Here is a 56,827-nt window from a genome sequence, read left to right as displayed (position 1 = left end):
AATGACCTGCTGAAGATTCTCCACCGACCCCAGGGTGCTACGTAGCGCACAACGAATACCATGTTGCTGCCGACTCAGATTTACCAGTCGGCAGATCGCACCACCGGCAGGGTAATACAGTCCTGTAACCCCTCCTGTACCTAACGTCAGCACCCGGTTATCGGCATAGCCCAGAGAAGCAAAAAGAAAAGCCAGCCAACCCAGGAGGATTCCTCCTTTTCCCGCCCGTGCAGATCTCATCAAATATGCCGCCTTTTTCATCAGGATAATATAGCTGTTCCGGGTAAATACGTCAGAATTATAGCCGCTAAACCAAAGCTTTCACTGCAGTATATCAGCCTCTGCATACAGAGATAGCCTCTCTTCAGTTAAGGGAGTCAGCGCCAGATAGGCAGACATCAGATTAATTCAAAAGTGCAGCAAAAAAATCCCAGCCAATACGAACAAGAAAAATTCGCATCAACTCTTGCAAATGATAAACACTATCACTAGTATTCTTCGTATAGACGTAAGACTGGGGTATAGAATATGTATGTATGCGTTTGCGCCGGAGTGACAGATGTTCAGATTCGTGAAGCCATCGCCGCCGGAGATCACTCACTAAAAGCACTCCGCGATAGCTTAGGCATCGCTCATAACTGCGGCATGTGCGTTAAAGACACGCGGCAAATTATGGATGAGACACTTCGCATCAATGCCGCTGCCTATCTGGCGACAGAGCTGGTTGTTACCCGCACTGAACCCCTGCCACAGCAACAAGCCGCCTAGTAAATCGTCAATAGCTTGGTGACTCACCAAGCAACAGAGCCTAGAACAGTATAGCGGCTTACCAAAAGAGAAAATGAGCGTAATACGTCAACATCCCCATAAAAAAACCGGAGCAATCTGAATCTCAGATTAACTCCGGCTTTGTCTTTTACGCACAGTCTTCCAGTACTTAGCACTGAAATTCCCTACACCGTCAGCCAGCGCTGACAGTCAGGAACAAAAGGCCGATCAGGCACCGATCATCAACGCTACCGATCGTCGCCCTTCAACATCACGCCATCTGCTTCTGGATATAGTTCTCAACACCAACCATATCGATCAATCTCAGCTGCTGCTCAAGCCAATGGGCATGATCTCTTTCGGTGTCATCCAGCAACTGGAGTAGCATTTTACGTGTGATGTAATCCTGTACCTGCTCACAAACAGCAATTGCCTCTTTCAGAGCATTGCCCACATCATATTCAACCTGCAGGTCGTTGCGGAACATACTGGCAACATCATGACCCACATTAGCGTGTTCCTGACCGTTCATATCCGGCTCAGCTTCCAGAAACAGCATGCGCTCCATAATCGCTTCAGCGTGCTCTGTTTCTTCTTCCATCTCATGATGCAGACGCTCGTGGAGTTTATCCAACCCCCAGTCCTTAAACTGATTCGCGTGAGCCATGTACTGATCGCGAGCCATCAGCTCATTATTAAGCAGAAGTTGAAGGTGTTCGAGAACCTTTGGATGACCTTTCATGATACTTCCCCCTAATCTTCCATCTGTGCAGCAAGATAGTTCTGAATACCGGCATTTTCGATCTGCCACTGCTGAGTTTCGATCCAGTCGATCTGCTCTTCTGTTTCTTCCAGGATTTCGGTCAGCAGGTCACGGGATACGTAATCCTGTGCTTTTTCCATCACCTCAATCGCAGTCAACAGCTGATCACGAACCTCCGTATGCACCTTTACGTCACCGGAGAGCATTTCCGGAATATTTTCACCGATATAAAGACGATTCAACGCCTGCATACCTGGCAAGGCTTCCAGAAATAAAATACGCTCAATCAGATCGTCAGCCAGCTTCATTGATTTAATAGAGGCCTTGTACTCATGACTATTGAGCTCTTCCAACCCCCAGTTTTTCGCCATACGGGCGTGAAGAAATGTCTGGTTAATCACGGTTAGCTGCCCTTTCAAGGCGGAGTTTAACTCGGTGACAACACCTGCATCAGCTTTCATCGATCTACCCTCGTCTATTGTCGAGTACTTTAACTATTAAGTGCTTATACATCATTAAGTGCTTTATACATCTGCTACAGCCTGTGCAGCTAAATGTCAGTCTTGCATTACTTATAGTCAATGCAATAACAAATTACGAGTTTATTTCAGCTTATATTTCAAATTTATCCCAATTAAATCAATCACTTTGGGTTAACAAGAAGTGTTTCCATTCTTAAACATAAACACTTACCAGAGGAGTGTTATTCTCTTTTGAGAAAGAACTTTATTCCGCTTAAAACGGCCATCAAAAACCAAAGCTCAAACCGGCAGCCGATAGCCTGTCTTAACTTCCCTCAAAGCAAGGCTGGAACGGATCGCTGTGATACCTGGCAAAACGCGCAACTGATCCCGGACAAAGTCACCGTAACTTTCCAGATCCTTCGCTACAATCTGCAAAATATAATCACAGTCCCCGGAAACATTGTGACAGCTCAGAATCTCCGGTATTTGCGCCATTCTTTGCTCAAACTCCAGCGGTGCCTGCCCGGAGTGATCGCCGCCAGCATGTGCATCGTCAACCGCAGAATCAAGATCACGGAAACAGGGCAGAGCATTCAGAAATGGCTCTTCTCCAGTGTTTTTATCGCCGGAGCGATTCGATTAAGTTTGAGTGAGTTATAAAACGGCACCCGCAATTTTGTTCAATACTCAGATTCCAGTAACCATCAGACTGCCTCCATCTAATCAATCCACCAAGTTATCGGAGGCTTCATGTCTGACATCCCTTTCTTTCATTCATTAACCGGTACAGGCTCCATCGAGCTATCTGTGCTCTCATCCATGACCATTTTTGCTTTGGTGGCCTCGATCACACCGGGGCCGGTAAACCTGGTAGGACTTAGTAGCGGAGCTCGCTATAAGCTACCGGTAGGCCTGATTTTTATCACAGGGGCGACACTGGGTTTTGTCGTGCTGTTTATTGCAATCGGCCTGGGCTTGTATCAGGTGATGCAGGAGTTCCCGGCATTGAACCGGATTCTGCAATGGGGTGGGGTCGCATTTCTGCTCTGGTTGAGTTATCTGCTGATTAAAGATAACGGCGAAATCAGCGAGCAGGATCAGAAAAAAGCACCGGGTTTTATGACAGGGGCTGGGATGCAATGGCTGAACCCAAAAGCCTGGTTGGCCTCAGCTTCAGGAATAGCAGCTCACACCGCCTCCGGTGAACTCAATGAAGTACTGATTTTCGCCGCCATCTACCTACCGATCTGCTGGCTGTCGCTTTTATGCTGGGTTTACGCCGGAGCCTTTATGCGCCAATACGTGCATAACGCAGGCATGATGCGGGTCATTAATCGCTCGCTCGCCGGGTTACTTATACTCAGCTGCGGTCTGATTCTTCTGGAAGGCTAATCAACAGTAAAATAAGAATAAATCAATTTAACCGCACTATCTGATCCGATACTGGTTTGGTGTAGCCTGCAGGATCTTCTTGAACACCCGCTGAAAATGGGGTTGATCGGCAAAGCCGGCACCCAGGGCAACATCCACGATAGCCTGCCCTTGTTTCAGCGCTTGCTGGCCCAGCTGAACCCGCCGGTTAATCTGATAAGCATGGGGCGTCAAACCATAGTACTTCTTAAAAGCCCGAATCAGCTGAGTAGGCGTAATACCTGCTGTCCGACTCATCTGTTCCAACGGCAAAGGCTGTTCCGGGCACTGGTCAAGCTGATAGGCAACCTTAGCAACGGCACAAACCACAGGCTCAGAAGTCAAAGCATCAGAAAACTCCACTGATCGATCCTCAGTACAAGCAGCTAAGGCCTGTAGCACCTCACTGAGAATATTTTCGGTCTCAGCTTCAAGGTGCCGGATGTTACCCTCTGAACCGCAAGCAATCAGACACTCAGCCAAACTCTGAACCCGAGCAAACAACCCCGGATCTTCCAGCAGATTAACCGGTATATCCCGCCAGACAGTATCCTGCTGAAGTCCAAGATGGCGAGATAACCGCGCCAGCCACTCGCAATCCAGATAGAACATCACATAGGACCAGGGCTGGCCATCCAGCGCAGAGCATGCATGCACCTGATCCGGGTTCATAAACACCATACTGCCTTGCTGAATAGTATGGTTATGCTCACCTCTGCCTTCACCTTTCAGTTTCTGAATCTGATACCGACTTTGCCCTTTCAAAATTAACCCCATCGACCATTGCTTATGGGTATGAGGCGCATAGCAAACCCGGCGTCCATCTTCGATTCTTCGCAGCTCAATATAAGGTAGTTGACTATGTCGCCAAAAAATCGGCGTATTCGCTGATGACATACTTAAGCTCTCTCAGAAAAGATCTGCATTTATTTTGTTATCTTCCATTATAGAACCCCTCCACAAAGCAGACCTGAAGCAACAAGATCCGGCCCTCTGTAACAGCCCAAAGGTAGCATAAGCCGCCCAAACTAACCTCAGGCAAAAACCTGAATTTAGCTGAAAAAATACACCTTTTATAAAGCTATAACCCTACCGGCAACTCCGGTAGACTAATGCACTTTCGATGACTGACCGTCATAAGTAAGCAACACGATCATCAATAGCCATTACAACGAGTTATGTAGGATTATGTGTTTTAAACGCGCTAACCGCTCCGGCACGCCTCACCTGATATTATCATTACTATCGATATTTACACTTGCAGGCTGCACCCTGAACTCTGATAAGCCAATGCTGCAGGCGATACAGTCACTGGATGCCCGCCTTGAACAGCGAATCAATAATCTTGAAGAGCAAAATCAGGCACAAAGCACCCAGCTGGATCAGCTGCAATTACAGCTCAAACAAAGCGATCAGGCCACTTCTCAACTCAAAGCTAATCAAAATAAACTATTAGTTCTGGTTGAAGAGAAAAATAAAGATACCCTCCGCCAACCTGAAACGCCTGATACCACTCAGAGCACCAGCAACCCGGACAAAGTCATACTGGGAAGCAAGGAGTGGGTTTGGCTGGATGCCGCTCAGGCTAATTTTAAGGCCCGGATAGACTCCGGTGCGACAACGTCATCAATTCATGCCTCTGACCCTGTTTTTTTTGAACGCAATGGAGAGGAATGGGTACGGTTCAATCTACTGGTGGACGAAACCAAAGAGAACCCACAGGTAGATGAAGTAAAGGAAAACTTACCGGCTGACGAAAACAAAGAGAGCCTGCAGACAGATGTAGCAAAAGAAAATCTGCAGACGAGTGAGCCAAAAGAGAGTAAAGGCAAACAGATTGAAGCGCCTGTCGTCCGCTGGGTTCGCATTATCCAGGCTTCAGCTAAAGACGCAGAACGTCGCCCGGTCATTCAGGCCTGGGTGCAGGTGGGTGGTTTAAGGGAACGAGCCGAGTTTACCCTTGCTGACCGTAGCAAAATGACGTTCCAGATTCTTTTAGGTCGTGAATTTTTTAAGGATATTGCTTTAATTGATGTCGGCAAATCTTATATTCACCCGAAGCAAAAACCCTGATCTGAATCGGTCAATCTTCTCCGATACACCCACGCGGATGCTATACAGTCATGATCAATCGCCTGCCTTTTTATCTGCTTGTTATGAGCCTGGTTCTCATTGGCACAGCTCTAAGCCTCTATCGCCATGCGGTCTATGGTGTTCCCTGGTTTCCCGGCGAACAGCGCCAACAGTGGGAAGTGGAAGCCCGTATTGAATTTCTTGCCAATGGTGATCCGGCAAAGGTCACCATGGCAATACCCAGTGATCAACGCAATTTTATCCTGACCGATGAAAGCAGCTCCTCACAGGGTTATGGTGTTGCCTTGCTCGATGACAGCCTTCAGCGCCGCGCAGAGTGGTCAACACGCAGTGCAAAGGATCAGCAGCTGATCTATTACAAGGCACGATTTCTGGTTGATGCAAGCGCTCAGCATACGGTTCGCCCTCCGACAGAGCCTACACCCCAATTTTTTGAAGATGTCAGACAAACCGCCGCGCTTTCCATTCTGGAAGATGCACTGGAACGCTCTGCAGATAACCCGACACTCGCCCGGGAGCTGGTGCGCCAGCTGAATGATCCCCAGAATCAGAATGCCGCACTACTGCTGAACAGCATGAACCGCGAAGAAGCTCTGGTCAGCCTGCTTTCCATGGAGAAAATACCAGCCCGTACCGTTGCAACCTTGACACTGGAAGATGGCCGTCGCCGCCAGAGTGTACAGCCCTGGGTTCAGGTGTGGGATAACGATAAAGAGCTCTGGCAGCTGTTGAATCCGCAAACAGGCACAGAAGGTAAACCGGACAACCTCCTGATCTGGAGTTATGAATACCAGAGCCTGCTGGACGTGATTGGTGGCCGACAGTCCGATGTCAGTTTTTCTATGATCGCTCAGGATATTTCACCGGAAACAGCAACCCGGGAGAAAATCACTGCAGAGGATCTGCTTAACTTCTCTATCCACAGCTTGCCGGTTGAAGAGCAGGCCATGTTCAAAACCATTATGCTGATTCCGGTTGGCGCTCTGCTCGTGGTCTTTCTGCGCATTATTGTCGGCCTTAAAACCTCAGGTACTTTTATGCCGGTACTGATTGCCGTCGCCTTTGTGCAGACAGAACTGGCCCCCGGTATTATCGGTTTTCTGCTGATTGTAGGCACCGGACTGATGATCCGCAGCTACCTGTCCCATCTGAATCTGCTATTGGTGGCACGTATCTCCGCCGTCATTATTGCCGTGATTATGATCATCTCAGTATTCACTGTCATTGCTTATCGCGTAGGGCTTCTGGAGGGTCTGAGTATCACCTTTTTCCCAATGATCATCCTGTCCTGGACCATTGAACGTATGTCAATTCTCTGGGAAGAAGAAGGTGCAAAAGAGGTTTTCGTACAGGGCGGCGGTTCGCTCTTTACCGCTGTACTTGTCTATCTGGCGATGACCTCCGAATTGATCCGTCATCTGACCTTTAACTTTGTCGGGCTGCAGCTGATTATTCTGGCCCTGATTCTGCTACTGGGTAACTACACCGGTTACCGCCTGAGTGAACTGCGCCGCTTCCGCCATCTGGCCAAGCCGTCACAGGACTGACCTATGACAATACACCAACACTTCAGCCAGGCGGTATCTTGCGTAAAAGACTGGCTACAGGTGCCTAAACAGTTGCGCCAGCAGGGCATTCTTGGCATGAACCAGCGCAACCATAGCTTTATCAGTCGCTATAACGATCGGTCAAAATACCCCCTAGTGGATGACAAGCTGAAAACCAAACTGATCGCTGAGCAAGCCGGAGCAACGGTGCCCGAGCTAATCGGCGTTATCGAAAGCCAGGTCCATGTCCGCAAGATTCATCAGATGGTAAAAAACTGGCCCGGATTTGTTATCAAACCTGCTCAGGGCTCCGGTGGCAAAGGCATTTTGGTAGTAACCTCCCATAAAGAAGGCTGTTACACCAAGCCTTCCGGCGCAGTTGTCAGTCGTCAGGATGTCGAGCGACATATTACCAACACTCTGGCTGGGCTCTTCTCACTGGGGGGCAAGAATGATGTCGCCGTCGTAGAAAACCTGATCGAGTTTGACGAAAGTTTTGCCGACTTCAGCTACGAAGGCGTACCGGACATTCGCGTTATCGTGTTCCATGGCTACCCGGTGATGGCGATGATGCGCTGCTCCACCGCAAGCTCAGATGGTAAAGCTAACCTGCATCAGGGAGCCGTGGGTGTCGGGCTGGATATTGCGACCGGAAGGGCCGTTCGGGCCGTACAGTTCGATCATCCAATTACCCAGCACCCTGACACCCTGTGCCCTCTCGATCAATTGGAGATCCCGGACTGGGAACAACTGTTAGTTCTGGCAGCCAGCGCCTGGGAGATGACAGGCCTGGGCTATATCGGCACCGACATGGTCATCGACAAAAGCCGTGGCCCCATGGTGCTGGAGCTCAACGCCCGCCCCGGACTTGCGATTCAGACCGCCAATGGCGCAGGTCTGCTTCCTCGACTGCAAAAGATAGAAGCTCTCACACAGCAGGGCATCCGTCATAACTCACCTGAAGAACGGGTGGAATGCTCGAGAAGCTATTTCGGCTTCCCTGACTGATAAAAATCACGGGGCTCTGTCGACTCTAATACATGGCGAAACATTTTATGAACTTTGATCTGATTTGCGCGCTTTATCTCACTCCTAGAGACCCGAGACTGATCAATATGAGACCAAATAAACGTATCTCTTGTACTAATTTTTATTCCAATCACACCTACATGATAGAAACACATTAATAGCTGGCTAACTGCCTCTGACTCGGTCACCTTAGTGCCAGCGGCATACATTTTTTTTACTACTTTGACACATGGGTCAATTTCAGATTGGTCATGAAGTTCCATCGCAACCTCTTCAAACCTTCCGCCACTCAGTGCAGAGCGTGTAAAGGGTATAGCGAGACCTCTTAAAATTTCTAACGAAAACTCGAGTGCCGGGTAATACTCAGACCATTCCTCTTTCAATGACTTCAATCTTTTTGTTGAGTAACTAGCTTCTGCTGCGTATATCGCTCTCCAAGATACTCGCGGCCGTCCTGAAGCCGCAATAAAACATTCATTACAGAATTGAATGGCATCACGAGGCCGGAATAGGGTTCGCTCAACTATATAATCAATAGCCTCACCAGTTTCTCCTTTAACTTGCGAAGGAAATACATCAGTAAAGATAACTCTACGAGACGTATACTGACGTCGATAAACCTCCTGAATCCTTGCAGAAATTAAGCTTTTCAAATCTGCCTTGGTCCAAATAAGAGGGACCATATAGGCTTCATACTTCTCTTCTTGGAATCCAGAGTCTCGAGTTTTATCAAAAACTAAGTCCAACAAATCACGCCTCAGAGCCGTAACAATTTTTACTTGAGGTATGCGCCTCATAGATTTCGTTTCTTCAATCAGCGCCCTGATGAATCTACATCTAGTATCAGTTTCCGCCCAGTCTTCATCTAGCTTATCAATAAGGATGTAGTACCTTTTTTGAGGGTCATTGAATGCAAAATCAGCCAAAAGATCTAAAACTTCATTTAGTTTTTTAATTTGGATACCACTGACAAACTGAGTCGCTAGTGACTTAATCTCTTTCCTTACTTCTTCGGATAAAGACCTAGCCCCTTCAACAGATATATCGACATCACAAAATTTACTACCCAGCTTACTCTTTACATCTCTAGTGAACTTACTTGTAAGCTCTTGTAACTGCTCATCTGTTTCCAACCAAAACCTATCGCCCCAATCCGTGAAATACTCTAAAGCTCTATTCTTAATATTATCTCGGCCAACCCAATTATTTATTCGGGATATAAAACTCCTATTCTCCGCTTCCGTGCGCAGATCATACCTAAGCTTTAGCAACTCTACAGTTAGCAAATGCCGCCATAGCATTCTGTAAAAAAGGTCTAGTTTCACATCTAGTTCATTAAAAAACTGAATAATATTAGAGTGTTCCAAGAACCTGATGGAGATGTCATTTGGATCAAGCTGAGCAGAATATTCAACTTGTTGAGATATTTTGAAAAGGAGAGCGCTTTTACCTGACCCAGTTCGCCCCAAAACCACAGAAGCAGGAGAACTTATATCTAACAAGCCTTCCAAGTGGCCATTATCTACAAAACAAGCACCAAGCAGGTCAGAGTCAGCTTCTGCATCAAGCTCACCTAACTTGATCCCCCTTTTAATAATAATTTCATCCATGTCCTTTCCTTAGATAACTTTAATTTGTCTAAACTACAACATTCTAAAGATATCAGCGATTACATATTAGTTTTACCCATCAGGTATTCCTGCTCGCCAGTATGCTGGCAACAACTCTCTTCCCGAATGACAAATCCCTGCGAGCGATAGAAATCTACACTTGGCTGATTGGCCTTATAAACGTTTAAGGACAAGGGTTGTTCGCTTTGAGCGATCAGATGCTGCAACAGGGATTTACCCTAATAATCAGGATGAACAAAGAGGGCTGCCAAGGTGTTGTCGTACAAAGCACTGAATCCCGTAACCCGCCCCTCTTCTTCATACACAAAAACCTCTGCAGAAGGCTTCAGGGATAAAGTCGTGAGCTTTGATTGAGGCGGTAAGCCAGATATCCAGTACGGACTGTAAATCTTGCGCCTGAAAAGCCCGAACAGGCTTTCCGGTTTCTATTGAAGTCATGTTTGATTCCATTCAGAAAATCGTCAGGACTAATACGCCCGCTCAATCTTATGGCGATCCATAAAGGCATTACTGGTAAACACACCAAGCAGGGTGCCGGATGACAGCACCAGAGTGCCGATAAAGATCAGGCTAAGCAGGTTGTCATCGGTAACGGTCAGGTCGGTAAAGAGGTAAATACCTGCCAGAATGGTGTAACCTGAAAGGGCGAACTTGTTGAGGGTAAAGTCGATCATCAACTGAAACGCCCAAAGTTCTTTTTCGAACTTTCGGCGCGCCATAACCAGACGGGAATACAGCCAGCCGCCGGAAATCGCCGCCAACAAGCATAACAACACATAGGGGAAAAAGCCGCTCACATCCGCCAGCACATAACCGATTCGTAATGATAAGCCGGTGGCCCAAAACCACATCAGCATCAGGGGTACGATAACCAATCCCATAACAACTCCCTTTGAACAAAGAACCCACTAACTAGCGCGAATGACCGCCCAATACATGCGTCATCAGGTATTCCGGCTCGCCGGTATGAGGATCTGTTTGCCGGCGTTCAATTTCAAACCCTTGGGCAACATAAAAATCGATGGCGGGCTGATTAGCCTTATAAACGGTCAACGACAAACGCGTCCGATTGAAAGCTATCGCATGATGTAACAGCGCTTTGCCCTGTCCTCTCCCCTGAAAATCCGGGTGAACAAAAAGCGCCGCCAGCGAGTTATCATACAGAGCAGCAAACCCGGTAACCTGCCCGGTGTCATCATCCGTACAGACAAAAACCTTAGATGCCGGCAGATAGACCTCAGCCATTTCCGGTAACTGATCCTGCCAGAAAGCTTCAGAGATAAAGCTATGCGCTTTAACCGATGTGGTCAGCCAGATATCCAGTACAGCCTGCATATCATCCGGCCGACCTGCGCGAATTGTATTCATATAACCCATTGCGCCCATTAAACGCCTCACAAAAAAGACTTCATAACAGCCATATCAGCACCACACTGACATGGCCTTATCTGAAAGAAAACAGGCCACTGGGACAGCAGTTTTCCATCCGGGCCTGAGTAAGAAGCGCGCAAGTTTATACGCCAAGAAACTCTGAAACAAATCTTTCACGGTTCTCACCCACATAATCCAGAAATGCCTGCATCGCAGGCGTCGGATGCTTCGCCTGAGGGTGTACCACGCAAAAGTCACGTCTCAAAGGAAACCCCTCAAGAGACACCTCCTTCAGGCGGCCCAACTCAAGCTCCGCCGGAATACTCAACCTGGGCAACACACCAACTCCCAAGCCTGCAATCACACCATGCTTAACCGAGTCATTTGACCCCAGCTCCATACCCGGCTTAAACCTCAAACGCTTCTGCTGGCAATGCTGCTCTAAAGCCAGACGGCTACCTGATCCAGGTTCCCGGACCAGAAGATGACTGTCTAGAAAGCGCTGCGGAGAAACCCGATCCAGTGACAGCAGCGGATGCCCTTCAGGTACAACAGGAACCAACTCATTATCAAGAAATGGCAACGACACCAGAGCCCGGTCAACCGGCACCATCCCCATAATAATCAGGTCATCCGTATTCTCATGCAGCCGTTGCAACGCTGTTGCCCGGTTTACCACCTTTACACTGACATTGATCTTAGGGTGAAGATTCAGAAACCCCTTCAACAGATAAGGCACCATATATTGCGCCGTACTCACCGCCACCAGCCGCAGCTCTCCGGCAACATTTCCCTTTAATGCTCCCAGGTCAGTCTGAAGATTGGAAAGCTCAATAAAAATATGATTAATGCTGTCGGCTAAACGCTCAGCCGCAGCCGTACTGAAAAGCCTGCGGCCCACATATTCAAATAAAGGCTGATCCACTGCTTGTTCCAGCTGACGCACCTGACTGCTCACTGCAGGCTGAGTCAGGCCAAGCAACTCACCCGCCTTGCTGTAACTACGCTGTTCATAAACAGCTTTAAAGACCTGTAACTGGCGGAATGTCAGTCTTCCCGTCAGCTTGTGTACCGATAGCGGCATGCATCACCCTTAAACACTCATCAACGAACATTAAACTATAAGTAAAAGCTTATAGGTAAACGAAAAAATATCAATTTTACCTTATCCGTAAAGCACACTAATCTTGCACCACTTCTGGAGGCAAATCATACGCTTGTCTGACGGTGTTAATCGGTTTCCAGTAATAGCACAATCGGCCAGAGTTTAAGGCGAGTTTCGGAGCAGGGTTTAGCGACTTTCTGAAATAAGCCTTTTACTCAGGCCTTTTTTTTTGATGCTCAGCCATGCTTATTCCAGCTCCCCGTTACTCCAGCAGATACATCCACCTCTGATATTTGCGCTTCAGAACGTTCAGTACAGCTTTCACCTGTATGCAAAACTATCCCATGACCTGAGATACTCGCACACGTATTAACGCCGTTAATGGCATAACAGCAGAGGATGGGAAAATTTGAAGTCTGCCAAGGGCGACAGTGCTTTAGGCAGCTGCTGACGAACCGCCCTTATATAAGAATGCAGAAATGACGTACTAAGCCAGTTATTGGCTGATGCGTGACTGACGCAGTCCTCGGGTGTGTTTCTCTTTTTCCAGGATAGAGCCAGCATCAACCGTACCCAGAGGCGTATTTTCATCACGTTCTAACTGACCATCCGCAATCAGTGATAGATAACGTGAACAGCAAACGCGTAAAAACGATGTGAAGTTGCCAATATCATGCTCAGCATCCAGAGATTCCAGATACAACTTACTGATCATTTGTCCCACCGTCATGCTATCGCGATGTGCCACCTCCTCCAGTATTTCCCAGAAAAACTCTTCCAAACGGATGGAAGTCACCACGCCATCAATACGTAATGATTTAGTTCGACTGGACCACAGATGGCTATCTGCATTAATGAAGAGCTGGCACATACGCAATACCTTTTAGTTAAAACAAAGCAACAAACTGTTTTAGCATAGCAGGATGAGCCGGCCAAGCGGGTGCTGTTACCAGCTTACCATCCGTGACAGCGTCATCCATCGGCAGCTCAACGTAGGTTGCTCCGGCCATTTTCACTTCTGGCTCGCAGGCGGGGTAAGCAGAGACTTTTTTACCTTCGATCACATTGGCTGCAGTTAATAACTGAGCACCATGACAGACTGCAGCAACAGGCTTATCAGCTTCAAAGAATTGCTGGATCAGCTGGATAACGGCTGGGTTTAATCTCAGGTATTCAGGTGCCCGTCCACCGGGTAAGTACAGCGCGTCGTAGTCACTCATTTTAACGCTTTCAAAATCAGCATTTAAAACAAAATTATGCCCGCGCTTCTCGGTATAAGTTTGATCACCCTCAAAGTCATGGATAGAGGTTGAAATCGTATCGCCCGCTTTTTTGTTCGGGCAGACTGCGCTGACCTCATGCCCCATTGCGATCAGAGCCTGAAATGGCACCATGTTTTCATAATCTTCAACAAAGTCACCGGTAATCATCAGTACTTTAGCCATTTTTATTCTCCTTATTAAAATAGATTATGGCGTCTCTAGTGAATCATAATCAGCCATACAAGGTGTAATAAGGGAATACTACGCAGCGATCTTGCTTCTCTTTCGCCGTCACCTGTCGCCTGCTTCTGTCATCTATGGCCCAGTTCGGCTGAGCAGCCCAGGACACATTTTGTTAAAATCCACAAACCGACGTAACTGGGCAAGCTTTATACTCAAAACAAAACCCCATTGAGAGGGTCAGAAGATTCCTGCCAATCGATCCCTTCACGCCCTGGCTGTTTGATGTAATCAAGAAAAGCACTTGCCACCGGCGATAGCGGTTTATCCTTCAGCCAGGCCAGATACCAGTGGGTTACGATCGGCAGATGCTCCACATTCAGCACCGCCAGCCCCTGCTGCTCACCAAACGCCAACGTGTGCTCTGACAGCACAGAAACCCCCAGTCCAGACATCACCGAGTGCTTGATCGCTTCGTTACTCTCTATGGTCATACGGATATTAGGTGCCAAGCCTAAGCGGGTCAGATGAACTTCAATTGCATGACGGGTTCCCGACCCCTCCTCCCGCATCAGAAATGGCGCCTGACAAAAAGCCTCCAACGAAACCTGTTGTTCAGGTGCACCCGCCGCCAGCGGATGATCCAAGGGTGAAATTGCCTGCAATCGGTTAGGCAACAGCGCCATCATATCCAGTTTGTCGCTATCAGGCGGATGGCTGAACACATAGAAATCATCTTCCCCGGAACGGAGTCGCTGAATAATCTGCTGGCGATTCCCCACGTGGAAACGACCATCGATCTGAGGGAATTTTCGGCTAAAATCCCCGATCAGATGGGGGATAAAGTATTTTGCTGTGGTCACAATGGCCAAATTTAAAGTACCTGCCATCAAGCCTTTCAGACCCGCCAACTGCATATCAAGGCGTTCAAAACAGCCCAGCACCTCAATAGCGGTTTTAACCGCAGCCTCACCCGCTTCTGTCAGATTCAGTTTACGCCCAACCTGATAATAAAGCGGCATCGACATTCCCTCTGACAACTTCCTGAGCTGCATAGAAACCGTCGGCTGCGTCAGATGCAATTTTTTTGCTGCGCCACTAATACTGCCTGAATGATAAACCGCCAATAAAATCTCTAACTGGCGCAAAGTCCCTACCCGGGCCTGAGTTCTGGACTCTTTCACAACCTCTCCCCTGAGCGATCAAAACAATAGCCGCTACTTTTAGTCAGCGAAAATGAACAAACCCTATGTTAGATAAACATCTATACAATAACTAGATAATATCTATTTTTATCTATCCTCTACCTGATAGAGAATGTCGCCACAAATTGCAGATTGCACTTTTCCGCTTCAGTTAATGCGGTAAAGACTAAGCTAAACTGACGAACGGCACTTAAACAGCAAACGGGTGCCACCCGCGATAAGATAATAACAACCATTGGAGATGGCTCAGCGTGGATAAAATTGTTAAGGGCGTGCTCAATTTTCGCCAGAATGTGTACCCTGAACATAAAGATCTGTTTGGTACTTTGGCTTCCGGCCAAAGCCCGGATGTTCTCTTTATTACCTGCTCCGATTCCCGTATCGATCCGAATCTGATGACAGGAACGGTTCCCGGCGACCTTTTTATCTGTCGTAATGCTGGCAACATTATCCCGCCACACAGCAACGAGACAGGAGGTATGACCGCTTCTGTAGAGTACGCCGTTGCTGTTTTAGGGGTGCGTCACATCATCATCTGTGGCCATACCGACTGCGGTGCCATCAAAGGCGCTCTGAATATGAATGCTCTGGACGGCCTGCCTCATGTTAAAGAGTGGCTTGGCCACTGCCGGTCCGCCATGGAGATTGTGCGTGAACGCCACGATATCGGCCACAATGAATGTATCGGCCACGAGCATCTGGACGAAGCGATTGAGCAAAACGTACTGCAGCAAGTCCAGCATATCCGCACCCACCCGGCTGTCGCGGCAAAACTGGCTACCGGCAAGGTTGATATCCATGGCTGGATCTACAATATCAAAACTGGAGGCGTGCGCTGCTGCAACCATAACGACACTGAGTTCCATGAGTTCGAACAGCAGTACGCTGCCCTGATTGAGCGGCTTCAGAACTGATTTGATATCGCCAAACCCTACCGGGAACAGGCCAACGCCTGTTCCTGCTTTAACCTAAAAACAGAATAATTTTTATCTCTTCTCAAATTAGGGCATAATAGTGCGCCTCTTTTTCGCTGAACCAACCCCGCTGTCAGGAATACCTTAAACCTGCCAGACGACAGATCGCCCACAGGGGCAGGTTGGTTATGACAAACAGCTTTATTTTCAGCCCGTACTTTATGTCAGCGACCTTATCCAAGATGGATCAGGTCTTGCTGCTATTGTTTTTAAAGTTTCTTAACTCTTAAAAAAGAGTTCTGGATAGAGACTTAAGAACGGGTTGCTGGTCGGGCTGCACTATAAAAACGGAGAGCTACCGTAATGAAATTTGCTAAAGTCACCATCGTAATGGGTTCTCAGTCCGACTGGGCCACCATGCAGGAAGCCACCAAGCCTTTAGAAGCGCTGGGCGTTGAATATGTTGCAGGTGTTGTTTCTGCCCACCGAACCCCACAGCGACTGGTTGAGTTTGCAACCCGTGCCCACGAAGAAGGCACCGAAGTCATTATCGCCGGTGCCGGTGGTGCAGCTCACTTGCCGGGCATGATCGCCGCTGAAACCCACTTGCCTGTTGTGGCCGTGCCTGTTGCCAGCCGCTATCTTAAAGGCATGGATAGCCTCCTCTCTATCGTACAGATGCCACGGGGTGTTGCGGTTTGCACTCAGGCGATTGGTGAAGCCGGTGCTTATAATGCGGGCCTGATGGCGGCTCAGATGCTGGCAATGAAAGACGATGCTCTGCGTGAGCGTCTGATCGCCTTCCGCAAGAAGCAGACAGACGGCGTGGCCTTCGAGCTGATCACGGACTGATTCTCTGCAGCGGACGCCCTGGCGTCCGCTTGTGGTTGAGGCCTAATAAAATAGGCCTGCGGCCACCAGGATTAAGGTTTTAGAATGCAAAGCATGAGTCATCATGCAAGTTTGAGGATTAACGTATGAAAGTTGCCGTTGTCGGTAGCGGCCAATTGGCTCGCATGATGGCGTTGTCTGCCTGGCCTATGGGCATTCAGTTCAGCTATCTGGTGCAGCAAGGTGATTCCCTTGACCCTATCACCAGTCTTGGCGATGTGATCTACGATGAAGAGTATCCGGAAGCAGAAGCCCTTTACAAAGCGTTAGGCGAGCCGGACGTGATCACCGTTGAGAAAGAAGCGGTTGATACGGATCGTCTTAAAGCGCTGCAGGCGTTCTGCCCGGTTTATCCTGATCCGAAAATGCTGGAAACCTGCCGCCACCGCGGCCTGGAAAAAAGCTGGGTGAACGAACAGGGTGTTGATGTTGCGCCTTACCGTCGCACCGGCAACCGCCAGGAGATTCTGGCGGCACTGGACGCCATCGGCTATCCGGCGATTCTGAAAACCTGCACCGGCGGCTACGACGGCTACGGCCAGTGGCGCATCAAAAGTGCGGAAGACGCTGCCGCTCTGGATGAAGAGGTGTGCAATCTTGACTGTGTGCTGGAAGGTTTTGTTAACTTCAAGCGTGAAGTGTCCATGATCGCCGTTCGCAACGCCGAAGGTGAAAGCTGCTTCTACCCGCTGACCGAAAACCTGCACCGGGACGGCACCCTGCTGACCTCTAAGGCTCCGGCACCGAACCTGACACCGGAACTACAGCAGCAGGCGGAAGAGATCGCCAACAAACTACTGGCGGCATCCAACTATGTGGGCATTCTAGCCATTGAGTTCTTTGTTACCGACCTTGATGGCAAAGAGCATCTGGTGGTTAACGAGATGGCACCGCGCGTACACAACTCCGGTCACTGGACACAGCTGGGTTGCATCAGCAGCCAGTTCAACAACCACATTCGCGCCATCACTGGCCTACCGCTGGGTAATACTCAGGCGATGAAGATCACCGGCATGGTGAACCTGCTGGGTGTTGAAATGGACAACAGTGTTCTGGTCAACAGCGACCAGCAGCTGCACAGCTACGGCAAGAGCCTGCGCCCAGGCCGCAAGATGGGCCATATCAATCTGGTCGCGGACAGCTACCAAGATCTGGATGCCCAGATTAACGCCACACTGGAGAAGGTTTATCCGGAAGGGTAAGCCTTACGTGTCACTGCGTTAAGCAAAAAAACCGAACTCGATGAGTTCGGTTTTTTTATGGCTGTCTTCCGGCATCGATACCAGCGATTGTTAAGCCTTGGCATCAGTTTCTTCAGCGCCATCAACTTCATCAGCATCCGTCAGCCCCGGCAGATAAAAATCAAAATCATAGAAGTGCTGTTCGCCCTCTTCGATACGGATCTTCATGCAGCCTTTTAAGCCTTTCAGCTCACCGGTGGCGGAATCCGGTACCACTTCCAGAATCAGTTTATCGTAACCACGATCCATCAGCCCGAAATGCTGCAGTACAAAACTCCCGGTTTTCCCTTGCAGCGTACCGGTCACCTGCTCAATCGCCACATAACCCGCAGAGCCACGTGTGGGTGTCAGTGCACTTAACATTTCCCCTTTACTGACAGCAGCCAGCTCACCAAAAAACTGTTTATCAACGGACATACGCCCCAGCGCCATACCGTCCGCACTTTCTGACGTAATATCCAGAGGATTGAGGGCAACATTAAATTTTCCAGTGATCTGCATAACACTTAATCCTTAATCATTTCGCCTGATGCTCAGGACGGATCAATAGCGGTGATAAAATGAGACAACAGGATTATCCAAAGCACATACAAGTGCAAGAAAACTCCTCGATAAACCTTAACCTTTATAGGTCAGATCCCTCGCCTCATCACAGGTCAATCCACGCCCTCACCCATTGATAGACTTACTACTCAATTAATGCCATGCACAATAATCAAAAAGCTCTCCCTTTAGGTTACATGTAGATAAAAGTCAGATTTTGTTTGATTTCATCATCAACAACTTCTTGCATTAGTAAAGCGTCTCAGAGTACATTCTCTGTAAAGTTTTATTAAGTTCGACAACATTTAATGACATGACTGCGAAATCCGGGAGCGCTAAGAGCCGTATATGAAAATCAATGGACGGGAGATCGCTCCGGAGCATCCACCCTATCTCATCGCAGAAATGTCAAACAACCATACTTTAGATCTGGAAAAAGCGTTTGAGATGATTCGGCAGGCAAAATGCTGCGGTGCTGATGCCGTAAAAATCCAGACCTATACCGCAGACTCTCTAACCATTGATTGTGACAAACCGGATTTTCTGATTCCCGATCCTTTATGGCAAGGCAAAAGCTACTATGATCTCTACAGCGAGATCACAATGCCGCCATCCTGGAATAAACTGCTGTTTGAAAAAGCAGAGGAGATCGGGATCACTCTGTTCAGCTCCCCTTTTGACGAAGCCTCAGTCAATCTTCTGGAAGACCTGAACTGCCCAGCCTACAAAATTGCCTCTTTTGAAGCGAAAGACCACTATTTTCTGAAGCAGGTCGCCGCAACTGGCAAACCCATTATTATTTCAACTGGCATCTCCAGTCTTCAGGATATTGAAGAATCACTGGCCATACTTCGTGATGCAGGAGCCCAGGATATCGCCGTACTGCACTGCATCAGCAGCTACCCCAGTAAACCGGAAGATATGAATGTTTCAGTTGTTGGTGAACTAGCAAAACTGGGGGTGCCTGTTGGATTATCCGATCATTCTCTGGAGCAGATCGCCCCAGTACTGTCGGTTGCCTATGGCGCATCGGTTATTGAAAAACACTTTACATTGAGACGCTCTGACGGTGGTCCCGATGCCGCTTTCTCCATTGAACCTGACGAACTGAAAGAGCTGCGCCGACAAACAGATCTAGCCTGGAAAGCAGCCGGCAACCCAAAAGCCCTGAACGAAAAGCGCCCCGGAAGTCACCATGGCCGCTCTGTTTATGTGGTACAGGATATTCGTCAGGGTGAAACACTCTCCCCTGATAATGTCCGGGTTATCCGCCCCGCCTTCGGACTGGAGCCCCGGTATTATGAAGAGGTACTGGGTGCAAGCGCCAACAAAGACCTTGAACGCGGCACACCTTTAACGTTAGAGGATCTGATGTGATCCCTCTTAAAGCCTTGTTTCTTTACCTTTTCAGATCCGTCACCGGGTTCAGAAAAAATAAGTTTCACCCACTGGTCTGGATCAGCGGCGAACCTGAATTTGGCAACAATGTTTACATCTCAGGCTTCTCAGAGGTTTACGCCAAAGGAGCACGTGTCTCCATCGGCGATAACTGTGATATAGCCTCTTTTGTAGTGATCAACTGCGCGGATTCCCACCGAAAAGCCATTGGCCTTTCAGACACCATATCCCGCAAAGACATCACGATAGAACATAATGTCTTTATCGGCTCTCATGTGATGGTTAAAGGCGGCGCTCATATCGGTCATCATAGCGTCATTGCAGCCGGAACCATGGTTGATGCAGGGTATATTCAGCCTTACTCACTGGTTTGTGGCAATCCTATGGTTGTTAAAGCGGGCTACTATGCATCAGATTGCGCATAACCGACCAACACTGGGAAATGCTGAGGCTGAGGCGGCCCGTAACGTTATTGAGTCCGGTTGGGTCGCCCAGGGTCAGCAGACAGCAGAGTTTGAGCGCCAGCTGGCGACATACCACGGTCTGCCCCCTGAGCACGTGGTCGCAGTCTCCTCAGGCAGCGCCGCCCTTTTTGCAGCTCTGACTCTTCTTCGGGCCAAAGGACGCAGAGTTGCATTGCCGGTATACGCCTGCAGCAGTCTGGAAAATGCTGTGCAGCTTGCCGGTGCTACCCCGGTTTATCTGGATGTTCACCCAGGAACCACCGAGCTCAACTTTGACGATGCTGAAACCTTTGATCTGCTGATCCATCCACACCTTTTTGGCCTACCAACCCGGATACCGGATCGGTACAAAAACATCACCATTGAAGACTGCGCCCAGGCATTAGGAGCAACGCTGGATGGCCACCCGGTTGGCCGTCAGACCCCAGTATCCATATTCTCATTTTATGCCACCAAGCTTATGACCAGCGGCGGACAGGGTGGCGCGGTCATGTGTGCTGACCGCTTAATGGCAGACAAGCTGAGGGACTTTATCGATTTCGATACCAGGTCGGATGCACAACTGCGTTTTAACTTTCAGATGACCGACCTGCAGGCCGCGATTGGACGGGTACAACTAAAACGCCTTTTCAGCGAATTTACCGAGCAACGGGAACATATATTCACCCGCTACAAGCAGCTGGGGTTGCCGCTTCTGGAGCCTAGGGAAACAGGCGTAAAGGCCGTTCGGTTTCGCGCCATTATCACCCTAGATGCCCCCGACACGGTCACGGCACTGCAGCGCCATCTGCACCGGCATAATACAGATTCGATTATTCCAATAGAAGCCCAGGAAGTGCTTGGCAGACACACAAAGAAAGCGTTCCCGGGGGCTGATTACAATACAAAGCACATGCTGTCTGTTCCTTGTTATCCGTCAATGAGTACTGCTGAACTTGACGCGGTCTGCAGCGCGATAAAGGTCTTTTAACGATGATCGTCTCGATTAATCAGCCGGCATATTTACCTTGGCTGGGTTACTTTGAAAGAATCCTGTTATCCGATATGCATATTGTTCTAGATGATGTGCAGTTTGAAAAAAACAGCATGACAAACCGCAATAAGGTCTTGATGAACGGACAGGTGGTCACTCTGACCATACCGGTAAAAACCAGCGGTCGTTTCGGTAACCTGTCAATTAAAGATGTGGAAATAGACTACAGCCGCAACTGGATTAAAAAACATCGCAATACCATCAGCCAGGCTTATGCGAAGACACCTTTTTATGCTGAATTTATGCCGGTTCTGGATGGTTTTTTCAACACAGCAGATCAGTTTAAGTTTCTGGGTCAGCTCATCAGAAAAAACACAGAAACTCTGCTCGATTACTTAGAAATCAACAGGAACATCACGTATGCCTCTGGAATTCACTACCAGGGTAAAAAAAGTGACCTGGTCCTGGATCTATGCCAGAAATTTAGCGCCGATACTTATATTTCAGGCCCGTTTGGCAGAGATTACCTCGATATAAACAGCTTCAGAGAAAACAATATCGATGTGCTATTCCATGATTACCAGCACCCGGAATATCCACAAAATTCGGCTCATTTTATCTCGCATTTATCTATTCTGGATCTGATTTTTAACTGCGGTAAAGACGCTGTCCGCTATCTGGCCAAAAAAGATACTTCAGTGACAAACCAACTGACAAACCAACTGACAAATACAAAGGAATAATAATGGGATTTTCTAATGAGTGGGAACAACAATACGCATCAAGTAATCACCTGAGCCGCTGGCCCTGGTCAGATCTTGTCTCCTATGTCATGCGACATGCCCGTCCAACCGGCAGTGGCTTTAAAGTGCTTGAAGTTGGCTGCGGTGCCGGTGCCAATATCCCTTTTTTCCTGAGTCTGGGCGTTGACTATACAGCTGTTGATGGCAGTGCAAGCACCATCAACAATCTGAAACAGGCCTATCCTGAACTGCAGGATGCACTGCACGTGATGGATTTTTCAAAAGAACTGCCGGCAGGTAAGTTTGACCTGATTATTGATCGGGGTGCGATTACCCATAATGATACAAAAGGCATCACTTCGACAATTGCCAATATCTATGCAGCATTAACTGACCAGGGTAAATTTATCGGTATCGACTGGTTTTCAACCCGTTACTCAGACTTCAATAACGCCGACGCCTGCATTGAGCAAGTTGACGAATGGACGCGCACCTTTAACTCTAAAAGCCGCTCCTTTGCCAATCTGGGCAATGTTCACTTTTCTGACAAAGCTCACCTGGAAGCACTCTTTTCCGATTTCACACTCAGTAATCTGCAACACAAGATCATTGAAGATGGGACTGGCTGGGAGCTTGCCTCCTACAACTTTGTAGCTGACAAGAAATGAAAAAAATCTTAATCGTTGCGGCACATACAGACGATGAAGCGATAGGCTGTGGCGGCACCATTGCGCGCCACGTTGCCTCTGGTAATGAAGTGCACCTGTTGTTTATGACTGACGGTGTAAGTGCCCGGGGTGTTCAGAGTGACGCCGCTAAAATCAGACTTGCATCGGCCAAAAAAGCAGCAAAAATACTGGGGACTCACTCCTCAAAAAACCTGTGTTTCCCGGATAATCAGATGGACGCAGTGCCCTTGCTCAGCATCGTCAAGGAGATTGAGCAAGTTATCTCGGAGTTAAAACCTGACATCATCTATACGCACCATACCAGTGATCTCAATATTGACCATAGGATCACCAACCAGGCGGCCTTGACAGCCTGCCGTCCGCAGCCTGGCCTGAGCGTCAAAGAGATCTATACTTTTGAAGTGCTTTCCAGTACCGATTGGCAGCCGTCAGATCTGACACCGTTTACCCCTAACTTATATGTCGACATTTCAGACTATCTGGCACAAAAAAGGGAAGCTCTGGAGGCTTACGACTGCGAAATACACCCAACACCGCACAGTAGAAGCTATGAGCATATAGAGATTCTGGCAAAGCACCGAGGGTACAGCGTGGGGCTCCAGGCTGCCGAAGCTTTTATACAGCTACGCAGGCTTGATACTGACTCCTGAGCGATTTGCGCCCCATTGAAGACCTATCAGGCCTGCTGTTCAGGCTAACGACCTGGCGTTTTCCTGCCTTTGACAGCAGCCCCCTTACCACCACTTTTCCCGGACGACCTTCCTTTAACCGCACCTTTGCCCTTGCCTTTAGCAGCCGCAGCTGCTGCGCGGGCGGCTACTTTACCGGATAATTTACCGCCTTTAACAGCCCCTTTGCCGGTAGTCGGTTTTACCGGTGGGCGTTTACCTTTAGTCGCTGTCGCCGCTTTTTTCCGGCCATTAGCTTCAGTGCGACCGGCAACCTCGGAACGGCGCGCTGCCGAGGAGCTCCGAGCGGGACGCTTATCCTCTGCGACGCTACCCTGACTTCCGACTTTTTTGTTTCGAGCTCCTTGAGTTCGTCGCCCTTTCGGAGCTTCAGAGCTGGAGTCTTCAACAGATTTCAGCAGGGTATGCAGTTCATCTTCTGTCAGATCGCGCCAGTCACCCACCGGCAGACCTTTCAGGCCAACATTCATAATGCGTACCCGCTCAAGGCGCACCACATCATATCCAAAATATTCACACATGCGGCGAATCTGTCGGTTCAACCCCTGAACCAGTGTCATACGAATCAGGTTAGGGCCTTCTTTAACCACCGGACATTTTTTCGTCACGGTACCCAAAATCGGCACGCCGTTCGCCAGGCCCTGAACAGCTTCATCACTGATCGGACGGTTAACCGTCACCAAATACTCTTTCTCGTGATTATTACCGGCCCGAAGTACCTTATTAACCAGATCACCATTATTGGTGAGAAAAATCAGCCCCTGGGAATCTTTATCCAATCGACCGATGGGGAAAATCCGGTGGCTGTGGCCCACAAAATCAACAATATTGTCTTTTTCAGAATGTTCTGTGGTACTGACGATACCCACCGGTTTATTCAGAGCGATAAAGATGAAATCATCATGCTCCGGTCGCTCAATCAGTTGGCCATTCACTCTGACCTCATCGCCATGCGCCACGCGATCCCCCACTTGAGCACGCTTACCATTGATATAAACATTACCCTGCTCGATATAACGATCGGCATCACGACGGGAGCAGATACCACTTTCACTGATGTATTTATTGAGGCGGGTGGTGGTGTTTGGCAGCATACAGACTCATCTTAAAACGGTGGCAAAAACAGGCTCTGACCATCGGTTTGATCGAAAAACAGAGCCGGGTCGAAGACCGGTAAGGATATAGAAAAGGCGGCAAAAAGTCAGTGTACCGGAACAGATTAACGTCACTTATACCCTTTATCTGTGTTTGTATTGGGTCGGGCAGTAGCCTCTGGAAACACCCGCAGGACGCAACTGAAGATGCTTGGTTCGGCGACCACTGACCCGCTTGCGCCATAACCGGAAGCTTTTCGGTTTCAGGCTCTGCTGCATCAGCCGGATCACGGCTTTTTCCTGTAAGCCAAACTGGTTTTCGATGGCCTCAAAGGGTGTTCTGTCCTCCCAGGCCATCTCGATAACGCGGGAGTATTCATCCGGGGTAAAAATCATCCGTATCACCTTCTCAAACAATAGATCAGTTTATACGGAAAACTCCCACATAAGGTTTATCTCACGGCAAACCTGAACATCAGAAGTCGGGCGGCAATGAGTATCAGAGCAAGCTACAGGCAGCCATTCGCCAGCAGATCATTTAGCCCTGCCGTCATATCAAGGGCGAAACAGACAGGAATAAAAGTCAGCATTATCAGGCGCTCCTTTTGTACCAGAGAGCTTACGACTGCAAAGCCTGATCAGGAAGTTAACGCCCGCGCCTTCTCAGTCTCAGCACAAACGTAAGCCCATGACGTGTTGCCGGAGTGAAAGACAGTGGCCACACGAACATACTCATCCACTTCGTAACCATCTGCCTGAGCCAGTTCTTCCACTGTAATTTCAAAAACGGTGCCTTCCACCTGATCTTCAGAGTTGCCGGTATATTTCAGAATCGGATGAAATGCCTTGCCACTGGTAGCAACAACGGCCTCATCGCTGATTCGCACCTCAGATAAGGCATAACCGATCAGTGTATCTTTTTCACCGCTCAGCAAACGGCCAAAAGTCTCTTGCTGAACCTGATCCAACTGTAATGTGCCGTAGGAGAATAAACGTTCCATTATTTGATTCCTGATATAACAATGTATAAAAATGAAACCTGAGAGAGCTAATCCCCCAGCCTGATTCATCTGGCCAGCAGGATAAAGCCAACAAAGTGCAGGTATCTTACGAATAATTCATCCATAGTGTTTCCTTTTCTGGAGATTCGTCTGGGGATTGTAAGATACCCAGAGTCCGCCTATTTTAAAACAGGCTATTTTGTGAGGTTAATGCTCATCTCCGGCATAGACCCACATCGGCTCGGTTTTACCCGCTCGCTCAAAACCCAAAGCCTTGTAGAAAGCCACCGCATCGCCATCGGCAGTCAGCATCTGCTGATGAAAACCGGCATAAACTGATTGCATCGTCTGCATCATCTTGCTGCCGATTCCTGCGCCCTGATGATCCGGGTGTACCAGCATATGCGGGTAATACACCACCAGATGACCATCGGAAATCGCATTGCCAATACCCACTAACTTGCCGCTTATTCGGGCAGTCACCAGAGTGTGCGAGTTTTTAAGTGCGGGAATCAGCTGATCCGGCTTCTCTGCGGAAGACCAACCATTCGACCGATAAAGTTCGATCACTTCTGATGCTTCAATCGGCCCGTTGAGAGTTATTTCAATGTCCATTTCTGTCCCTTGATAAAGTGGTTTCTTTCATAAATGAGGAAACGCAGGGAGATCCTGCTGTAACCCACATCCGCTACCACTGTACGGGGTATGGATCCGGGGTTTCAATCGCTTTCTACAATTCGTCATGATCCCATGTTAAGTTGTTAACGTACTGATTTACTGCGGTTTCAACTGAGTTTTAAAGGGTTGAGAATGGAAAAGCTGATCGATAATCTCTATGAAAAACTCGCAAATGTGGAAGATGCCCGTGCCTGCAAGGACATTACCCCGGAGGCTTGTCGGGAAGTACCCGGTAATTTCACCAAAACCCTTTCCAGTCAGTTTCTGACCAAGCTGGGTGATGCCTTTGCCAACCCCAAGGTCGTACTGCCTGCCCTTATGAGTATGGCAGGAGCCCCTTTTTACCTGATCGGTTTTCTGGTGCCCATACGGGAGTCAGGGTCGCTGATCCCTCAGCTTCTGATCGCCAGTTATGTGCGGAAGATGGCGATCCGAAAAACCGCCTGGGTACTGGGTTCCATTATTCAGGCGCTCTGCATGTTCGCCATCGCCCTGAGCCTTTTCTATCTGACCGGGGAGCAGGCCGGTTGGTCAGTGATCGCTTTACTGGTGATATTCAGTCTCGCCCGCGGCTTATGCTCTGTCGCATCCAAGGATGTAACCGGTAAGACGATTCCCAAACCCAGGCGAGGACGCTTAAGTGGCCTGGCGGCCAGTATGGCAGGTGGTATTACTCTAATTGTTGGTGGAGTACTTTACTTTAAAGGCCATTCTGAACACACAGAAAATGACTTACTGTTTTACGCTACCTTTATCGGTATAGGCGGAACGCTTTGGCTGCTGGCTGCTCTGCTATTTTCCCGAGTCAGGGAGGAGCCCGGTGAGACCGATGGAGGTAAGAATGGCTTTCTTCATGCGCTAGAGAAACTTAGCCTGCTGAAAACTGACAAAAACTTCCGGCACTTTGTTCTGACCCGCTCCCTGCTATTGTGCACCGCGTTGTCGGCCCCTTACTATGTAATCCTTTCAGGAGAGTACCAGTCAGTGACTCTGGCTCTGGGTATTTTTGTGATAACCAGCGGCCTTGCAGGACTATTATCCGGCCCATTTTGGGGGTTGTTCGCTGACAACTCCAGCCGCCAGGTGATGATAGCAGCAGCGCTCATTGCGGCAACACTTGGCATCAGTGTGAACGCCATCGCGCTCTGGCTACCGGAGCTTATGTCCAGTATCTGGTTACTGCCATTAGACTACTTCATACTGACCATCGCCCATGAGGGAGTTAGGATCGGGCGAAAAACTTACCTGGTAAATATGGCCACGGGCAATCAGCGGACAGACTACGTCTCCGTTAGCAATACCTGTATCGGTGTTGTTCTGTTGCTGGTCGGTTTCGGCAGTGCATTGAGTGGCTTTAGCGCACTAAACCTGATTTTCGCATTATCCGCTTTGGGGGTACTCGGTGCCGTAATGGCCTATGTATTGCCCGAAGTAGAACACTAAAGCCAAAGCGCCAAAGCGGTAAGAGCTATGGCGCTAATGGGCATTAAAAACGGCGGTGAAAGAATCGATTAATCGCAATCTTTACGAAATGCCTTATGGCCATCTTTGGTGTGTTGCTTGATCTGAGCCAATGCAGGTTTGATAGCGCTGGTATCACCTCCAGCTTCCTGTAGCTGCTGCAATAGTTCAAGCAGTTCATCCATACCTTCCTGATAACGCTGAATATCGACAGATGCCACTGACTGGCCTTCATACTTCATCGGAATCAGTTTCTTCGCCTGTTTTGAATCATTAAGCAAACCATTCAGATGCTGCTGCATCGCTGCCTGGTCTGATTGTTTGAAACTGCTGACATAGTCTTTAAGTTCCTGTTTCATCGACTTCATCAGATCCCCCAGTTCACTGTCTTCACAATGAGCCGCGTGGGCAAACGTTTCAGTACTGGTTAACAGCATTAGACTGACGCTGGCAGCAAAAATAAGCTTTCGCATCTCTTTAATCACGCTAAATCTCCTGGATCTATTATATCTATCCGCATATTACACTTAAAATAACGACCCCAACCGAAGAAATCAATCAGGAAAATAATTCATAATCAAGCTAAATATTGAAATTGATATTCAGTGCAACTCAGAAAGAGCGTATGAAAAATTCGCTTTTATTTTTTTTGCCGCTATTATCGTCCCTCATATTAAAAAAGCCTGAAATACCCTACCCTTTGTAGGCGAATTATCTACTTATACTATAACTACAGAGAATCTCTGAGCATGAAACGTTCACCAGCAGAAGTACTGAAAACACCAAAAGTACTGAAGGCATCCGCAGCATCGAACGTTTCAAAAGCGCCACATCTGTCCGAGGCCGGAAATTCAAGCAGTGACCAGCCGCCAGTCTGCAGGCATCGCCAGCAGCACCTGACTCTTAAGCGCCTGATTCTCCTGCTGGCACTTTCCTCTGCAACAGTCATATTACTCAATAGTTTTTATGCCAGCTATCAGGTACAGAAAGAGCAGCTGATTCAGCACGAGCTGGACAGTAATTTTGCCTATGCCACAAAGCTTGCCGCCACTACAAATAACTTCCTGCGTTCAGCTCAACAACAACTGGCTTATGCTGCTAGTGAGCTGCAATACAGGATGGATGATCATGGCTATCTGTTAAGGCAGGCTGACCGCCTGCGTCTGCAGACAGACAGTTTTAACTCTGTGGTGATCACAGGTGTAAATGGTACGGTACTGGCCACATCACCGAATACACTGGAGATTATAGGTGAGAAGCTGAGGTCTGAAGGGGCCATTGAGGCTCTGAAAAAGCAAACCCCTCTGATCAGCGCGCCTTATATCTCGGCAACAGGACGATTACTGGTTTTTATTTCTCAGCCACTGTTTGATCGCCAAGGCCAGTATATTGGCTATATCGGGGGTTCACTCTACCTGAAAGAGCGCAGTATTCTTAACGATATGCTCGGCACTCACTATTACAAAGATGGCTCTTACCTCTATGTGGTCGATAAGAATCAGCGCCTGATCTATCACCCCAATAAAAGCCGTGTTGGGGAAGTCGTTAAAGGCAATCAGGTCATTAACCTGGTTTTGACGGGTCAGGGTGGTGCACTAAATATTGTTAACACTCAGGGTACCGAGATGCTGGCAGGCTTTGCACCGGTTGCTATCTCCCAGTGGGGCATCGTTGCTCAACGTCCTCTAAAAGCAACGTTAGACTCTCTGAACGACCTGGTCGCTCAGGTACTTTATCGGTCACTCCCTATCACTATCATCACCTTTTTAGCAATTTGGCTACTGGCGAGAATGATTGCCCGACCACTGAAACAATTGGCCGATACAGCCCGCACCATGGACCAGCCACAAACCCATGAGCGACTACACCTAATTCGCTCCTGGTACTTTGAAAGCGGTGAACTTAAACATGCGATGGAAAAAGGCTTTAGCCTTCTGCAGCAACAGATAGGTCAGCTGCGGCATGCTGCTTCAACAGACCCTCTGACAGGTGTTTATAATCGGCGCAGCCTGGATATTTTTCTGTCCCAGCTAAAAGCTGATCATACCGAATTCACTGTTCTGGCTCTGGATATTGATCACTTTAAACAGGTTAATGACCGCTTCGGTCATGAAGCCGGTGACAAAGCCCTGACCAGCCTGACACAGAAGATGTCTGAACTATCCCGGGATGACGATATTATCGCCCGCACCGGAGGAGAAGAGTTTGTGCTTGTATTACCGGCGACCCCACAGAAGCACGCCCTGGCGATTGCAGAACGCCTGAGAATCAGTGTAGCGCAGATGCAAATTGATATTGTTGGTTCAATCAAAGTTTCGGTGGGGATTGCCAGTTCCCATGAAAATATCTACACCCCGAAACAGGTATTGAAGCAGGCAGATCAGGCCCTCTATCAGGCAAAGCACCAGGGACGTAATCGCTGCGTAGTGTACCGGGAACCCTCATACGAAAAGACCTGCAACGCTGAGGAAAGCCGTACACCACAATCACAGACTGAGCACACGACCACAGAAGAAGCCTGACCAGCGATGGCTAACTTCACTTTGACGATGACATCAGAGAAAAAGGGGCTTCCCGTAACATCCGCTCCTGGGTAAAAAACAAGGTGACTGTACCCAACTCCAAACCCCATTTTTTGATAACAGCCCGATTAACAATCACCTTTCCGGGCTGCAAAAACATCCAGTCATCAAATTTAACCCGCCATGTATCGTCACCGACAGGTAAGTCCATGGTATAAACCCAATTGAGCGCATTGCCACGAACCTGCCCCTTGGCCTCACCGACAATATCACCAAAGACACCAGTATAGTGACCATCCTCCCGCTTAGTAATAATCCAGGTACGCTTGTCTTCCTCACCATCGTCATAAAGGAAGTACTCCTCCAGCGTCAGTGTTTCACCGTCCCAGTGACCATCAATCTCAACCTGAAACTGTCGACGAACAGAGCCAAACCTATCCTCAAAAATACCCCAGGCATATGTTTTACCCCGGAAATAATCCTCCAGTACTAACTGGGGGGCTTTATCTGAAAAATCTTCAATCTTCATAGAGCTACACCCCACCAGCACAAACAATGTCCATAACAACAGGATATATCGCATACCCTTTTCTCTCCTTTCCCGGAATTAAGATCTATTGCCAGACTTATACGCTGGAAAGCTCAGGGCAGATCGTTTTAGCCCTCAGATTACCTGCGACATTATGCTACGACTTAAAATCTCCCGTTTAAGCATGCAACAAGGCATAATGTTTTGATATTCAACGCATTATTTTCAAACTTCATTCAGTGGGTATTTGCATGCACCAGCCATTACCACTATCAACACCCGGACGTAACCTGATTCGCCTGACGCTGATCCGAGGTATCGCGTGGACCGGTTTTCTGATATCGGTCATTATCGGCACTGAAGTACTTAAAATTCACCTGCTGGCCATCCCTCTGATCATGATCATTATCGTCATGGCCGTCATGAATATGCTGACCTGGTGGCGACTGGGCCTACCCTACAGAGTGACGGACTCAGAGTACCTGTTTCACCTACTGGCAGATGTTATCGGCCTGAGCCTTTTTTTCTATTATTCCGGTGGTGCCAACAACCCTTTTATCTCCTATTTTCTGGTTCCTCTTACCATCAGTGCTGCAACCCTGCCCTGGATTTTCACCTGGATTATCGCTGCAGCAGTACTCAGTTCTTATACCTTTCTGATGCAGTTCTATATTGCGGTTCCGGAGCTCAGCCACACTGGCGCAGGAATCAATCTTCACCTGCTGGGTATGTGGCTGAACTTTCTGCTGTCCACCGGGTTGATCACAACCTTTGTCTTTAAAATGGCACACACACTCCGGCACAGAGAAAAAATGCTGGGTGAGGTGCGTGAACAGGTGCTTCGGGACGAACAGATTCTGGCGGTTGCCACCCAGGCAGCAGGAACAGCCCATGAACTGGGCACGCCACTTTCCACACTGGCGGTTATGCTAAAAGATCTGAGCCATGATTATCCGGATGATAAGCTGCTGCAGGAGGATCTGGCACTAATGCGCCAGCAGGTTGACCGCTGTAAAGATAAGCTTCAGTTACTGACCCAACAGGCAGAGATTAATCGTGTCAGCCAAACACCTGTCTGTGATTTTATTGCACCCGTTATTGAAGACTGGCAAGTTCTGAGGCCCGATGTAAAATTCAGCCTGGATTGCCAAAAAGATCAGGCTATGCCTCTTTTGGAAAGAGATAAAACGCTGGAGCAAGCCCTGCTGAATCTGTTAAATAATGCAGCAGATGTCAGCCCGCAACGTGTGGATATTAGCGTGAGCTGGGATAATGTAGAATGCGTTATCCGCATCAGGGATTACGGCCCGGGAATTGACCCCGACGTAGCAAGCCGACTCGGCGAGGCTTTTATTTCGACCAAAGAAGAAGGAATGGGTATCGGTCTTTTTCTGACCCATGCGACCATCAATCGCTTTCAGGGTACAGTGCGATTGTATAGCCTGAAGAATAGCCCATCGAATGACCATCAAACAAAGAGCGGCACTCTCACCGAAGTCACCTTGCCGGTGATTCAACCGAATGCCGCCAGTGATCCAACAAGAGGACTCAACAGTGAGCCCGCAAAACAATCTGAATAATTCCGGTCTTAAAGAACCGGAGCTGCGCAACAACATATTTCTCATTGTCGATGACGATCCGGTGTTTTCTCAGGTCATGTCCCGGTCCCTGACTCGGCGAGGTTACGACACGGTTGTGGCTGAGTCAGCAGAAGAAGCCCTTCCGCTAATCGAACAGCATCAGCCCAGTCTGGCATCACTTGATCTTAAAATGGAAGGCGATACCGGTCTTAACCTACTGCCCAGTCTGTTAAAACTTGTACCCGACTGCAAGGTCATTATTCTGACCGGATACTCCAGTATTGCCACCGCAGTCGAAGCGATCAAGCTCGGCGCGGTTAACTACCTGCCCAAGCCTGCTGATACGGATGAAATTCTTGCCGCGCTGAAGCAAACCGATGCTAACCCAAGCCAGGAAATTGCGGACAAACCCATGAGTGTTAACCGCCTGACGTGGGAGCATATTCAAAAGGTACTGACAGAAAATGACGGTAATATTTCCGCCACAGCTCGCCAGTTGGGCATGCACCGCCGTACCTTACAGCGTAAGTTACAGAAGCGCCCTGTCCGTGAGTAAGCTCGTCAGAAGAAGCCAGAATGCAAAAAGCCGGTTGAACGTTTTAATCACTCAACCGGCCTTCTGACCAATACACTTCTCAATACACGCCTTACAGGTTAATGGCTCATAATCGCTTGGTCAGATAACAGAACCCAGATACCGAGCAAAACAAAAACACCACTGGCACCGATACGAATCCATTTCAACGGCAGTCGATCCACCGCCAGATGCCCAATGGCGACCACAGGCACATTAGCCAGCAGCATCCCCACCGTTGTTCCCATAACGACCCAGAACAGCGCATCAAACTGAGCCCCAAGAATAATAGTAGCAACCTGGGTTTTATCCCCTATTTCTGCGATAAAAAACAGAACAACCGTTGCCAGAAAAGCACCATACTTCTCATAGGGATTCTTCGTATCATCATCCAGTTTGTCAGGCATCAGAATCCAAAGACCAACCGCAATAAAAGAACCACCCACCAACCCGTTCAGCCAGTCACCTTGCAACCAATCCGCTGCAACAGCACCTAACCAGCCTGCAATGACATGATTTGCCAGTGTAGCCACCAGGATACCCCAGATAATTGGCCAGGGTTTACGAAAACGGGATATCAGAAGAAATGCCAGCAGCTGAGTCTTGTCACCTATTTCGGCAAGAGCGACTGAGAAGGTCGAAAAAAAGAAGGCTTCCATGAAATTCACTTTAGAGGCCGGCAGAGAACAAACACTATGACACATCACACTGCTCCGGCCCCGGTTCAGTGCGTTGTGTCACAGGTCTCGTCAGGCCGCATTGCAGATCAATGCGGCTGTTTACACCATGGTCATGAGGACCAACTATGTTGATGTAAACCTCTGTCATATTCGCCTAAGGTATTTTCAGAGAGAAAATATCAGACAAGAAGAGCGACTACTCCCCCGGGACGAGAAGAATACTAGCAGAACCCGGCATTTAATCCAGCACTATCAATGGCAACAGCCTAAAAGAACGGCCTGCTATTTATCATCAAAATAGCGTTTGTAATCAAAACCTTGCACCCAGTCTGGCTTGAATACCATAAGAGAGCTGAGCAGCATACCATTCACCACAGCCTCCGGAGGCAAAATAACCGGCAGGAAGAGAAAGTACTCACCTGAAATCCGGGCAAAATCATAAGAGGTAGACCCCAGCCAAAGCACAGCCATCAAAGACAACCCGGAAGCCAAAGCGGTCAGTGCACTACCGAAGAAACAACCCACAAAAAGAATAACAAAAAAATTATCCGGCAGGCGCTTATCCGCCCAACGGTAAATAAAGTGGCTCGCAGCAACGGGGACAACCGCTGAGGTCATAATATTAACCCCCAACAATTCAACCGGAGCCTTCCCGGTCCAGGTCAGCCCTATCAGGGCTAATACACTGGCCATTAAAGCAAAGGGCCAACGGAACATCACCGTTAATGTCATCGACATCAGAAAGTGCAGGCTGACCAAAGGTGTAATATCCGCCTTAAGCTGCCAGAGCAGTGTCACAAAAACAGTGGCGCCTAAAAAAAGATGCTGGAACAGAGTATCTGCCAACAGTTTTTTCCATTGAGCGTAGCGGACGGCCTGAAAAAGCCCGATAAGCGCTGCAACATTTGCAACCCAGACCCAAAGGCCTTCAATTTCAGTAGAGGAGAAATTCATCTGTTATCTTCCACAAAAAGTGCAGCGTTACACTAAAACATAAGGAATAGAGTTCTTTATTCAGCAGACCTGGTTCAAAGCAATCAGAACGCTTCACCCACCTGAAAATAGACATTGAAGCCATCTGCTTCTGCATCACCCAGTGCGTCACTATAGCCAAAATCCAGGCGTAGATTAACCCGCTGCTTCTGGCCCAGAGCATAGCGACCACCAACCCCAAGAGCGTACTTCAGATCAGAAGCACTAACCTGATCGAAGGATGGAAACACATCGCCAAAGCCACTAAAGACCGCCATACCCCATTTATCTGTCAAAATCCGGCGCCACTCAACTTGACCGGACAGTGCCAGCTCATCACGATAGCGATTCTGCAGCAGTCCCCGGATGCTTTGAGCACCACCAATTGCAGGCATCTGGTCATAGGGAGCATGACCACTAACTGCTTTAATTTTTCCCTGAATGGCCAATACAGAACGCGAATCAAGAGGGATAAAACGACGATGCTCCAAACCAAAAAGATTAAAGTTATAGTCACTACCCCATGATGTATCAAAGGCCAAAAATTCAGCCTCACTAAACACTCCTTTTTGACTGTAGAAGCTATTATCCCGAGTATCACGCTTTAACTGAAAACCTAAACCAAGCCGCGTAGACTGCATTTTCTCATTATTGTCGGCCAGATAATCCTTAAGCCCTCTTGCCTCAGAAAGATCAGTATACTTGCGGTGTTGAAGGCTTATTGCAGGGCCAAAATAACTATCTTTTAATAAGCGCCAGCCCGCCATAAAATTAAGACGAACATACTCAGCTTCGTAGCTTTCTTCAGAACCCGTGCGACTGAGAGAACCAATACCATGGCTGGTAGAAACACTTTTACCAAAAGCCACGGACGGTTCCAGTAACATGGAGCCCTCACTGCGATACAAGCTGGAACTCAACGCCAGCATCACTTGGCCTTTTTGCGACAAGTAGCCAAAAGCATTCACTGTATCTTTTTTATTCTCACCCGCTTCTGGGTTTGGTATCGCCCAGATCACAGCACCACCACCTGCAAACCCTGTATCCGGTGTGCTGAACGCAACAGGGATAATAATCCGCTCCGCCTTAACCTGAGAGCTCATTAGTACGCACGACAAACCAACAATCATGGCAAAACAAAAGGTCAAAAGACGAAAAGGCTCTTTTTGAATAATCACAGCAATATCCTTGCGATGGACTGGCATTAAAATATCAACACTCTCATTACGGGTGCCGCTATTCTATTGGTGCATAGCAGCCGTTAAAAGATAAAAATTAACAGTCATCTTGGGGGACGGGCTCAGCAGCACGCCCTTTAGTGTGATTTAAGCGCAGGCAAAGAAACACCGAGACAGAAAGTAAAAGCAGGAAACAGATAAGTCAGGGAAAAATGACAAAAGCAGAGGGAAGAATAAAAGCCGAATAGCCCCCGAGAAAACTAAAACAGAAAGCTAAAACACTAATTGAGTATTTCGGGCAAAAAAAAGCCTCCAATCCTTGGAGGCTCTCTACATACGATAACAGTCCTTTCCATGGACTCGCTTCCATTGCGCTTTTCTACATTTCCCCGAGAGACTTCATTCTAAAACATCCTCGACGAACACAATAGAAGCGAACTGCCTTTTTGCGTGTAAGAGATATCCTACAAAAGACGCTACCCTGATCAGTTAAAAACGACAGTTTTATTCTCATGCACCAGGACTCGGTCCTCAATATGCCAGCGCAAACCACGGGCCAGAACCGCCTTCTCAACATCTTTACCCAGTCGTACCATATCTTCGATCGTGTGCCTGTGGCTTACCCGTTGAATATCCTGATCAATAATAGGGCCAGCATCGAGCTCAGCTGTAACATAATGACAGGTAGCACCAATCAGCTTCACACCGCGCTCATAGGCCTGGTGATAAGGTTTCGCACCAGCGAAAGACGGCAAAAAGCTATGGTGAATATTGATAACGCGTCCAGCATATTTCTGACATATATTCGGTGGCAGGATCTGCATATAGCGCGCAAGGACAACACAATCAGCATTCGCCTCTTCGACCAGCTGCTCAACTTTATCGAAGGATGCCTGCTTATTATTCTTGTCCACCGGAACATAGTGATACGCAATACCATGCCACTCCACCAGATCACGAAAATCCTCATGGTTGGATATCACACAGGGAATTTCAATTTTAAGCTCACCACTCTGCCAACGATGCAACAGATCCACCAGGCAGTGCGACTCTTTACTGGCCATCAGCACCACACGCTTTTTCTGATCAGAATCTGAAATAAACCAATCCATTTCAAATTCACGGGCGATCGGCGCAAAAGCCGTACGGAACTCTTCCAGATCAAAGGGAACAGTATCAGCCCGAATCTCATGACGCATAAAAAACCAGTTCGCCATCCGGTCAGAGTGATGACTGGCTTCGGTAATCCAACCACCATACATCGCCAGGAAGTTACTGACTTTTGCTACAATGCCTACCCGGTCAGGGCAGGAGATTACTAAGGTATATGTCCGTTCCATATCTACCAATCAACTCATTCAGTTCAGGGTGCCCGATTGGTTATTATCAAAGGGCTACAGCGGCGGCCGCCTAACCAATTGATTCAACAATCCTTTAGACGACAATTCGTAAAAAATTCAGAGCCGGTATTTTACACCAAAAGACCTCTTTTGCACCTGCGCAAGGCAAAACCAACGCTATAGACTACAGCTTTAAGCATCACGTCTGCCCAGTGCGTTTAAATCACATAACTATGGTATAAAAAAGAGTGCTAATCTGAAGAATGTCACGCCAAGAAAAACAGAGGCGCACCAAAAAAGTACAAAGCAAAATAAAAAAACATTACAGGCACTAAAATAGAGCATTAAAAATTCCAGCCTTGAGCATAAAGCATCGCAACATGCTGAATTATGGTGCTTTCCTGCCAGTAAAGTTTCTCGGTATTCTGGCCTGTTTTGTGCATCATGAGCATACCCCTTACCACAGGACAGTGCATAATGGTTACAAAACAATATTTGTCCGACAGCCACCTATCAGCGCCTGAGCATATCCGCCAACTAGGGATTCATCCTAATAGGATAGGCCGGGATCAGGGGCGTTTTTTCGGACATTTTTCAGGTTATGCTCTGCATAGCCACTATCAGCCCATTATTTCACTGACACACCAACGCACCGTCGGTTACGAAGCATTGATGCGCCCGTTTCTGGGGCAAACCCTGGAGTCACCTCTGGCTCTTTTTGCCCGGTGCCATACACCGACTCAAATCTGCCACCTGGATCGGATCAGCCGAGCTCTGCACCTGATGAACTTCCGACAGCTGGGTATAAAAGATGGTTGGCTATTTCTTAATATCCGTGGGGAGGAGATACGTCAGAGTAATATGGATGCAGCAGGAATACGCCGTACTCTGGCGGAATTTGGCTTTCAACCGGGCCAGATCGTTCTGGAAATTCTGGAAGACGCGGTGCATGACGAAATGCTTCTGGCGGAGTTTGTACAGGAGTTCCGTAATGCCGGATTCCTAGTCGCCATCGATGATTTTGGTACCGGTCAGTCCAACTTTGACCGTATCTGGAAGATCAATCCGAATATAGTCAAGCTGGATCGTTCCATGGTGCGTAACGCCCATCAGCAACCCAGAGCCCGCCGCATATTCCCGCGCCTGGTCAGCCTGCTGAGGGAAACGGAGTCACTGGTCCTGATCGAGGGTATTGAAAATCAGGATGAGGCCTTGCTGGCTATGGATACAGATGCTGATATGGTACAGGGCTTCTATTTTGCCCGCCCCACCGCTGATGGTCAGGCACATCATGACCTGCCCAGCACCATAGATAACCTACATAAAGAATACGCCAGCCACCAGCGGCAGCGGCGTGTTAATTTTCAGTCTCAACTGACGACATTTGAAAACCTTATGACCACCTGTGCTGACCTGCTTCGTCAGGAGCAAAGCTTTGAGCAGAGCAGTAAGTTGTTACTGGAACAGGAAGGCTGTCGCCGTATATTTTTACTCGATGGTGACGGCTGTCAAATCACCCGCACTATCGCTCCGACCCATACTGAGAATAACAACCCATACCATCCACTGAAACATGCTCAAGGGGCAAACTGGGCAAGGCGAAAATACTTTCAGCGGGCGATCGAATCCCCTGATCGCGTCTGTATTTCCCGTCCATACCTAGCACTGCCGGACGCCAGTATTGATGTTACATTCGCTATAGCCTTCAAGCATAACAACAAGCGTTATGTTCTCTGTTGCGATGTGGATTCACGTTACATTGATGCCGCCGGAAATTTGTTGCAGCAGGGGAGAATGATCTCTCAGTCCTCCGGATCAGATGAATAGCCCGATACAAGTAGCGGCCTGACTCCCGGAAAATGCTACCCTGCAGCACGCTATTGATCTCAGGTTCAGATTGTCACACCCGCATACAGAGTCTAATATGCCCTTTCATCTCATGGTCACAGGCCGACAGAGAAGGGAATTATGACCGCCGTATTCGACACCGAAAAACAACCTTTTCCACTAGTTATACGCTCACTGGGTATCGACACACACCAGGAGCCTACCGTTTACCTGCGACGCAACAGCCATGTGTGCCGGGCAGAGGGGTTCACCACAGCATCAAGAGTGCAGATCGATAACGAGCACTCCCGTATTATTGCCACCCTGCATATTGTCGACAACGAGGCCCTCCTCGCCCCCGGAGAAATCGGCCTGTCTAACTCAGCAGCAAAAGCGTTGAATGCCCCGGATGGCAGCATTGTCCATGTCTGTCATCCAAAACCGATCCGCTCCCTGAGTCACCTGCGCCACAAAGTATATGGTCACCGACTGAATGATGCACAGATGAAAAGTATCATTCAGGATATTATCGCCGGACTTTACGCAGACGTACATCTGGCAACCTTTATTACCGCCTGTGCCGGTGACAACCTGGACCAGGACGAAATTATCTGCCTGACCCGGGCCATGTTGGAAGCCGGGGAAAATCTGGACTGGCAGCAGCCTCTGGTCGTAGATAAACACTGTGTTGGCGGGCTACCCGGCAACCGAACCACCCCGATCGTCGTCAGCATAGTGACCGCCTGCGGTGGCATCATGCCTAAAACCTCATCCCGTGCAATCACATCCCCCGCCGGAACCGCCGATACCATGAGCACCATGACCGATGTCGAGCTGGACCTGGATGTGCTGCAGCAGGTTGTCAACCAGGAAGGGGGCTGCCTCGCCTGGGGAGGCTCCGTTCACCTGAGTCCTGCCGATGATATTCTGATTCGTGCCGAACGGGAGCTTGATCTGGATAGCGAAGGTCAGATGGTTGCATCAGTACTATCAAAAAAAATCGCCGCCGGTTCCAGTCATGTCCTGATCGATATTCCTGTTGGCCCAACCGCAAAAGTGCGCTCTGACGAAGCTGCTCATCTGCTCTCCCGCCTACTGATCAATACCGGTGCAGCCCTGGGACTGAAGGTTGAAGTCATCTGCACTGACGGAACTCAACCTGTCGGCCACGGTATCGGGCCGGCATTGGAAGCCGTGGATATTATCAAAGTACTTAAAAATGACGTTGATGCTCCGCAGGACCTGAAAGAACGCGCTTTACTTCTGGCCGGAAAGATCCTTGAAATGGCAGGGCTGGCCCAAGCAGGTGAAGGCTGGGAAAAGGCCTGTAAAACCTTAGAAAACGGCACCGCCTGGCAGAAATTCCATCGGATATGTAACATGCAGGGCGGGTTTAAACAGCCCCCTACCGCCCATTACCAATATAGCTGGAGTAGTGAAACCTCCGGTAAAGTTACCGGGATCGACAATCGACACCTGGCAAAACTTGCCAAACTGGCAGGTGCTCCGGAGGATTTAGCCGCAGGTGTCACCCTGAATGTCAAACTTGGTCATACCGTCCTTCAGGGGGATACCCTGCTGATGGTTCATGCAGAAAGCCCCGGTGCCCTGAACTACGCCATTGAATTTCTGCAGGATCACAAAGATATGATACGGATTCAGACCTGAGCCAGACCATCACATCAAACCCGGCAACCTCAGACGACGACAAATAAAATAAAAGAGCCCCATGCGGGCATCAAACAAGCAGAAGTACTGATTTATGACTCCGATTCTATTCGACCTGAACGATGCCAGTAGCCTGAAAAAAGGGCTAATACAGCAACTGGATGCAGAGGAAGGACAGCTGAACCAACGGCGCTTCCCCGATGGGGAGAGTTACCTGCAGGTGATCTCCCCCGTTAAAGACCGCGTGACCCTGATACTCTGTACACTGTATCAGCCAGATGAAAAATTCTTACCCCTGATCTATCTGGCTGAAACGCTGAAAGAGATGGGTGCCCGTCAGGTAGTTCTGATCGCACCCTACCTAGCCTATATGCGCCAGGATAAGCGCTTTCACGAAGGTGAATGTATCACGTCTATCTACTTTGCCCGCCTGATAAGTCAGAGCTTTGACCACCTTATTACCGTTGACCCACACCTGCACCGTTACCACTCCCTCGATGAGATCTACACCATACCCAGTCAGGTTGTGGCTTCAGCGAAATCTGTCGCCCAGTGGATCAGCCAGGAAGTTAAGCGTCCTCTGCTGATCGGGCCGGACAGTGAAAGTGAGCAGTGGGTTGCTGAAGTCGCTCAGCTGGCAGATGCGCCTTTTGAGGTTCTGCTGAAGGAGCGCCACGGTGATCGTGATGTCAGCGTCTCACTACCCCATGTCGAACGTTATCAACAGCATACACCCGTTCTGGTAGATGACATTATCTCCAGTGGGCACACCATGATTGAAACCATTAAGCACCTTCAGACCGCCGGGATGCAAAAAGCCGTCTGTATCGGCACTCACGGCTTGTTTGCAGATCAGGCCTACCAACAGATACAGAAAGCCCACGTCGAAAAAGTTGTTACCTGTAATACGGTTTGCCACATCAGCAACGGCATCGATATGGCCCCGGATCTGGCCAGAGCGGCACAAAACACATTCACTGAAAACTAAACACAGTAGTACGTTAATCACCGGAAAAATCCGCCCGCTTACCTGTGTAAGCGGGCTTAAGGTGTAACTTCCGTTACCTTATGTTTCGCCAGTGTAATCGGAATGCTTCGGCAGCACTGAATGCTCTGAAAACAATAACAAAATCCCCTACCACGCCCAACTAAATATCGCCGTAAGACTACAAAAATAAAGACCTTCAGTTAAAAACACCAAATGTCATATCCACTAAAGAAAATGTCGCCTATTCATTAGAAAGCCTGCGCCAGCTGGGCTAAAATCTTACCCTAGACTAAAGTTTACTCTCAAACACTGTTGATTAACGCTGCGACCTTGCTGAATTGTGGTTCGGGGCCATGCTTAATCAGGTGTTTCTTTGTTTTTCCTGCCGACTTAAAGGAAGTTGCCATGAGTATGGAAGACGGCTTTGAAACCCTGAAAAAAATGGGTATCGAGAATGTCCGTGATATCGAAAAATTCACCTCTCGCACTGAAGGTGACCACGACATTCTGAAAATCTATTTCCAGCGCCACCACGGTGACTGGTTTGCCAAGAGCAAAAAATTTAAGTTTCCACGGATTCATAAAGACCGTCGTGTCAATGAAGGCCTAGTGACGTACCGCCCGACCACTGAGCCATCGACAATTTATCTCCATGCCGTTGATGAGCTTGAGAAGCTGGTGGCTACGGAACACAGAGCGGAAGATAAAAAAGAGCTGCTACTGGAAGAGATCGAACATCTGGAAAAAGTAGTTCAGCGCAAAATATCAGATATTCGCCGTCAGATTGAAGAGCTATAAAAGCCCACAGCCGCATGAGTGAACTAATTTAGCTCTCTTGTGCCTTGAATGGCTAAGCTGTACGACAAAAAACGGAGCGCTTTCATAAGAAAGATGCTCCGTTTTTTTATATCAGACCTTCACCTTTGTTTTTAGTCCCGCCCGTACTACAGCATCAACCAGCTGGCCACACCGATCAGGCCTATCATCGCGATATTCAGCAACGCTCCCGCCCGCATCATTTGCTGTTGCGGCACATAGCCGGAGCCAAACACGATAGCATTGGGTGGTGTTGCCACCGGCAGCATAAAAGCACAGGAAGCAGAAATGGCGATAACCGCTGCTAATATGACGGGCGACAACCCCATCGCCTGAGCAATAGAAACAAAAATAGGCACCAGCAGCGCACTACTGGCCGTATTGCTGGCGATCTCTGTCAGCATGACCACAAAAGCGGTAATCACCAGCATAAAAATAATCAGCGGAGCCCCTGCCAAAAAGCCGCTGATCGACTCCGCCAGAAATACACTGGAACCGGTCGCTTTCAGAACAGCAGATAACGTCAGACCACCACCAAACAGCAGCAGAACGCCCCAATCCGCAGACTGCTCGATATCCTTCCAGTTCACCAGCTTCAAAGCGCACAGCAATACAATGGCAAAGAGTGCAACCAAGGAATCAAAGCTTTTGCTGATTCCCATAAACTGCGAAACCGGCTTACTGAACAACCAGAGTGCAACGGTGACTAGAAAAACCCCTAAAGTAAGCCACTGCTGAGTGCCCATCGGCCTGGCATCACTATCCATATCAAATGTATGAGACAGATCCGGACGAAAGGCCAGCCATAATAGCGCCAACATAACAGGAAACATCAGCAAAACAGCGGGTATACCGATCTTCATCCACTCAGCAAAACTGATACCGACGGCCGCCGCTGCAATGGCATTAGGCGGACTGCCAACCAGGGTACCTATGCCGCCAATATTGGCAGAGTAAGCGACCCCCAGCAGCACAAACCAATAGGTATTACGGTTCTGTTCATAGGGCAGACGACTCAGCATACCCAGCGCCAAAGGCAGCATCATAGCTGTTGTGGCTGTATTTGAAATCCACATAGAGACAAATGCAGCGGTCAAAAAAAGTAGCACACTGGCTAACAGCATTCTTCCCCGTGCGGCCCTGATCACCAGCCCTGCGATACGCTCATCCAACCGCTGCTTATGCAGCGCTGAAGCCAGAGCAAAACCACCCAGAAAGAGGAAAATAATTGGATTGGCAAAGTTCTTCATCGCTTCCGGTACAGTAAAGACACCAGATGCCACCGCCAGAATCGGCACCAGAAGGGCGGTTACCGTGATATGAAAAGTCTCCGTCATCCAAAGCAGAGCCACAGAAGTCAGAATCGCCAGACCGATTCTCAGCTGCAGATCCAGATCCGTGCCATAAAAAATGCCTAAACCTGATAATACCGACAATAACAAAGTGATATGAGTGCGTTGCACGCTGATCGCTCCATATAAAGAGGCTGAAAAAGGCATTCTACCAAGCTTTACCACGAAAAAAGAATTCATAAACCTATCCTGTCAGAAAATAACATCAGACAGAAACACTCCGGTTACAGACATCGGTCACGCTCTCAACAAATTACAACATGGATAAATGGGCATTCTTTGAAAAAGTAAGTAATATCCATGCATAAACCATGTCAGGCCGAATCAAAAAAGAGGTTTACTGTGAACAAGCTAGCCACTACCAAACGCTCACGAGCAATAACCACAGAGGAAGTTCTCCTGATTCTCTGCCACTCGGTAAATGAAGTACTGAAAAACGCCGGTAATAGAAAGGTGGAATATTCACCTATGGTGCAGAAAATCAACAAAACCTGCCTGCGACCGGATATAGGCTGCTTTGTATTATTTGATGGCGGCTTTTCCGGACTGGTTATTATCAACTTCACCGCAGAAGCCGCCATGGAGATCTATCGCAAATACTTGCTAAGCATGGGGATGCCTGAGAGTGAGCTGGCCCAGTTCCACACCTCGGACGAGGTAGGTAATGTAATGGGTGAGATTATGAATCAGATCGTCGGTGACTTTACCAACAAGGTACGCCATCAGCTAAGAACTTCTATCACCCAGAGCCAACCGAAGATGATGGCGATCAACAAGCAGGTTCAGATCTCGGTAAATACAACTCTGGATCAGCCCCAGTCCCGTCGAGTGACCTTTAACACTGAAGATAACAATATCTTCTACCTTGAGCTCTCCATGGACAAAACAGAGTTCATCAAGCTCCATGATTTCGACGAGGATGAGCTGGAAAACCCGGATGATATTCTGGCGGATAACCCACGGCACTCAGGAAAGCGTGCGACCCCTGAGGCCCAGAGCAATAATGACCATGATGATCTGATGAACGACCTGGGGATCTGATCCGCCCCCTTTTCTGGCAACAACCCTTTCCTAGCAATAACCCAGACCAGCCCGCCGGATGTCATCAGATCCGGTGGGCAGACCAGCCCATCAGGAAAAAAATATGACAACACGTATTGAACACGACAGCATGGGCGAACTGGAGGTCCCTCAGGACGCTCTTTATGGAGCCCAAACCCAAAGAGCCATTAACAACTTTCCTATCAGCGGCCAGGGGATGCCCGCATCTTTTATCCGAGCACTGCTGCTGGCTAAAAAAGCCGCCGCCAAAGCCAATACCAACCTGGGGCTATTGGATGCTGACATTGCATCGGCCATCGCCAAAGCTGTAGATCAGCTGCTTGAACAGAATGACTTTATGGCTCACTTCCCGGTTGATGTTTTCCAGACAGGGTCCGGCACAAGCTCGAATATGAACGCCAATGAAGTCCTCGCCACCCTGGCCAGCAAGATCTGCAACCGTTCAGTATCCCCCAACGATGATGTCAACTACGGTCAAAGCAGCAACGACATCATTCCTTCAACTATTCATATCAGTGCCGCACTGGAGTTAAACGAAAAGCTCCTGCCAGCGCTAGCACATCTGTCCGATACCATTACAGAGAAAGCGGCGTCCGTCAGCCAACATATTAAAACCGGTCGTACCCATCTGATGGATGCCATGCCGATTCGGTTTGATCAGGCGCTTCTGAGCTGGGCCACCCAGATCGATCAGAATATTGAAGCCCTGAAAAACACCCAGCCGATGCTGCACAGTCTTGCTCAGGGCGGCACAGCCGTAGGTACAGGAATTAATGCTCATCCGGATTTTTCTCAGCAATTCACGCTGGAGCTGAGTCAGCTAACCGGTCTGAAGTTTGTACCGGCCATCAATCTGTTCACTCATATAGGGACTCAGGACATCGCCGTATCTGTCTCCGGGCAGCTCAAAATGACCGCTGTATCCCTGATGAAAATTGCCAACGACTTACGCTGGATGAACTCAGGCCCCCTGGCGGGCCTTAGTGAGATTGAGCTAGAGGCCCTGCAACCGGGATCATCCATTATGCCCGGCAAGGTAAATCCGGTAATACCTGAAGCCACCGCCATGGTGGCGGCTCAGGTTATAGGTAATGATGCCGCGGTAACCATTGGTGGACAATCCGGTAATTTTGAACTGAATGTGATGCTGCCGATGATTGCCCGAAACCTGCTGGAGAGCATTACCCTGCTCGCCAACACGTCACGGCTGCTGGCGGATAAGGCCATTGCTACCTTTACGGTCAATGAGGATAATCTGAAGCAAGCCCTCGCCCGTAACCCTATTCTGGTCACCGCCCTGAACCCTATTATCGGCTATATGAAAGCGGCAGAAATTGCCAAGAAGGCTTATAAAGAGGGCCGCCCGGTATTGGATGTTGCAGAAGAAAACACCGATCTTTCCCGGGAAGAGCTGAGACAACTTCTGGCACCGGAAAAACTAACCCGAGGGGGAATCTGAGCCTCTTATTTCACAGCATACCTCCGCTGAAATAAGACAGTCTCATTCAACCTAAACGCTAAAAACCGGAAGTACAGGCCTGTACTTCCGGTTTTCTTTCTTATGCCTTTAGCAGGCCGAACATACCGATACCTCAGATCTAAAAAGCCTTTCTGTATCGCCCCTGATAATCAAAGACCCTATCCTGAATCTGCCAGTAGTGCTTCTGTTTGCGGGCGACGACAAAATCTGGGGCTGTCAGCAGAGACTGCACCTGAGCAACCTCCTCAACGCTCTTAAAGTTCACCGGAGTCTGACTATTGGCCAGCCGTCGGCCGAACAACCTATTGAACACCGCCCGCTGAGCCGGTTTGGTAAAGTCGAAGGATTCCGTCAGTTCCTCACCATCTTCACCGTGATAGATGATTTTCAGCTTGGAGCCGTTGATATTCAAACTGATACCGGCACAACGAATCACCAAGGCATCTTTCAGCTTTAGCGCGTCTTTTAGTTTATCGTCAGGATCGATAATAGCCGTATGGCATTGATGGCATTTTCGGGCGGCAATATCATTCTCCGCCCCACAATGGGCACACTCTTTAAAGCGGAAACGGTAATCGCACTGTACTGGAGGCTGATCCGAAGCGAAAGGATTGCCGTCATCATCAAGACCGAGCAAGCCCTGACAACGGCGGCCATAATGCTCAATCACCTGGCCCTGAGAATCCTTTTTGCCCCAAAAGATATTGGCGAAACCACAACCGGGGCAAAACACCTGCACCGGCTCGCTGTCTGGATTGGGCTTCTTCTCACCCACTTCAGGATGATACAAATTGACATGATTACCGGCATAATCGATCACCAAACAATCGCTCTTGCCCTCATCCAGCCGCAGGCCTCGGCCCACAATCTGCTGATACAGGCTCACCGACTGGGTCGGGCGTAAAATAGCGATAAAGTCCACATGGGGCGCATCAAAACCCGTAGTCAGCACCGAGACATTGACCAAATATTTCAGCTGACGCAGCTTGAAACGTTGAATCAGATCATCCCGGGTTTTAAGATCGGTGGCTCCGGTAATCAGCGCCGTTTGGGATTGAGGAAGATAGCTCGTGATCTCTTTCGCATGATCTACCGTAGCGGCAAAAATCATCACGGCTTTGCGTTTGTCCGCCAGCTCCATCACCTGCTCGATAATGGCTCGGGTCACCCGCTGATGCTTGCTTAACAGCTGATTGACCTCCTTTTCTGCGTATTCGCCAAAGCTATTTTGCGCCAGTACAGAAAAGTCATACTGAGCCACCGCCGCATCCACCAGTTCCGGCTTGGTCAGATAACCACGGCGGATCATATAACTGAGGGGCAGCTCATAAATACAGTGCCGAAAAGGCTTGTCCTTCTCCTCACTAGAGCCTCGGACAAAGCCATGATGGTGATAGCGGTAGATCCAGCCCATCCCTAGCCGATAGGGCGTGGCCGTCAGCCCTAGAACCTTAAGATTATCGTTCTGCTGTCGCAGCTGCTCGATAATTCGCTGATACTGACTGGTATCCTCGCCGCTGACCCGATGGCACTCATCGATGATAATCAGGGAATATTCGTGCTGAAACTGATCCAGATTGGCAGACACCGACTGAACACTGGCAAAGGTCACCTGATGCTGGCTTTCCCGACGCTTCAACCCCGCCGAGAAAATACCGCCGTTAAGGCCATAACTCTGGTACTTGGCATGGTTCTGCTCCACCAGCTCCTTAACATGAGTCAGCACCAGAATCTTACGCCGCGCAAGACGCGCCAACTCCGCAATCACCAGACTCTTACCGGCCCCTGTAGGCAGCACGATCACTGCCGCTTCACTGGATTTTCGAAAGTGCTTAAGGGTGGCATCAACGGCTTCCTGCTGATACGGGCGCAGGGTAAAAGGCGTGGTCATAGTGGGCGTAATATCGGGTGAAGAATGAGAAACGAATAGTAGCAAAAATTATCAGTCCAAGCCGCACATAGCTGATTATTTATACAGATAGTACCGGCACCTCCTGTGGCTCTGTGTCGTCATCTCACACCACAATAAAAGCATACTTGCGCTAATTTGCATTTATAATTACTATAGCGCTCAAATTGAATAGAGCCTGCTAATGGTGAACAACCCATCAGGCCTTACTTTTTACCGCCCGACAGCCCCGTTGGGCTCTCAGGGTTATGAAAACAATGAAGATTGGTATCTTGCTATGCGGGGATGTACCTGCAGAACTCGTTGACACCTTCGGTAGCTATACCGAATGCCTGAGAACACAACTCAGACTGGATGAGTGCGACTCCGTAACGGTCTGGGATCTTTACCGAGCCGGTGAGTTGCCGGATGATATCAACCAATGTGATGCTTATATCGTGGGCGGCAGCCCGTCAGGCGTCCATGATGGTCTTGACTGGGTATGTCGCCTGTCTCAATTTATTCGCAACGCCTTTTACGGCAGGAAGAAACTATTTGGCATCTGCTTCGGCCACCAAGTCATCAATCATGCTTTGGGTGGTGCCGTAAAGCGATCTGAAAAAGGCTGGGGACTGGGCGTTTATGGCGTGCAGCTTCGGCAGAATATAGGCGCTCTGAAAACAGGCCATAACTTGCAGCTGATTGCGGTTCATCAAGATCAGGTGATCAGACCCGGTCAAGGCTTTGAAGTATTAGCGGGTAACGCGTTTTGTCCCAACTACATCACCCGATATAAAAACCAGATCCTCACTGTACAGGGACACCCTGAATTTAGTGGCCCGTTTTTTAATGCACTGCTAAATCAGCGAACAGCAAAATTTAAGCCCGAAGAGATCAAAAAAGCACAGGTGACGGATGATAGCTTAATCTGCAACCGTAGGTTCAATCGCGCGGTAAATGAGTTCCTAGCCTCCTGATAGAATAGAAACATGCAGCATATGGTGTGTTCGCAGCCAGGTGCAAGCTCTGTCAGTTTTCCGTCAGGGTCAGTGCTTTGCTGCCCGTTCACAGCCCATTAACTATTTCTCAATACATCGGGTTGCCGTTCCTGGTCTCACTTGGCACACCCTGAATCGAGTCCCAATGCTCCACAATCTTACCGTTTTCATCAAACCGAAAGAAATCCATCGTCACGTACTCGTCATTCCTAGGCCATATCTGATGGGTATGCAGTGCAACCAGATCATCTTCCGCCACCGCCCGCACAAATTCTATACGTTTATCCGGATAGTCTCTGGCCATTTCACTGAAGTACTCAATAAAAGCAGCCTTACCCTCACCGACTAACGGGTTGTGTTGTATATACTCGGCACCGACATACTGCTCTACTGCTTTGACCGGATCGCCAAGATAGGCTGTTCTGTAAAATTCAATTGCGTTCTGTTTGTTTGCTTCAAGATTCTGACTCATCTGGATACACCTGTCATATGAAATCTGCCCATCAACATACACCCAACACGCCGACAAAAAAACCTTCCTTAATCAGGCAGCGGCTCCCTCTTTCAGTATCTGTTTATAACGCGCGTCAAACCCTTTTTTCAGCCAATCCATTAACGCACTGACCCGGTTAAGCTTATATCGCAGCGGCGGGCATACTAAATACACTGGTGTTGATTCTGTCCACTCGGGCAAAACCTCCACAAGCCGTCCATGATCAAGATCCGCCTGCACATAAACATCCGTCAAACGGGTAACCCCTAAGCCAGCCATGGCAGCATGGCGCATAACCCGGCCACTGATCACTTTTATCCCTCCTTCTGCTCGAAGAGTTTGTTTTTCATCGCCATTAGAAAATACCCACTGGTCAACACTGCCATAGACCAAAGGCAACCCAATTAAATCATCAGGGTGCTTTATCGCCCTATTCACTTTCATAAATTCAGGGCTTGCCACATAGCGTGTCCTGATCGTACCAAGCTTACGGGCAAGCAGTGTGGAATCAGGCATATGCCCCAGCCGCACTACAAGGTCATAGTGTTGATCAATCAGATCAACCTGTACGCTGGAGAAATCCAGATGAACTTCGATATTTGGGTGCTGTTTCTGAAACTCAATCACCAATGGAGCAATAAGCTGCTCACCCAATAAACCTCCCACAGCGTTCATTCGGATAACACCTTTTAACTCATCCGTTGACTGGCTGGCCCAAGTGGATGCCAGGGCAATTTCCTGTAGGGCAAGGCGGGTTTTACGGTAATACGCCTCACCGATCTCCGTAAGCCGTAACTGGCGGGTAGTGCGGTAAAAGAGTTGTACGCCAAGTCGGGACTCCAGCTCGGTAACCTGCTGGCTTAAATTGGCTTTTGAATAGCCCGTGGCCTCCGCAGCCGCAGTAAAAGTGCCAAACTCCGCCACATGATTAAACGCAATGATGCCGCGCCAATAAATATCGTTCATAAATACCAAACAATGTTTTCATATTAGTCGTATATATCATCATAATCGTCTTGTTCACAATACGTCCAGAGTTACAACAGAGGGATCGGCAATTCCGCCCGACCTCTCAAAACAGGAGTCGTGAACATGAATAAACCTCTGATCGTCATCACAGGTGCCAGCTCAGGCATTGGTGCCTCCATGGCAAAACGTTTCTCAGAAGAGGGGCATCCGCTGCTATTGGTCGCCCGCCGCCTTGACAATATTCAAGCCCTTAACCTTCCTAACACCCTATGCCGGGAAGTTGATGTGACCGATCGAGTCGCGTTTGACTCGGCGATCAAAGACGCGGAAGCACAGTACGGCCCTGTGGATTGCCTGATCAATAATGCCGGTGTGATGTTACTGGGACAGATCGAGTCACAGGACCCTGACGAGTGGCGGAAGATGTTTGATGTTAACGTCCTCGCCCTGATGAACGGCATGCAAGCGGTACTGGAGGATATGAAAGCGCGGCACTCGGGCACCATCATTAATATCAGCTCGGTTGCGGGTAAAAAATCCTTTGCCAATCATGCCGCCTACTGCGGCACTAAATTTGCCGTATCCGCGATCACCGAAAATGTGCGTGAAGAAGTGGCGGATTCAGGCGTACGGGTAATGGCGATCTGCCCTGGTGCGGTAGAAACAGAACTATTGGGGCACACAACATCCCAAGAGATTATCGACGGTTATGAAGCCTGGAAAACATCAATGGGTGGCATCCTAGTACCGGATGATATCGCCCGAACTGCCGTATTTATGTATACCCAGCCACAGGGGGTGAACATCCGTGATGTGGTGATCGCCGCAACACGTCAGCAGCCTTAAAGCAGGTTTAGCATATAACGAAACGTTAGACCTCAACATCATTCCCACAGCTATGTGGGAATGATATTTTGGGGCTTAAATATTCGCCTTACAAAAGGCGAGCGATGCTTAAACCTCTACAGATTCACTGGTAATGGACACCTGGCGCGGCAAAGCTCGTTTTATATTGCTGCCACTTTCTCTTCAGGCATCATGGAGAAAATACCACCAAGCAGAGCCTCATATCATCATATTGACTTTAAGCACTATAATTTAAAGACATCAACTGATTTATCCAGGGTTAGTGCCAAATTCTGCAGATCAGATGCCATATCTTTGTTGCTATTAGAGCTCTCATAGGTCATTTTTGCGAGGTCATTAATTTCAACAATATTGACGTTAATCTCCGATGCTACATGAGTTTGCTCCTCAGCCGCCGTTGCAATCTGAGCATTCATATTCTCTATCACAGAGACAGACTCTATAATTGATTGAAGCGCTTTATCTGCAGCATCAGATTTCCCAGCAGTTGTTCTTGCATCTTCTATATTACTATGCATGAGGTCAACTGAACGCTGAGCTTCATTCTGAAGACTACTGATTAAGCTTTGTATTTCATTAGTACTTTCTTTCGTACGGTTTGCCAGGCTACGAACCTCGTCAGCAACAACAGCAAAGCCCCGGCCATGCTCCCCAGCCCTTGCAGCCTCAATTGCTGCGTTCAAAGCTAATAAATTGGTTTGTTCAGAAATGGCATCGATGACTTCTAAAATGGAGCCAATACCCTGAGTTTCTTTTTCAAGTTTCGTGGTAACGACCATTACTTTCTCAAGACCAGATAGTAGGGTCGAGATATTATCGTTCATCTCTTTAACAACATTAATACCTTGCTCAGAGTACTCATTTGCTTCTTTTGCGGCGGTTGAGGCTTGTGATGCATTACGCGCAACTTCCTCAACTGTCATGGTCATTTCATTCATAGCTGTAGAAGTATTTTCCAACTGGATACTTTGTGTCTCAGAGCTATTGTTTGTTTTTTCAGCAGCAATGGTCACTTTGTCGGACGACGCTTTGAGTTGGTCCGTAGCTTCATTAATATTTCTGATGATGGACTTCAGATTATTAATCATCAAAATTGTTGCTGCATAGATGCCTGTTTCTTTTCCAGTCTCAGATACCTGCAGTGTTAAGTCACCATTTGCAACACGCTTTACCAGCTCTTCGATTTCTTTTGGCTCACCACCGATAGGTTCATACATTAGTTTCATAACAAGAAAATAAACAACACCTAATGCAACCAAAATAAGAACAATAGAGAATGTCAAACCTTCAACCAGGTTAGCACTTGAAGGTGCATTTATGTGACGGGTTGTATCCAGAGTCCAAACACTCCAACCTAAAGACGCAATGCGGGCGCTGTTAACTACATATTCTTCACCCGCGTATTTATAGCGATGTTCACTACTTGCTTTATCTTTATAAGCTTTATACGAAGGCTGAAGTTCAAATAAGTTTTCACCAATTTTATCAGCTTCAGGGGCAGCAAGAATAAAACCATCAGAACGACTGACAATAAGCTGATTTTCTTCTGAAAGGCTCTGTGCAAACTGCGTGATACCCAGGACTTTTGTATTAATCAGTAAGGTCGCAGCAATTTTATTATCTCGCATGACAGGAACAGCAAATGCCATTACGAGCTCGCCGGTATCAGCAGTTCTGTATGGTTTGGTAATAATTTGCTTTTCTCCAGCGAAAATCCTCTCATACCATTCTCGTCCGAGATCTTTCGCGTTAAAGTCAGCTATTTCACCGGTTGCAATGAACGTTCGTCCACTTTCGAGTGCTACAACTGTTGCTACAACATCAAGAGCTTTGGTTGTCTCTTTTAGTTTTTTCACTACTATATCAACATCAATATTCCCATCTTTATCGATAGGCAAATCACTACCGATAAGATTGAGGCTATCGAAATAGCGCTGAACACGCTGCTCCAGCGCATTAGATATTAAGAAAGATTCTATCTCCAATTTTTTTGTAGCACTGAAAACAGAAGCTGATTTGAAATTCAGATAGCCAGTGATTGACACAATCAATATAGCGACAACAAACAAGGTGCCTATATAGATTAATAGTTTTAATTTAGCACTCATAGCGGTTAATCCCATTCCGTCAGTAATCGACACCTCAAAAACTATATTCCTTTTTTTAGAGAAAATCGCTATTTTTTCATATTTTTCATGGAAAAACTCAGCATGATTTTTAATCGCGCCTGAAAAAAATATTAAGAGATCTCTAAAATAAAAATTAGTAATCCTGCTATTCAAAATTGTAATCTTAAGAATTAGATACAATGAAAGTTAATACCCTACAAGGGGACTCAAGAATTAACACTCTACTTGTAAGTGATAATGAATGCTCATAGCCTATGCATCCTTGCAGAAGTAGAGCGTCTGCGCGTTACACAATAGCTCCGCCTGTCTGAGAGGCTGACTGGCTACCCCTTCTGCTCCGTAGCATATGCGATATGATCCTCGACACACGGTAGCTTGACCGGAATACGACTCAACTCCTGCTGAATCATAAACATCAGCTCATTTCGGGCACCAGATTGCAAAAAGTCATCCAGACTATCCCCACGATCAAATACCAGTGTAATCTTCAGCGTCTCCGGAAAGCGCCTGTAATCAGCCTCGTGGGTCAGCCACTGAAAACCGTCAAACTCTTTCATAAAGTCTTCACAGATATCCGTCAGCAAGAGGCGAATCTGGTTATCGGTTTTCTTGTCCGTTTTGCGCATAGTCGCAGTAACCTCAGAAGAAAGCGTATCGCGGGAAGCCGGTTAAAGGGTGCCTGTCCAGCAGGTTTACACCCTTAAAACTATCGAATGCCAATGGGGTTGCCCCCTGTCAGAGTCATGAAACCGGAGGGACGATACCCTCTAGCCCCGCTCAACCTCTTTTCGATTAGGAATAATAGCCTTGATCATGACCACCACCACAAACACAAGACCTCCGGCAATCAAGCCGCTCAGCGCCTCCAGCAAAATCGGCAGCCCACCGATAAACAGAGGCCCCGATGCCGTAGTCACCTGCTCGATCAGATGGTGTAAAAAAGGCAGTCCGTGAACAAGAATACCTCCACCAACCATAAACATGGCGATGGTGCCGATAACCGACAGCCCCCGCATCAATTTAGGGGCTGCGGTCAGAATGCTCCGGCCTAACACTTTCTGAAAGCGGCCACTATCAGGGTTGCGCAGCAGGTAAAGCCCCATATCATCCAAACGCACGATCCCTGCTACGAGCCCATAGACACCGGCTGTAATCAGAAAAGCAAGGCCGATAAGTACAGACAACTGAGTAAGCAGAGATGCCGTAGCCACGGTACCTAAAGTGATCGCGATAATCTCAGCCGATAGGATAAAATCGGTTCTTATGGCACCTTTTATTTTCTCTTTTTCAAACGCAAGGATATCCAGCTCACTATTTTCTATGGCTGTTTTAAGCGTCCTGAGATGGAGCTCTTTTGACGCTTTTGACTGGAACAGGGCGTGAAATACTTTCTCAAACCCCTCAAAACAGAGAAACATCCCACCAAGCATCAGTAAGGGTGTTATCAGCCAAGGCATAAAATAACTGATAACCAGGGCCGCGGGGATCAGAATCATCTTATTCAGCAAAGAGCCTTTAGCCACTGCCCATATAACAGGCAGCTCCCTATCTGCCTTAACCCCGGAAACCTGCTCTGCATTAAGGGCTAAGTCATCCCCCAATACCCCAGCGGTTTTCCGGGCGGCAATTTTAGTCATGCTGGCCACATCATCCAGCAGCGTTGCAATATCATCAATTAATGCGAAAAAACTGGAGCCTGCCATTGCTTTATCCTTAATACGGGAATGTTTACCCTTTTGAATTAATTTGGGACACCCATAATTTAATCCGAATTAATTTGAATAATTAGGGACATCCATAATTTGTATATTAACCGGTTAACCTACTCCGTTGGCCCTACCTGACAATAGCCTGTAGCTTTCTGAACTACCTTACCGCACGACAGCCTAGTGCCTCATCGTGATACATCGCCGTTAGATAATCTTCAGCCAAACGCAAACCTATGCCCAGTTTTTGCGAGAAAAACGCGTCAAAAACACTAAACTTTTCGACACGTTATAAATAACACTTAGGGCAACGCAACCGCTACGCCCTATACCTGGTGGCAATCTTTACGCTGCTGGCATCTTTACCGCATTTTACTGGCATCGTCTTGCAAAGTTCTACGCACACTTATGGTGCTCCATCAATACACCGCCCGCACTATACCGGTGCGGTTTCTGCTGTTTTTTTTTGCTAAATCATAGGTAACACACTGTTTTAAAATAATTAATTTTTTCATAGTGCACTTCTTGCATGAATTTTAATGTGTTGATTCAAATCAAATAAAAATATCTATCAAGACTTCCAAGTTTTTTGACCCACGTGCGATGGAGATTGCCGATGAAACAACTAATCAGCCATAAAATGAACCTGTCTGCAGCAGAAAAACGCTGGCTGCCCATTTTTGGCAGCAATGGTAAATTGCAATTAGGCTGGTCTTGCTTCCTGAATCGTCAGTTGTATCCGGTGATTGAGCAGATTTTTGAAGGTATCGCTTCTACTCGTGTCGAGATTTTGCAGCAGTGGGCCTCCAGCCACTGGCAGAATTTAGATGAGCTGGCGGCTCAGTGTGCGGAGGCGGATTCCTCTCAATGGTTGGACTTACTACTCAGACGAAAAGATCAGGTTGGTGATTTTTCTGAGCTTTTTATCGTTGATGGTGAAGGCAAGCTTTTAACCTCCACTCATGCAGAACGTATAGGTCAGATGCACAGCGGTGAATTATTAACCCAAGCGTTACAAGAAGGTTTAAAAAAACCATTTCTTCATGGCCCTTATACAGATCCGGTCACTTTGGAGCTAGGCGCTTCTACATCCAGTTTCCATGACGCAGTTACCCTGATGTTTTATCAGCCGTTGGTACACAAAGGTAAAGTGATTGGCTGTATTGCAGGCCGCGTTCCCAACGATGTTATTGGTGATCTGATCCAGCGGGAAGCAGGTCACGTTTATCCTGAGTCTGGTGATAATTATATTTTTATGGTTAAGGCCGGATTCGATAACCGTGTGCAACCGGGTACGGCTTTATCCCGGTCCCGCTTTGAAGACAGCACCTTTTCTCATGGTGAAAATCTAAAGCAAGGCATTCACACCGAGTGGGGTACAGTGAGCGTAAAGAGCCATACCGAGCTGGAGCTAAGGTTTACCGATCCTGCAACAGGCGAGTTGCACCCCGGGGTACGAGAAACCATTAAGAACGGCAGCAATCTCTTTATTACCTACCCAGGTTATTCCGATTACCGCCATATCCCGGTCATTGGCAAGGGTGTCACTTTTCAATTACCCGGCTCACCGGATCGCTGGGGAATGATGTGTGAAGGTGACT

The 56,827-nt window shown here is 48.3% G+C and carries 59 protein-coding genes and 1 riboswitch (2 of these 60 cut by a window edge); of the genes, 27 read left to right on the top strand and 32 right to left on the bottom strand.

Translation table 11 applies throughout. The features are described from left to right. Window positions 1–240 carry the 5' portion of a TAXI family TRAP transporter solute-binding subunit gene (locus ACN0R8_RS12805; protein WP_417598096.1) on the bottom strand. It extends 732 nt beyond the left edge of the window, so 240 of the gene's 972 nt are visible here — the first part of the coding sequence; the start codon lies at window positions 238–240; its stop codon lies off the left edge, out of view. Between the two features lie 288 nt (window positions 241–528). On the opposite strand from ACN0R8_RS12805, the gene ACN0R8_RS12800 reads away from it, so the two are divergent. Beyond that, window positions 529–768, top strand: coding sequence for a (2Fe-2S)-binding protein (locus tag ACN0R8_RS12800; protein ID WP_417598004.1), 240 nt, complete (start codon window positions 529–531; stop codon window positions 766–768). A 271-nt stretch (window positions 769–1,039) separates the two neighbouring features. On the opposite strand, the gene bfr (ACN0R8_RS12795) is transcribed toward ACN0R8_RS12800, so the two are convergent. The 3 genes from bfr (ACN0R8_RS12795) to ACN0R8_RS12785 all read right to left on the bottom strand — a co-directional run bounded on the left by bfr (ACN0R8_RS12795) (window position 1,040) and on the right by ACN0R8_RS12785 (window position 2,490). Beyond that, window positions 1,040–1,510: a bacterioferritin gene (gene bfr / locus ACN0R8_RS12795; protein WP_417598002.1), complete on the bottom strand. Its 471-nt coding sequence runs from the start codon at window positions 1,508–1,510 to the stop codon at window positions 1,040–1,042. A gap of 11 nt (window positions 1,511–1,521) precedes the next feature. Then, window positions 1,522–1,992, bottom strand: a complete 471-nt coding sequence (bfr, locus tag ACN0R8_RS12790) for a bacterioferritin (RefSeq protein WP_417598000.1) — start codon at window positions 1,990–1,992, stop codon at window positions 1,522–1,524. A gap of 300 nt (window positions 1,993–2,292) precedes the next feature. Next, on the bottom strand, window positions 2,293–2,490 hold the full coding sequence (locus ACN0R8_RS12785; RefSeq protein ID WP_417597998.1) for an Lrp/AsnC ligand binding domain-containing protein: 198 nt from the start codon (window positions 2,488–2,490) through the stop codon (window positions 2,293–2,295). Window positions 2,491–2,745: 255 nt separating this feature from the next. Between ACN0R8_RS12785 and ACN0R8_RS12780 the strand changes: the two genes are divergently transcribed. Continuing rightward, entirely contained in the window at window positions 2,746–3,387 is a 642-nt protein-coding gene (locus tag ACN0R8_RS12780) for a LysE family translocator (protein ID WP_417597996.1), read from the top strand. A gap of 36 nt (window positions 3,388–3,423) precedes the next feature. On the opposite strand, the gene ACN0R8_RS12775 is transcribed toward ACN0R8_RS12780, so the two are convergent. After that, window positions 3,424–4,302 carry a helix-turn-helix domain-containing protein gene (locus ACN0R8_RS12775; protein WP_417597994.1) on the bottom strand — a complete coding sequence of 293 codons (879 nt, stop codon included), beginning with the start codon at window positions 4,300–4,302 and terminating at the stop codon, window positions 3,424–3,426. A 291-nt stretch (window positions 4,303–4,593) separates the two neighbouring features. Here ACN0R8_RS12775 and ACN0R8_RS12770 point away from each other — a divergent pair, with 291 nt between their 5' ends. Genes ACN0R8_RS12770 through ACN0R8_RS12760 form a run of 3 tightly spaced genes read left to right on the top strand, consistent with a single transcriptional unit; the run spans window position 4,594 to window position 8,054 of the window. Then, window positions 4,594–5,478, top strand: coding sequence for an ATP-dependent zinc protease (locus ACN0R8_RS12770; RefSeq protein ID WP_417597992.1), 885 nt, complete (start codon window positions 4,594–4,596; stop codon window positions 5,476–5,478). A 53-nt stretch (window positions 5,479–5,531) separates the two neighbouring features. Next, window positions 5,532–7,046 (top strand): inactive transglutaminase family protein, encoded by a 1,515-nt coding sequence (locus ACN0R8_RS12765; protein WP_417598094.1) that lies wholly within the window; start codon window positions 5,532–5,534, stop codon window positions 7,044–7,046. A 3-nt stretch (window positions 7,047–7,049) separates the two neighbouring features. Further along, complete coding sequence (locus ACN0R8_RS12760) at window positions 7,050–8,054, top strand: alpha-L-glutamate ligase-like protein (RefSeq protein ID WP_417597990.1); 1,005 nt, start codon at window positions 7,050–7,052, stop codon at window positions 8,052–8,054. Here ACN0R8_RS12760 and ACN0R8_RS12755 read toward each other — a convergent pair. The 9 genes from ACN0R8_RS12755 to ACN0R8_RS12715 all read right to left on the bottom strand — a co-directional run bounded on the left by ACN0R8_RS12755 (window position 8,033) and on the right by ACN0R8_RS12715 (window position 14,808). Next, window positions 8,033–9,685 (bottom strand): P-loop ATPase, Sll1717 family, encoded by a 1,653-nt coding sequence (locus ACN0R8_RS12755; RefSeq protein WP_417597988.1) that lies wholly within the window; start codon window positions 9,683–9,685, stop codon window positions 8,033–8,035. The two genes, ACN0R8_RS12760 and ACN0R8_RS12755, sit on opposite strands and share 22 nt — an antisense overlap. Before the next feature lie 59 nt (window positions 9,686–9,744). After that, window positions 9,745–9,879, bottom strand: coding sequence for a hypothetical protein (locus ACN0R8_RS12750; protein WP_417597986.1), 135 nt, complete (start codon window positions 9,877–9,879; stop codon window positions 9,745–9,747). Between the two features lie 124 nt (window positions 9,880–10,003). Beyond that, the gene (locus ACN0R8_RS12745; RefSeq protein ID WP_417597984.1) at window positions 10,004–10,144 is read right to left on the bottom strand and encodes a hypothetical protein; all 141 of its coding nucleotides are present in this window, start codon (window positions 10,142–10,144) and stop codon (window positions 10,004–10,006) included. A 29-nt stretch (window positions 10,145–10,173) separates the two neighbouring features. Next, window positions 10,174–10,587 carry a hypothetical protein gene (locus ACN0R8_RS12740; protein ID WP_417597982.1) on the bottom strand — a complete coding sequence of 138 codons (414 nt, stop codon included), beginning with the start codon at window positions 10,585–10,587 and terminating at the stop codon, window positions 10,174–10,176. 31 nt (window positions 10,588–10,618) lie between these two features. Continuing rightward, complete coding sequence (locus ACN0R8_RS12735; RefSeq protein ID WP_417597980.1) at window positions 10,619–11,074, bottom strand: GNAT family N-acetyltransferase; 456 nt, start codon at window positions 11,072–11,074, stop codon at window positions 10,619–10,621. 145 nt (window positions 11,075–11,219) lie between these two features. Next, window positions 11,220–12,161: a LysR family transcriptional regulator gene (locus ACN0R8_RS12730; RefSeq protein WP_417597978.1), complete on the bottom strand. Its 942-nt coding sequence runs from the start codon at window positions 12,159–12,161 to the stop codon at window positions 11,220–11,222. A gap of 517 nt (window positions 12,162–12,678) precedes the next feature. Next, complete coding sequence (locus ACN0R8_RS12725; RefSeq protein ID WP_417597976.1) at window positions 12,679–13,053, bottom strand: ribbon-helix-helix domain-containing protein; 375 nt, start codon at window positions 13,051–13,053, stop codon at window positions 12,679–12,681. Between the two features lie 16 nt (window positions 13,054–13,069). Beyond that, window positions 13,070–13,627 carry a DJ-1/PfpI family protein gene (locus tag ACN0R8_RS12720; RefSeq protein ID WP_417597974.1) on the bottom strand — a complete coding sequence of 186 codons (558 nt, stop codon included), beginning with the start codon at window positions 13,625–13,627 and terminating at the stop codon, window positions 13,070–13,072. A 212-nt stretch (window positions 13,628–13,839) separates the two neighbouring features. After that, window positions 13,840–14,808, bottom strand: coding sequence for a LysR family transcriptional regulator (locus ACN0R8_RS12715; RefSeq protein ID WP_417597972.1), 969 nt, complete (start codon window positions 14,806–14,808; stop codon window positions 13,840–13,842). A gap of 272 nt (window positions 14,809–15,080) precedes the next feature. Between ACN0R8_RS12715 and ACN0R8_RS12710 the strand changes: the two genes are divergently transcribed. From ACN0R8_RS12710 to ACN0R8_RS12700, 3 genes are all read left to right on the top strand, one after another. Beyond that, the gene (locus tag ACN0R8_RS12710) at window positions 15,081–15,743 is read left to right on the top strand and encodes a carbonic anhydrase (protein ID WP_417597970.1); all 663 of its coding nucleotides are present in this window, start codon (window positions 15,081–15,083) and stop codon (window positions 15,741–15,743) included. Between the two features lie 363 nt (window positions 15,744–16,106). Then, entirely contained in the window at window positions 16,107–16,595 is a 489-nt protein-coding gene (gene purE, locus ACN0R8_RS12705) for a 5-(carboxyamino)imidazole ribonucleotide mutase (protein WP_417597968.1), read from the top strand. 125 nt (window positions 16,596–16,720) lie between these two features. Then, window positions 16,721–17,836: a 5-(carboxyamino)imidazole ribonucleotide synthase gene (locus tag ACN0R8_RS12700; RefSeq protein ID WP_417597966.1), complete on the top strand. Its 1,116-nt coding sequence runs from the start codon at window positions 16,721–16,723 to the stop codon at window positions 17,834–17,836. Window positions 17,837–17,926: 90 nt separating this feature from the next. Here ACN0R8_RS12700 and ACN0R8_RS12695 read toward each other — a convergent pair whose 3' ends face one another. Beyond that, the gene (locus ACN0R8_RS12695; protein WP_417597964.1) at window positions 17,927–18,376 is read right to left on the bottom strand and encodes a DUF3224 domain-containing protein; all 450 of its coding nucleotides are present in this window, start codon (window positions 18,374–18,376) and stop codon (window positions 17,927–17,929) included. A 390-nt stretch (window positions 18,377–18,766) separates the two neighbouring features. On the opposite strand from ACN0R8_RS12695, the gene pseI reads away from it, so the two are divergent. The 6 genes from pseI to ACN0R8_RS12665 are packed head-to-tail and all read left to right on the top strand — an operon-like array spanning window position 18,767 to window position 23,335. After that, complete coding sequence (gene pseI, locus ACN0R8_RS12690; RefSeq protein WP_417597962.1) at window positions 18,767–19,795, top strand: pseudaminic acid synthase; 1,029 nt, start codon at window positions 18,767–18,769, stop codon at window positions 19,793–19,795. Further along, window positions 19,792–20,241 carry an acyltransferase gene (locus ACN0R8_RS12685; RefSeq protein ID WP_417597960.1) on the top strand — a complete coding sequence of 150 codons (450 nt, stop codon included), beginning with the start codon at window positions 19,792–19,794 and terminating at the stop codon, window positions 20,239–20,241. The genes pseI and ACN0R8_RS12685 overlap by 4 nt, the downstream gene beginning before the upstream one ends. Then, window positions 20,222–21,250, top strand: a complete 1,029-nt coding sequence (locus ACN0R8_RS12680) for a DegT/DnrJ/EryC1/StrS family aminotransferase (RefSeq protein WP_417597958.1) — start codon at window positions 20,222–20,224, stop codon at window positions 21,248–21,250. Before ACN0R8_RS12685 ends, ACN0R8_RS12680 begins: the two co-directional genes overlap by 20 nt. Before the next feature lie 2 nt (window positions 21,251–21,252). Beyond that, window positions 21,253–21,996, top strand: a complete 744-nt coding sequence (locus ACN0R8_RS12675; protein WP_417597956.1) for a WbqC family protein — start codon at window positions 21,253–21,255, stop codon at window positions 21,994–21,996. 2 nt (window positions 21,997–21,998) lie between these two features. Beyond that, window positions 21,999–22,664 carry a class I SAM-dependent methyltransferase gene (locus ACN0R8_RS12670; RefSeq protein WP_417597953.1) on the top strand — a complete coding sequence of 222 codons (666 nt, stop codon included), beginning with the start codon at window positions 21,999–22,001 and terminating at the stop codon, window positions 22,662–22,664. Continuing rightward, window positions 22,661–23,335, top strand: a complete 675-nt coding sequence (locus ACN0R8_RS12665; protein WP_417597951.1) for a PIG-L deacetylase family protein — start codon at window positions 22,661–22,663, stop codon at window positions 23,333–23,335. The genes ACN0R8_RS12670 and ACN0R8_RS12665 overlap by 4 nt, the downstream gene beginning before the upstream one ends. Before the next feature lie 44 nt (window positions 23,336–23,379). Here ACN0R8_RS12665 and rluF read toward each other — a convergent pair whose 3' ends face one another. The 4 genes from rluF to ACN0R8_RS12645 form a co-directional block, all read right to left on the bottom strand. After that, complete coding sequence (gene rluF, locus ACN0R8_RS12660) at window positions 23,380–24,468, bottom strand: 23S rRNA pseudouridine(2604) synthase RluF (RefSeq protein ID WP_417597949.1); 1,089 nt, start codon at window positions 24,466–24,468, stop codon at window positions 23,380–23,382. 144 nt (window positions 24,469–24,612) lie between these two features. Beyond that, window positions 24,613–24,864 carry a TIGR03643 family protein gene (locus ACN0R8_RS12655; protein WP_417597947.1) on the bottom strand — a complete coding sequence of 84 codons (252 nt, stop codon included), beginning with the start codon at window positions 24,862–24,864 and terminating at the stop codon, window positions 24,613–24,615. A gap of 242 nt (window positions 24,865–25,106) precedes the next feature. Next, window positions 25,107–25,469 carry a gamma-glutamylcyclotransferase family protein gene (locus ACN0R8_RS12650; RefSeq protein ID WP_417597945.1) on the bottom strand — a complete coding sequence of 121 codons (363 nt, stop codon included), beginning with the start codon at window positions 25,467–25,469 and terminating at the stop codon, window positions 25,107–25,109. Between the two features lie 207 nt (window positions 25,470–25,676). Next, window positions 25,677–26,084: a GNAT family N-acetyltransferase gene (locus ACN0R8_RS12645; RefSeq protein WP_417597943.1), complete on the bottom strand. Its 408-nt coding sequence runs from the start codon at window positions 26,082–26,084 to the stop codon at window positions 25,677–25,679. Window positions 26,085–26,279: 195 nt separating this feature from the next. Here ACN0R8_RS12645 and ACN0R8_RS12640 point away from each other — a divergent pair, with 195 nt between their 5' ends. Then, complete coding sequence (locus ACN0R8_RS12640) at window positions 26,280–27,590, top strand: MFS transporter (RefSeq protein WP_417597941.1); 1,311 nt, start codon at window positions 26,280–26,282, stop codon at window positions 27,588–27,590. A 68-nt stretch (window positions 27,591–27,658) separates the two neighbouring features. On the opposite strand, the gene ACN0R8_RS12635 is transcribed toward ACN0R8_RS12640, so the two are convergent. After that, entirely contained in the window at window positions 27,659–28,093 is a 435-nt protein-coding gene (locus ACN0R8_RS12635; RefSeq protein ID WP_417597939.1) for a cytochrome b562, read from the bottom strand. Window positions 28,094–28,357: 264 nt separating this feature from the next. Between ACN0R8_RS12635 and ACN0R8_RS12630 the strand changes: the two genes are divergently transcribed. Next, window positions 28,358–30,130, top strand: a complete 1,773-nt coding sequence (locus ACN0R8_RS12630) for a diguanylate cyclase (protein ID WP_417597937.1) — start codon at window positions 28,358–28,360, stop codon at window positions 30,128–30,130. A gap of 16 nt (window positions 30,131–30,146) precedes the next feature. Here ACN0R8_RS12630 and ACN0R8_RS12625 read toward each other — a convergent pair whose 3' ends face one another. Then, a complete protein-coding gene (locus tag ACN0R8_RS12625) occupies window positions 30,147–30,713 on the bottom strand; it encodes a DUF3833 domain-containing protein (protein ID WP_417597935.1) in 567 nt (188 codons plus the stop codon). Window positions 30,714–30,910: 197 nt separating this feature from the next. On the opposite strand from ACN0R8_RS12625, the gene ACN0R8_RS12620 reads away from it, so the two are divergent. Together ACN0R8_RS12620 and ACN0R8_RS12615 are read left to right on the top strand one after the other, a co-directional pair. Continuing rightward, complete coding sequence (locus tag ACN0R8_RS12620) at window positions 30,911–32,239, top strand: ATP-binding protein (RefSeq protein WP_417597933.1); 1,329 nt, start codon at window positions 30,911–30,913, stop codon at window positions 32,237–32,239. A 22-nt stretch (window positions 32,240–32,261) separates the two neighbouring features. Continuing rightward, window positions 32,262–32,795, top strand: a complete 534-nt coding sequence (locus tag ACN0R8_RS12615; RefSeq protein ID WP_417598092.1) for a response regulator transcription factor — start codon at window positions 32,262–32,264, stop codon at window positions 32,793–32,795. Between the two features lie 98 nt (window positions 32,796–32,893). On the opposite strand, the gene ACN0R8_RS12610 is transcribed toward ACN0R8_RS12615, so the two are convergent. From ACN0R8_RS12610 to purU, 4 genes are all read right to left on the bottom strand, one after another. Next, complete coding sequence (locus tag ACN0R8_RS12610) at window positions 32,894–33,472, bottom strand: TMEM165/GDT1 family protein (protein ID WP_417597930.1); 579 nt, start codon at window positions 33,470–33,472, stop codon at window positions 32,894–32,896. Between the two features lie 12 nt (window positions 33,473–33,484). After that, a riboswitch (yybP-ykoY riboswitch) is annotated at window positions 33,485–33,710 on the bottom strand. A gap of 65 nt (window positions 33,711–33,775) precedes the next feature. Next, on the bottom strand, window positions 33,776–34,447 hold the full coding sequence (locus ACN0R8_RS12605; protein ID WP_417597928.1) for an energy-coupling factor ABC transporter permease: 672 nt from the start codon (window positions 34,445–34,447) through the stop codon (window positions 33,776–33,778). An 83-nt stretch (window positions 34,448–34,530) separates the two neighbouring features. Continuing rightward, on the bottom strand, window positions 34,531–35,643 hold the full coding sequence (locus ACN0R8_RS12600) for a BamA/TamA family outer membrane protein (RefSeq protein ID WP_417597926.1): 1,113 nt from the start codon (window positions 35,641–35,643) through the stop codon (window positions 34,531–34,533). 485 nt (window positions 35,644–36,128) lie between these two features. Beyond that, entirely contained in the window at window positions 36,129–36,983 is an 855-nt protein-coding gene (gene purU / locus ACN0R8_RS12595; RefSeq protein ID WP_417597924.1) for a formyltetrahydrofolate deformylase, read from the bottom strand. 477 nt (window positions 36,984–37,460) lie between these two features. On the opposite strand from purU, the gene ACN0R8_RS12590 reads away from it, so the two are divergent. The 4 genes from ACN0R8_RS12590 (at window position 37,461) to ACN0R8_RS12575 (ending at window position 42,264) form a co-directional block, all read left to right on the top strand. After that, entirely contained in the window at window positions 37,461–38,810 is a 1,350-nt protein-coding gene (locus ACN0R8_RS12590) for an EAL domain-containing protein (protein ID WP_417597922.1), read from the top strand. Between the two features lie 141 nt (window positions 38,811–38,951). Then, entirely contained in the window at window positions 38,952–40,478 is a 1,527-nt protein-coding gene (locus tag ACN0R8_RS12585) for a thymidine phosphorylase family protein (RefSeq protein WP_417597920.1), read from the top strand. A 94-nt stretch (window positions 40,479–40,572) separates the two neighbouring features. Continuing rightward, on the top strand, window positions 40,573–41,466 hold the full coding sequence (locus ACN0R8_RS12580; protein WP_417597918.1) for a ribose-phosphate pyrophosphokinase: 894 nt from the start codon (window positions 40,573–40,575) through the stop codon (window positions 41,464–41,466). Window positions 41,467–41,871: 405 nt separating this feature from the next. Next, window positions 41,872–42,264, top strand: coding sequence for a DUF3461 family protein (locus tag ACN0R8_RS12575; RefSeq protein WP_417597916.1), 393 nt, complete (start codon window positions 41,872–41,874; stop codon window positions 42,262–42,264). Window positions 42,265–42,410: 146 nt separating this feature from the next. On the opposite strand, the gene ACN0R8_RS12570 is transcribed toward ACN0R8_RS12575, so the two are convergent. Continuing rightward, entirely contained in the window at window positions 42,411–43,814 is a 1,404-nt protein-coding gene (locus ACN0R8_RS12570; protein ID WP_417597914.1) for a DASS family sodium-coupled anion symporter, read from the bottom strand. Window positions 43,815–43,976: 162 nt separating this feature from the next. On the opposite strand from ACN0R8_RS12570, the gene ACN0R8_RS12565 reads away from it, so the two are divergent. Both ACN0R8_RS12565 and ACN0R8_RS12560 read left to right on the top strand, forming a co-directional pair. After that, window positions 43,977–44,675 (top strand): DUF3334 family protein, encoded by a 699-nt coding sequence (locus ACN0R8_RS12565; RefSeq protein ID WP_417597912.1) that lies wholly within the window; start codon window positions 43,977–43,979, stop codon window positions 44,673–44,675. A 103-nt stretch (window positions 44,676–44,778) separates the two neighbouring features. Continuing rightward, entirely contained in the window at window positions 44,779–46,155 is a 1,377-nt protein-coding gene (locus ACN0R8_RS12560) for a class II fumarate hydratase (protein ID WP_417597910.1), read from the top strand. 139 nt (window positions 46,156–46,294) lie between these two features. Here ACN0R8_RS12560 and ACN0R8_RS12555 read toward each other — a convergent pair whose 3' ends face one another. Further along, window positions 46,295–48,067: a DEAD/DEAH box helicase gene (locus ACN0R8_RS12555; RefSeq protein WP_417598090.1), complete on the bottom strand. Its 1,773-nt coding sequence runs from the start codon at window positions 48,065–48,067 to the stop codon at window positions 46,295–46,297. Between the two features lie 266 nt (window positions 48,068–48,333). Between ACN0R8_RS12555 and ACN0R8_RS12550 the strand changes: the two genes are divergently transcribed. After that, on the top strand, window positions 48,334–49,041 hold the full coding sequence (locus ACN0R8_RS12550) for a type 1 glutamine amidotransferase (RefSeq protein ID WP_417597908.1): 708 nt from the start codon (window positions 48,334–48,336) through the stop codon (window positions 49,039–49,041). A gap of 109 nt (window positions 49,042–49,150) precedes the next feature. Here ACN0R8_RS12550 and ACN0R8_RS12545 read toward each other — a convergent pair whose 3' ends face one another. Continuing rightward, window positions 49,151–49,534, bottom strand: coding sequence for a nuclear transport factor 2 family protein (locus tag ACN0R8_RS12545; RefSeq protein WP_417597906.1), 384 nt, complete (start codon window positions 49,532–49,534; stop codon window positions 49,151–49,153). Between the two features lie 72 nt (window positions 49,535–49,606). Then, window positions 49,607–50,521: a LysR substrate-binding domain-containing protein gene (locus ACN0R8_RS12540; protein WP_417597904.1), complete on the bottom strand. Its 915-nt coding sequence runs from the start codon at window positions 50,519–50,521 to the stop codon at window positions 49,607–49,609. Between the two features lie 126 nt (window positions 50,522–50,647). Between ACN0R8_RS12540 and ACN0R8_RS12535 the strand changes: the two genes are divergently transcribed. Beyond that, a complete protein-coding gene (locus ACN0R8_RS12535) occupies window positions 50,648–51,370 on the top strand; it encodes an SDR family oxidoreductase (protein WP_417597902.1) in 723 nt (240 codons plus the stop codon). Window positions 51,371–51,615: 245 nt separating this feature from the next. Here the strand turns inward: ACN0R8_RS12535 and ACN0R8_RS12530 are convergent, their stop codons facing one another. The 3 genes from ACN0R8_RS12530 to ACN0R8_RS12520 form a co-directional block, all read right to left on the bottom strand. Continuing rightward, window positions 51,616–53,673 (bottom strand): methyl-accepting chemotaxis protein, encoded by a 2,058-nt coding sequence (locus ACN0R8_RS12530; protein WP_417597900.1) that lies wholly within the window; start codon window positions 53,671–53,673, stop codon window positions 51,616–51,618. 170 nt (window positions 53,674–53,843) lie between these two features. Continuing rightward, on the bottom strand, window positions 53,844–54,146 hold the full coding sequence (locus tag ACN0R8_RS12525) for a Fis family transcriptional regulator (protein WP_417597898.1): 303 nt from the start codon (window positions 54,144–54,146) through the stop codon (window positions 53,844–53,846). A gap of 141 nt (window positions 54,147–54,287) precedes the next feature. Further along, window positions 54,288–55,223, bottom strand: coding sequence for a DUF808 domain-containing protein (locus ACN0R8_RS12520; protein WP_417597896.1), 936 nt, complete (start codon window positions 55,221–55,223; stop codon window positions 54,288–54,290). Between the two features lie 619 nt (window positions 55,224–55,842). On the opposite strand from ACN0R8_RS12520, the gene ACN0R8_RS12515 reads away from it, so the two are divergent. Next, window positions 55,843–56,827, top strand: the 5' portion of a protein-coding gene (locus ACN0R8_RS12515; protein ID WP_417597894.1) for a methyl-accepting chemotaxis protein. The gene runs 1,175 nt beyond the window's last position; only the first 985 of its 2,160 coding nucleotides appear in the window; its start codon is at window positions 55,843–55,845; its stop codon lies off the right edge, out of view.

The organism is Oceanospirillum sp., assembly GCF_048265165.1.
GTDB lineage: Bacteria > Pseudomonadota > Gammaproteobacteria > Pseudomonadales > Halomonadaceae > Oceanospirillum.
The sequence above is the reverse complement of the archived record's forward strand: the minus strand, read 5'-3'. Positions and strand labels throughout refer to the sequence as shown.

Excerpts from the sequence above, each read along its gene's own strand:
- ACN0R8_RS12590 (WP_417597922.1), top strand. The coding sequence starts at position 37,461 with ATGGTTACAAAACAATATTTGTCCGACAGCCACCTATCAGCGCCTGAG.
- ACN0R8_RS12735 (WP_417597980.1), bottom strand. The coding sequence starts at position 11,074 with ATGAATACAATTCGCGCAGGTCGGCCGGATGATATGCAGGCTGTACTG.
- ACN0R8_RS12630 (WP_417597937.1), top strand. The coding sequence starts at position 28,358 with ATGAAACGTTCACCAGCAGAAGTACTGAAAACACCAAAAGTACTGAAG.
- ACN0R8_RS12610 (WP_417597930.1), bottom strand. The coding sequence starts at position 33,472 with ATGGAAGCCTTCTTTTTTTCGACCTTCTCAGTCGCTCTTGCCGAAATA.
- rluF (WP_417597949.1), bottom strand. The coding sequence starts at position 24,468 with ATGCTGCCAAACACCACCACCCGCCTCAATAAATACATCAGTGAAAGT.
- ACN0R8_RS12545 (WP_417597906.1), bottom strand. The coding sequence starts at position 49,534 with ATGAGTCAGAATCTTGAAGCAAACAAACAGAACGCAATTGAATTTTAC.
- ACN0R8_RS12670 (WP_417597953.1), top strand. The coding sequence starts at position 21,999 with ATGGGATTTTCTAATGAGTGGGAACAACAATACGCATCAAGTAATCAC.
- ACN0R8_RS12665 (WP_417597951.1), top strand. The coding sequence starts at position 22,661 with ATGAAAAAAATCTTAATCGTTGCGGCACATACAGACGATGAAGCGATA.
- ACN0R8_RS12720 (WP_417597974.1), bottom strand. The coding sequence starts at position 13,627 with ATGGCTAAAGTACTGATGATTACCGGTGACTTTGTTGAAGATTATGAA.
- ACN0R8_RS12560 (WP_417597910.1), top strand. The coding sequence starts at position 44,779 with ATGACAACACGTATTGAACACGACAGCATGGGCGAACTGGAGGTCCCT.
- bfr (WP_417598000.1), bottom strand. The coding sequence starts at position 1,992 with ATGAAAGCTGATGCAGGTGTTGTCACCGAGTTAAACTCCGCCTTGAAA.
- ACN0R8_RS12540 (WP_417597904.1), bottom strand. The coding sequence starts at position 50,521 with ATGAACGATATTTATTGGCGCGGCATCATTGCGTTTAATCATGTGGCG.
- ACN0R8_RS12730 (WP_417597978.1), bottom strand. The coding sequence starts at position 12,161 with ATGCCGCTATCGGTACACAAGCTGACGGGAAGACTGACATTCCGCCAG.
- ACN0R8_RS12535 (WP_417597902.1), top strand. The coding sequence starts at position 50,648 with ATGAATAAACCTCTGATCGTCATCACAGGTGCCAGCTCAGGCATTGGT.
- ACN0R8_RS12605 (WP_417597928.1), bottom strand. The coding sequence starts at position 34,447 with ATGAATTTCTCCTCTACTGAAATTGAAGGCCTTTGGGTCTGGGTTGCA.
- ACN0R8_RS12770 (WP_417597992.1), top strand. The coding sequence starts at position 4,594 with ATGTGTTTTAAACGCGCTAACCGCTCCGGCACGCCTCACCTGATATTA.
- ACN0R8_RS12760 (WP_417597990.1), top strand. The coding sequence starts at position 7,050 with ATGACAATACACCAACACTTCAGCCAGGCGGTATCTTGCGTAAAAGAC.
- ACN0R8_RS12725 (WP_417597976.1), bottom strand. The coding sequence starts at position 13,053 with ATGTGCCAGCTCTTCATTAATGCAGATAGCCATCTGTGGTCCAGTCGA.
- ACN0R8_RS12555 (WP_417598090.1), bottom strand. The coding sequence starts at position 48,067 with ATGACCACGCCTTTTACCCTGCGCCCGTATCAGCAGGAAGCCGTTGAT.
- purE (WP_417597968.1), top strand. The coding sequence starts at position 16,107 with ATGAAATTTGCTAAAGTCACCATCGTAATGGGTTCTCAGTCCGACTGG.
- ACN0R8_RS12520 (WP_417597896.1), bottom strand. The coding sequence starts at position 55,223 with ATGGCAGGCTCCAGTTTTTTCGCATTAATTGATGATATTGCAACGCTG.
- purU (WP_417597924.1), bottom strand. The coding sequence starts at position 36,983 with ATGGAACGGACATATACCTTAGTAATCTCCTGCCCTGACCGGGTAGGC.
- ACN0R8_RS12585 (WP_417597920.1), top strand. The coding sequence starts at position 38,952 with ATGACCGCCGTATTCGACACCGAAAAACAACCTTTTCCACTAGTTATA.
- ACN0R8_RS12550 (WP_417597908.1), top strand. The coding sequence starts at position 48,334 with ATGAAAACAATGAAGATTGGTATCTTGCTATGCGGGGATGTACCTGCA.
- ACN0R8_RS12680 (WP_417597958.1), top strand. The coding sequence starts at position 20,222 with ATGCATCAGATTGCGCATAACCGACCAACACTGGGAAATGCTGAGGCT.
- ACN0R8_RS12655 (WP_417597947.1), bottom strand. The coding sequence starts at position 24,864 with ATGATTTTTACCCCGGATGAATACTCCCGCGTTATCGAGATGGCCTGG.
- ACN0R8_RS12775 (WP_417597994.1), bottom strand. The coding sequence starts at position 4,302 with ATGTCATCAGCGAATACGCCGATTTTTTGGCGACATAGTCAACTACCT.
- ACN0R8_RS12780 (WP_417597996.1), top strand. The coding sequence starts at position 2,746 with ATGTCTGACATCCCTTTCTTTCATTCATTAACCGGTACAGGCTCCATC.
- bfr (WP_417598002.1), bottom strand. The coding sequence starts at position 1,510 with ATGAAAGGTCATCCAAAGGTTCTCGAACACCTTCAACTTCTGCTTAAT.
- ACN0R8_RS12575 (WP_417597916.1), top strand. The coding sequence starts at position 41,872 with ATGAGTATGGAAGACGGCTTTGAAACCCTGAAAAAAATGGGTATCGAG.
- ACN0R8_RS12580 (WP_417597918.1), top strand. The coding sequence starts at position 40,573 with ATGACTCCGATTCTATTCGACCTGAACGATGCCAGTAGCCTGAAAAAA.
- ACN0R8_RS12650 (WP_417597945.1), bottom strand. The coding sequence starts at position 25,469 with ATGGAACGTTTATTCTCCTACGGCACATTACAGTTGGATCAGGTTCAG.
- ACN0R8_RS12785 (WP_417597998.1), bottom strand. The coding sequence starts at position 2,490 with ATGGCGCAAATACCGGAGATTCTGAGCTGTCACAATGTTTCCGGGGAC.
- pseI (WP_417597962.1), top strand. The coding sequence starts at position 18,767 with ATGAAAATCAATGGACGGGAGATCGCTCCGGAGCATCCACCCTATCTC.
- ACN0R8_RS12700 (WP_417597966.1), top strand. The coding sequence starts at position 16,721 with ATGAAAGTTGCCGTTGTCGGTAGCGGCCAATTGGCTCGCATGATGGCG.
- ACN0R8_RS12695 (WP_417597964.1), bottom strand. The coding sequence starts at position 18,376 with ATGCAGATCACTGGAAAATTTAATGTTGCCCTCAATCCTCTGGATATT.
- ACN0R8_RS12570 (WP_417597914.1), bottom strand. The coding sequence starts at position 43,814 with ATGAATTCTTTTTTCGTGGTAAAGCTTGGTAGAATGCCTTTTTCAGCC.
- ACN0R8_RS12755 (WP_417597988.1), bottom strand. The coding sequence starts at position 9,685 with ATGGATGAAATTATTATTAAAAGGGGGATCAAGTTAGGTGAGCTTGAT.
- ACN0R8_RS12640 (WP_417597941.1), top strand. The coding sequence starts at position 26,280 with ATGGAAAAGCTGATCGATAATCTCTATGAAAAACTCGCAAATGTGGAA.
- ACN0R8_RS12620 (WP_417597933.1), top strand. The coding sequence starts at position 30,911 with ATGCACCAGCCATTACCACTATCAACACCCGGACGTAACCTGATTCGC.
- ACN0R8_RS12625 (WP_417597935.1), bottom strand. The coding sequence starts at position 30,713 with ATGCGATATATCCTGTTGTTATGGACATTGTTTGTGCTGGTGGGGTGT.
- ACN0R8_RS12745 (WP_417597984.1), bottom strand. The coding sequence starts at position 10,144 with ATGACTTCAATAGAAACCGGAAAGCCTGTTCGGGCTTTTCAGGCGCAA.
- ACN0R8_RS12645 (WP_417597943.1), bottom strand. The coding sequence starts at position 26,084 with ATGGACATTGAAATAACTCTCAACGGGCCGATTGAAGCATCAGAAGTG.
- ACN0R8_RS12800 (WP_417598004.1), top strand. The coding sequence starts at position 529 with ATGTATGTATGCGTTTGCGCCGGAGTGACAGATGTTCAGATTCGTGAA.
- ACN0R8_RS12525 (WP_417597898.1), bottom strand. The coding sequence starts at position 54,146 with ATGCGCAAAACGGACAAGAAAACCGATAACCAGATTCGCCTCTTGCTG.
- ACN0R8_RS12740 (WP_417597982.1), bottom strand. The coding sequence starts at position 10,587 with ATGGGATTGGTTATCGTACCCCTGATGCTGATGTGGTTTTGGGCCACC.
- ACN0R8_RS12675 (WP_417597956.1), top strand. The coding sequence starts at position 21,253 with ATGATCGTCTCGATTAATCAGCCGGCATATTTACCTTGGCTGGGTTAC.